This window comes from Rhizobium aouanii, from assembly GCF_037002925.1.
GTDB classification, from domain to species: domain Bacteria; phylum Pseudomonadota; class Alphaproteobacteria; order Rhizobiales; family Rhizobiaceae; genus Rhizobium; species Rhizobium aouanii.
Genome location: NZ_JBAMYD010000024.1, coordinates 1 through 56,359, shown reverse-complemented (window position 1 = coordinate 56,359; position 56,359 = coordinate 1). Strand labels below are relative to the sequence as shown.

Sequence of the window (56,359 nt, the reverse complement as noted above, 5' to 3'; positions counted from 1 at the left end):
ATCATCTCGACGGCGATCATGGCGTCGTCAACGAGGAGGCCGAGCGAGATGATCAGCGCTCCGAGCGAGATGCGCTGAAGCGAAATGCCGGTGTAGAGCATGACCATAAAGGTGATGGCGAGCACCAGCGGGATGGCGATTGCCACTACCAGGCCGGCCCTCATCCCGAGACTGATGAAGCTGATTGCGAGCACGATCGCGACCGCCTCGAACAGGGCCTTCGTGAAGCCGCCAACCGCCTCTTCAACCACTTTCGGTTGGTCGGAAACCTGTTCGACCGAGACGCCGACCGGCAGATCCTGAATGATCCTGGTCATCGTCTTTTCGAGCGCTTCGCCGAAGGCAAGCACGTTGCCGCCCGTCTTCATGCCAATCGCCAGCCCAATCGCCAGCTTTCCATTGAAGCGGAAGAGCGACGTCGGCGGATCGACATAGCCGCGGGTGATCGTCGCGACGTCGGTCAACGGGAAGAAGCGGTCGTTTACCCGAAGGTTGATCCCGCGCAGAGTGTCTTCGGAGATGAAACGCCCGCCGACCCGTAAAGCGACCCGCTCCGGCCCGGTTTCGACAAAACCGGACTGAGTGACGGCGTTTTGCGCCTGCAGCGTGGCAATGATGGCCGAGCGGTCGATGCCGAGGGCGGCGATCTTGCGGGTGGAGAATTCGAGATGGATGACTTCGTCTTGTGCCCCAAGGACGTCAACCTTGCCGACGTCGGGAATCTTGAGGATCTGCGTTCGGGTATCCTCGGCGAAATCGCGCAACTCCCGATGACTGAGCCCATCGCCGGTAAAGGCGTAGATGTTTCCGTAGACATCGCCGAACTGATCGTCGAAGAAGGGTCCGACCACGCCTTGTGGGAATTCGTGCTTGATATCGTCAATCAGGTTGCGGACACGCGCCCATGTGGGCTTCACATCCTTGGCGTTCGTATCCGGCAGCAGATCGACGAAGACGATCGTCTGACCGGCTGTGGTAATGCTGCGGGTATGTTCGAGGTTGTCGAGTTCCTGGAGCTTCTTTTCGATGCGGTCGGTGACCTGCTGCGTCACTTCCTGCGCATCTGCGCCGGGCCATTGGGCCTGGACGACCATGGTCTTGACCGTAAAAGACGGATCTTCTTCGCGGCCGAGCCCGAGATAGGCATAGGCGCCCGCCACCGCAAAGATGATCATGAAATACCAGACGAGGGAGCGATGCTCGAGGGCCCAGTCGGAAAGATTGAATTTATTCACGGGCGTGGCTCCTGTCCGAGTTGCACTTTTTGTCCGTCGGAGAGTTCATCGACGCCGGCGACGACGATCTCTTCCCCTTTTCGCAGGCCCGATCGAACCAGGACGGAACGGGGGGCAGACGCCGGGCCATCGAGTTCAACCGCCCTCAGGACGACCTGGGCCGTGGCGCGATCCACGACCCATACCTGGCTGGCGCCGCCTTCACGGCGGATGGCGGAGAGCGGCAGCGTGATCGCCTGCTTCATTTCTTCGACGCGTGGCGTCGCGGTGACCACGGCGCCGAGGCGAAAGATGTCGGGCGCCTGATCGATTCCGATCTTCAGCCGGTAGGTGCGGGTGTTCGGATCGGCCTGCGGCGCGATCTCGCGGACCACGCCGGTGGCGCGGATCCTGCTGTCGAGTTGGAGTGCGACATTGAAGCGATCGTCCAGGCGAACGCGACTGAACTGCGCTTCGGGAACATCGACGACCACGTCGCGCCGCTCGAGGCGCGCCAATTTCAAGACCGGCTGTCCGGCGGAGACGGTCTGGCCCATTTCTGCGGACGTGGCGGTGACCACGCCATCGAACTCGGCTTTCAACTCGGAGTAGCCTAGCTGCTCGTGCGCTTTCGCAAGGCTCGCCGTCGCTTTAGCAGCATTGGCGATAGCCGATTTGAGCTGCTGGTCGGCAAGATCGTGATCGGCAACGCTCGCCGCGTTGCTTTGGACGAGCTTTCGCTTGCGCGTTTCCGTCGTCGCTGCGTTCTCCAACTGCGCCTGGGCGTTGCGGAGTTCGGCTTCCGCGCTCCTGACCGCGAGCTGCAGAGTGAGAGGATCGATTTCGGCGAGGACATCTCCCTTGTGCACAAGGTCGCCGACGTCCACCTTGCGAGACACCATTCGCCCCAGCGTCCGAAACGCCAGGTCGGTCTCGATGCGGGCTCGCACCACGCCGGGCAGACTTATGATTTTATCCTGTTCGACCGCGGCCATGACGACTTTGACAGGACGGGGAGCCGTCTCCTCTCCTGCGACGGAGTTTTGATCGCAGCCTGCAAGCAGCGACACTGACAGAAGAAGCGGGAGAGAGGTGCATATGCGGTTGAGGATCATCTCACTTGCCTTCCCAGGCGACCGCCTGGCCTTCCTTGAGGAACTTTCCGCCTTCCGTGACGATCAGGTCTTGTGCGGCGACGCCGCCGGTGACGACGAAATCGCTTTGGCGATATCGGTCGATCGAGATCTTGCGGAGCGAAACGGATTGGTTTTGAGTGTTGACGAGCCACACGGCAGGCTCGCCCCCGGCTGATGCGATTGCGGTATAGGGCAGGACGATCCCGTCGCGCGGCGAAGCGCGTAGCTTGCCCACGACAGGCGTTCCGAGCGGCCATGGCGCGCCGTCCTGGAGCCCCACCTTGATCCGGATCGTGCCTGCCTTCGCGTCTATGACTGGAGAGACCTCGCGTATGCTGGCGTGGACGTCGTTCGCAAGGTCGGAGACCGGTGCGACCTTGACGTCGTTCAGCGGCCGTCCATCGAGAAAGAACGCCTCGAAGACGTCGAACACTGCGTCTCGGAGCCCGTCATGGGCGAGCGTGAAGGCCGACTGCGCTGCTGACACCACCTGCCCGGCTTCAATGCCGCGGGCCGTGATGATGCCGTCCGCGGCGGCCTTCAGCTCGGTGTAGGATAAAGCGTCCTCTGCCGTCGCAAGCGCGGCCTCGGCGGCCTCGAGGGATGCCTGCGCACTCAGCAGCTCCTTCTGGGCATCGTCAAAGACCGCCCTCGGAACAACCTGCGACTGCAGCAGCGACTTGGCCCGATTGAAGGCGAGCGTCTTCTGCGCAACCACGGCCTGCGCCGACGCCAGCGCGGCACGGGCGACGCTGACGTCCGCCTGCTGTTCCGTGTCATTGAGGCGGGCGAGGACGTCGCCGGCATGGACATGCGATCCGACGTCGACCCTTCTCTCGAGAACCCGGCCGCTGACGCGAAAGGAGAGTTCGGTCTGGACCCTCGCCTTGACCTCGCCGGTGATTTCCGCGCCCGGCTGATACTGAGCCTCGGTTGCCGCGACGACGCGGACCGGCTGCGGCGGCGGCGCAACTTCAGCTTTCTCCTCGCAGGCAGCAAGCACTGCGCAGGCGAGACCAATTCCCAGCAATCGAAAGGACTGCATTTTTTGCTCCGGTACGGTTTGCGACCAAAAGGAGAGCCGCGGTGTTCGCCGCAGTCTTCAACCTGATTGCGCATAAGGGCTATTTGCGATGTTGACAACGCCCACTTAAAGGCTGGAGTGGACAATGTCAACATCGCAAAGCAAAAATGTTGACACTCGCAACATCGGGGCCGATGTGGAACGGCTGCAAGCCACTTTCACTGCAGATCAGCGCCTACCACCGTGGCGATTTGCACAGGGCGTCCGGCCGCGCAAGCGACTGATTTCTCAGGGGGACCCCGTCAGCAGGTTCGACATCGGGCGGGCGGTGGGCCTGGCTCAAAAGCTTCGACCGTCGTCTTTAACTTCACCCTGTCTCAGAACCGGGCGAGACGACCCCTGCCAGTCACCGGCCAAATGCTTGCAGGTCCAGGCAGCGCGCTTTGCCTCGGACAGGTCTTTGCGACCTCATGAACCGCTTTCGCCCTCGCCGTTGAGAGCCAGCGCAGAACGGATGCAATCAAGCAAAATCTGTCCGTTGAACGGTTTTGTCAGGCAGCCGACGACGTCCGCGCCCAACGCTGACGCGCCCATATTCTTTTCCGGAAAGGCGGTTATCAGAATAGTCGGAATGCTCTTGCCCAGTGCGACGAGCCGGCGGTGCAGATCGAGTCCGCTCATTCCAGGCATATTGATGTCGGTCACGAGGCAGGCCGTGCGGCGGATATGAGAGGATGTCAAGAAATCATCGGCGGATGAAAAGGACTCGGCGTCAAATCCCATCGACCTCATGAGCCCCTTTATAGCGTCCCGCATCGACTCGTCGTCGTCGACGATCGCAATCAGAGGTCTCTTGGTTGGCACTGCCGCCTCCCAACTTCGTCGATCGGCATCGTGCCGAATTAGCGTTGTGGCGCGCTTGACTGGATGGATTTAGTATTGAACGGCGACAAAGGCCTCGCAAGCTATACAATCGTATAGCGTGTCTAAGACTTGCGCGACGAGCGCGGCATCGCCGGCCATGTGGCGCATCGGCACGCCACGGCAGGCTGCTGGACACGCAAGCGCTTTTGGGGCCGCCCGCATCTCGCCTTGTGGCCGAGGTAATTATCGCGCATTCTGGTGTGCGAAAGAAATCCCGTTTCGGCACTAGCGAAGCAGAGAGGAGGAGTGTTCTCGTCGCGTGACCGGCGCTATGCTGGTTGGGTTTTGCCCGCTGCTGCTGCTGTGGGGATTGATAGTATATACTCCGAAAACGTCGATTCACCTTGGGAGTTCTGACGATTGACCGAGGCGCCAGCAACCATCATTGTCATCGATGATGACCCGGAGATCCGCGAGGCGCTTGGCAGTCTGCTGCGTTCCGTCGGCTTTGCCGTCAACCTCCTTGCTTCGGTCGGCGACTTCCTCACATCTGGGCGACCCCACGGACCGACCTGTCTCGTGCTCGATGTCCGGCTTCCGGGGCAGAGCGGTCTTGATTTTCAGCTTGAGCTGTCGCGAGAAAATATTCAGTTGCCGATCGTCTTCATCACCGGGCACGGCGACATTCCCATGTCGGTCAAGGCGATGAAAGGGGGCGCGGTCGAGTTCCTAACGAAACCGTTCCGAGACCAGGATTTGCTCGACGCCGTTCACGTCGGCCTGGCGCGCGACCGCGCGTGGCTTGAAAATGAAAAATCATTGGCGACGGTCCGCGCGCGTTTCGATAGCCTGACGCCGCGGGAGCGCGAGGTGATGGCTTTGGTAGTGACCGGACGACTCAACAAGCAAATTGCAAGTGATCTAGGCGTGAGCGAGATTACCGTGAAGGTTCACCGCAGCCAGGTCATGCAGAAGATGGGTACCAGATCCCTGCCCGAACTCGCGCGTATGGCTGACAAGCTGATGCTCGCGCCGGGAAAGCCGCAAACGCACTCGTAAAGGTCTTGGCCCGGCGTATAGGTCACCCCCTCCCCATTGGTAATCGATCCTTCCTGGTGGCCGATAGCCCCGGCGGGAGCCCTCCTTTATGATGCGGGTTCTTCGTCCTCCACCTCCTCCTCCCAGGCCGTATCGCTCCCGATCGGCCCGCCTTGAGCCTCCCCACCCGGCGGGAGGCTCCTTTTTGGCCTCAGAGCCGGCAAGACACTTTCGACTTCAACAGCGACAACGAATCGCAACTGACGGCACGACAGGCACGAAGCACGCCGATGTTGACCATGTGTTGGCCTTTTATCGTAGGCGACACCGCGGCCGTACCACCTGCCGGCCTGCTGGGTTTGACAAGGAGAGAGACCGTCACCTCAGTCATCGTCGGGACCCGGGACGACCTCGCCGACATGTCGATCGCTGAGCAGACGATCGCTGATGGGTGTCGGTGCCGGTATTCCAAAGTATCGCAAGCCGAAACCTCAGTATAATTTCCCATCGTCCCTTCTATCGCTAGGGTCTACTCGTTGCCTCGGGCAGGTGGCGATCCCCCCGTTGCTACCACCAAGCTTCGGCGCTCCCTCCATCCGAAGCTCTGCGGGTCCACGACCTGCCTGACCGCCCAGCAACCGTTGGGCGGTCTTTCGTAGAGGTGGACACGCATCGAACGGGTGGGTGATGGCCGCTCGTTGTTGGGACGAACAGGCGAGATGTGGTAAGAAGGTGGGGAAGTGGTCGCGGTTCGTCATATGTGCTCGCTTTTGGCCAATTTGACTGGACGGATCTCTGAAACGAAAGTGGCAGTGCCAGATGCGACAGGCGAGATGACCAAGTCGGCAAGCAAGCACATCCTCTTTCTTCGGCGTTGGTGGAGATAGGAGTTTGGAGGTTCTTTGGGAGGACGGTGATCGCGTGTTCCATCGGGAACGGCGCCGGGGTGCCGACGGCAAGTGGAACCCGGTACTGGTCGTACTTTCGGCGCTCGAATACCCGACACCTACGAGCCTCGGCCGCCTCGACCATGAATATGGATTGAAGGATGAGCTCGATAGCACATGGGCGGTGCGACCGCTTGAGTTGGTGCGCGAAGGCGGCCGTACCATGCTGGTGCTTGAAGATCCGGGCAGCGAGCCGCTCGCCGGGCGGCTCGGAACGGCAATGGAAACGGAGCTTTTCCTGCGCATCGGGATCGGCATCGCCGCCGCGCTCGGTCGGGCCCACCAGCGCGGTCTCGTCCACAAGGACATCAAACCGGCCAATATCCTGGTAACGGGTACGGGCGCCGAGGTGCGGCTAACAGGCTTCGGGATCGCCTCGCGCCTCTCCCGCGAGCGGCAGACGCACGAACCGCCCGAAGTGGTCGCCGGAACGCTCGCCTATATGGCCCCCGAGCAGACCGGGCGCATGAACCGCTCCGTCGATTCCCGCAGCGACCTTTATGCGCTCGGCGTGACGCTCTACGAAATGCTGACCGGCAGCCTGCCGTTCTCCGCCTCCGACCCGATGGAATGGGTGCATTGCCACATTGCACGACAGCCGACGCCGCCCGACGAGCGGGTGGCGGATGTTTCACCGGCAGTCTCGGCCATCGTCATGAAGCTGCTCTCCAAGACGGCCGAGGAACGATACCAGACGGCAGGCGGCGTCGAGCACGATCTGAGCAGCTGCCTCAGCCAGTGGGAAACGCAGTGCCGGATTGACGCATTCCCGCTCGGCGAGCGCGACATCCCGGACCGCCTGCTGATTCCCGAGAAGCTATACGGGCGGGAGCACGAGGTAGAGACGTTGCTGACTGCCTTCGACCGCGTGGTGTCGAGCGGGGCGCCGGAATTGGTGTTGGTCTCTGGCTATTCCGGCATCGGCAAGTCGGCGGTGGTCAATGAACTCCACAAAGCTCTGGTGCCGCCGCGCGGCCTTTTTGCGTCCGGCAAGTTCGATCAGTACAAGCGCGACATTCCATATGCGACCCTGGCGCAGGCGTTTCAGAGCCTTGTCCGGGAGCTTCTCGCGAAGAGCGACGCCGATTTGACACTCTGGCGCGAGACGCTGAGAGAGGCGCTGGGACCGAACGGACGACTGATGGTCGACCTCGTCCCCGAACTGAAACTCATCATCGGCGACCAGCCGCCGGTCGCTGAACTTCCGCCACAGGATGCGGAACGGCGATTCGAGCTGGTATTCCGGCGGTTCATCGGTGTCTTCGCCCAGCCGGAGCACCCGCTGGCGCTTTTCCTGGATGACTTGCAGTGGCTTGATGCGGCGACGCTCGATCTGTTGGAAGATCTCTTGGCCCGGTCGGATCTGCAACACCTGATGTTGGTTGGAGCCTATCGCGACAACGAAGTCACCGCCGCCCATCCGCTGATGCGGAAGCTTGACGCGATCAAAACCGCCGGCGGCAAGGTAGCGGAGATCACGCTTGCGCCGCTTACTAAAGACCATCTCCGGCAGTTGATTGCGGATGCGCTCCACTGTCAGACCGATCGTGCAGCCCCGCTCTCACAAATGATGTACGAAAAGACCGGCGGCAATCCGTTCTTCGTCCGTCAGTTCCTATTTTCGCTCGCCGAAGAGGGAATGCTCGCCTTCGATCATGACGCGGCATGCTGGTCCTGGGATCTCGGGCGCATTCACGCCAAGGGATACACCGACAACGTCGTGCACCTCATGGTCGGCAAGCTCGAGCGCCAGCCGCCCGAAACGCGGGAGGCGTTGCAGCAGTTCGCCTGTCTTGGAAACATAGCAGATATCGCGACGCTTTCACTCGTCCTCGGGATACCGGAGGAGCAAGTCGCCGGCGCCTTATGGCCTGCCGTCGCTCATGAACTGCTCGAGCGGTTGGCAGACGCATACCGGTTCGTCCACGATCGCGTTCAGGAAGCCGCCTATTCGCTGATCCCGGAGGAGCGACGCGTCGAGTTGCACCTCCGCATTGGGAGGCGGCTTGCGGCGAACACCGCGCCGGAGCTGATTGACGATTATGTTTTCGAGATTGTCAGCCAGCTCAATCGAGGAGCCGCACTGATCACCTCAACTAAGGAGCGCGAGCAACTGGCCGAGTTCAATCTGCTGGCCGGCAAGCGCGCGATGGCGTCGACGGCCTACGCCTCGGCGCTCAACTATTTTGTTATCGGCACGACGCTGCTGCCGGAAGACGCCTGGGAGCGCCAGCGCCAACTGACCTTCGCGCTTGAGCTGAACCGAGCCGAATGCGAGTTCCACCTCGGCGCGCTGCCGGAAGCGGAGGAGCGATTAGCACAGCTTTCCAATCGTGCTGTCTGCTCCGACGATCAGGCTGCTGTCGCCTGCCTGCGCATCGACCTCTATGCTGCGCTCGGTCAGACCGGCCGGTCGGCCGCGGTCGGTCTCGATTATGTGATGCAACATCTCGGCATCGACTGGGCGCCGCATCCGGCCGACGAGGAGGTGCAGCGAGAATACGGCCGAATATGGTCGCAGCTCGGGAGCCGCGAGATCGAGGAGCTCATTGATCTGCCGTTGATGAGCGACCCAGCATCCTGCTCGACGCTGGATATTCTCACCCGGCTCGTTGGGGCGGTATGGCATACGGATGCGAATCTGGCATGCATGGCAATCTGCCTGGCTGTGAACCTCAGCCTCGAGCGAGGCAACAGCGACGGCTCCTGCTACCATTATGTGTCGCTTGGTTATATTGCCGGACCGCGCTTCGGCGACTATGAGGCCGGATTCAGGTTCGGTCAGCTAGGCTGCCATCTCGTCGAAAAGCACGACCTGAAGCGCTTTCAGGCCAGGACTTACAAAGACTTCGGCGCTCACGTCATACCGTGGACGAGGCATGTCCGAACCGGCCGCGACATCTTGCGGCGAGCGCTTGACATCGCCAACCAGAGCGGCGACCTCACGTTTGCCGGATACAGCTATGTCAGTTTGAATTCGAACCTGCTGGCGGCGGGAGATCCGCTTATGGAAGTGCAGCGCCAAGCGGAGATTGGCCTCACGTTTGCGCAGGAGGTGCGGTTCCAATTCGTTATAGATCTCGCCAGTGCGCAGCTCGGACTCGTCCGGACGCTGCGCGGGTTGACCCGGAAATTCGGCTCCTTCGACGACGAGGGATTCGACGAATTTGAAATCGAACGTCGGTTTTCCGAAAATCCGAATCTTGCGGAAACCTGCTACTTTGTTAGAAAACTGCAGGCGCGGTTTTTTGCCGGCGACTACGAGGCGGCCGTCGATGCGTCATTGCGGGCGCAGAGGCTGCCATGGACATCGGTGTCGCATTTCGAAGAAACGCCGGAGCATCATTTCTACGGTGCGTTGGCCCGCGCCGCGTGCTGCGACCATGCTGTGGCTGAGCAGCGGGCGTGGCATACCGAGGCTCTGTTTGCCCATCACCGACAGCTTCAGATCTATGCGAAGAATTGCCCGGAGAACTTCGAGAACCGAGCCGCGATGGTCGGCGCCGAAATAGCACGCCTCGAAGGCCGCGAAATCGACGCCGTGCGTCTTTATGAACAAGCGATCCGCTCGGCGCGCGCAAACGGCTTCGTTCATCATGAAGCCCTCGCATATGAACTCGCCGCCCGCTTTTATGCGCAGGGCGGCTTCGAGGATTTCACTCGTCTCTATCTCCGCAACGCGCGTGGCTGCTATCTGCGCTGGGGCGCCGACGGCAAGGTGCGGCAACTTGACCAACTCTATCCTGACCTGAGAGGGGAAGAGCGCGCCTCCTCTCCAACAAGCACCATCGGTGCACCGGTCGAACAGCTCGATCTTGCAACCGTTATCAAAATCTCGCAGGCCGTCTCGGGCGAGATTGTGCTTCAAAAGCTGATCGACACCGTCCTGCGCACCGCCGTTGAGCAGGCCGGCGCCGAGCGCGGCTTATTGATCCTGCCGCGTGGCGGTGAGTCACGGATCACGGCAGAAGCCACGACGGGCGGCGAAACGGTCGTGGTGCAGATGCGTGACGAGATCGTGACAGGAAACACCCTGCCGCAATCGCTCCTTAATTATGTCTTGCGCACAAGCGAAAGCGTGGTTCTCGACGACGCCATAGCTCAGAATCCGTTTTCCGGGGACCCCTACATTTGTCAGCACCGTGCTCGTTCTGTTCTTTGTGTGCCGTTGCTCAATCAGGGCCAACTGGCCGGGGTACTCTATCTTGAAAACAACCTCGCCCCTCGGGTCTTCGCGCCGGCCAGAATCGCGGTGCTGAAGCTGCTCGCCTCTCAGGCAGCGATCTCACTGGAGAATACCCGGTTGTACCGCGATCTCGCTGAACGCGAAGCCAAGATCCGTCGCCTCGTCAAGGCCAACATCATCGGGATCGTCATCTGGGATATCGAAGGTCGCATTCTCGAGGCCAACGACGCGTTTCTCCGCATGCTGGGATACGACCGAGACGATCTTGCCTCGGGTCGGCTATGCTGGACGGAGCTGACGCCGGCCGAATGGCGCGACCGCGACGCACGGACCATCGCGGAGCTCAAGAAGATCGGGTCAGTGCAACCGTTCGAGAAGGAGTACTTTCGGAAAGATGGCAGCCGTCTGCCCGTGCTGATCGGTGGCGCTCTATTGGAAGAAAGCAGGGACGAAGGCGTCTCTTTCGTCCTCGATTTGACGGAGCGCCGGCAAGCCGAAGAGGCGTTGCGCGAGAGCGAGGAAGCCTTGCGCGTAGCGCAGGGGCAACTCGCCCACGCAAACCGCGTCGCCACAATGGGGCAGCTCACAGCCTCTATCGCCCATGAAGTCAATCAACCGCTTGCCGCGTCGCTCACCAACGCCCAGGCGGCCTTGCGCTGGCTCGGTGCCCATCCGCCCAATCTGGAGGAAGTGGCTCAGGCGCTCGGCCGAATCGCCGAGAACGCCAATCGAGCCGGCGATGTCATTGGCCGGATCCGTGCCTTGGTCAAGAAAGAGCCGCCTCGCAAGGGGCAGTTCGACCTCAATGAAGCCATTCGTCACGTCATTGCCTTGACCAGCAGTGAAGTGCATCGGCAAGGCGTGACGCTGCAAACCGAATTCGCGACGAGCCTTCCGTCCGTGAAAGGAGATCGCATTCAGGTGCAACAGGTGGTCCTAAACCTGATCATGAACGCCATCGAGGCGATGAGCGGCATCGATGCGGAAGAACGCGCGTTGCTGATCAGCACCGAGTCAGAGTCCTCAGGAGGCGTGGTCGTCGGGGTACGCGACTCGGGTCCAGGCCTGGACCCGCAGACCATGGACCGTCTTTTTGAGGCTTTCTACACGACCAAATCCAGCGGCATGGGTATGGGCCTGGCAATCTGCCGCTCGATCATCGAGGCTCACGGGGGCCGGATGTGGGCAACCGCCAATGGAGCTGGTGGGGCAGTGTTTCTGTTCACCCTGCCTCTCGAACGAGACGAAACCATCGGCGCAAAGCCAGCCGACCAAATGGCGGCGTGGGAAACTGCGTAGGACTAACAACTGGCTGAAGCTCTCGCAGAAAGTAGGTCTCTGCGAAGTGTTTACCCCTTAGGCAGGGCCTCTGGTCGCCATCACGAGACGACGAGGTGCGGCGGAGCTGGATTCACCCTTACGACGCCGCGATCGGGCCGGTCGCAGTGCAACAACCGCATCGAGCGCGGTGCGAAATCGCAACCGGAAACTGGACGGGGATGGAGAGCATCAACATGTCTGCACCAGCTAAAAGTGCCAGGCGCCAAGCTCGCTGATCCTCAATTCTGCACCCAAGACGCGGCTCGGGCTTAGTGCATGGTCACGGAAATCACTGAAGGAGTGAGATTCCCGAAGTCGTCTAGAAGACGGACAAGCCCGGCGGAGTAGCAAAAAAGACCGAACTGGGTTCCAGTAACGTATAGGGTGAAGGCAGATCTCCAGGCGTGCAAAGCTTGCCCCCGGGGACACTCGATCGTTTTACGTGGCATGACGGAAAACATCATCAAGTGAGCCTCCAAGTCCGTAGTCGGCCGTGATGCAATATCTGGCGGCGTGTGGAGCGGAGAGCCCGGAGCCCAAGGCCCAGCTTCCCCATATGCGCTTGGAAAAAGCGTCAATGGAACCAGCTCGACTTGGATGCGGTGGAGGTCGTGTGTCATGGTGTCAATCCTTAGAAAGAACGCGGGGAGCGAAGAGGCAAACGGTCCGACCCGTTGGCTCGCCGGTCACCTATCGTTGGCGAACCGGGCTCAAGTCTGTTCTTGATGTAGGCATCACGCGGCGTGATGAACTCCTTCGCGAGCTTGATGACATTGCCGCGCGGGAGAAAGTACCATGACCGTAACAGGACGCCGTTCGACCTGCTATTGATCTTGAGGAAGGGTCGGGTAGCAAAGAGGAGGGGATGCCTTATACAGGGGTTTATGAGCCGCCGGTCGGGCCGACGGTCAGAAATCAGACAGACCACCACCCGCTCCTTCCCGATGAGATGCCCTCGGCGAGAAATGTATGGACGCTTCATGCTCGAAACGAGCGGCCGAGCCGAGCATAGCTCCCTAGCAGCCCGCCTGGTGCTGCCTCCGTATAACTTGCGCATACACAAGTATGATGGCGGACCTACGCGGTTTGTTTTAGCTTTTGCTCATGGGTGCAGGCTCCCCCAGGCTGGTCATGTTCGCACCGGCGTCGGCAGTCATTAAATAGACGTTGGAACCATGGCCAATTTTCAGGTTCCAAAACCGTTAGGAAGGGACGCAGAATGCCGACGGTATCTCCGACTCCTATCACGCCTCCGGACGAGCACGTTGTTACCGCCCGAGAGGCGCTTGAGCCCCTCTACGAGAGACTTGAGCTTCACACCGACGCCACCCTGCTGTCGGCGGCAATGGAAGCCGGATGGCCGGCGGACGAGGCAACGAAGGCGCTGGGAGCCCTTAGATTTCAAGACGCCCTCAATATTCTTCGCCGTGGGAATTGAGGTCCAAGCATATCGATGCATGGCCCAACGGCCGAATGAAATGGCGGGCTTCGCAAAGTTCTAAAGGAATTGATCCGACGAGGGATTATCCGGGATTGGATAGTAAATGCCACCGCAACCGAAAGCGAAAAAGTTACGGCTTTCGGACGCGGATGGGGTCCTCAGGCAGTGGGCCGGGAATCCCAGGTCTACCGGGCTCGTTCACGCCGGCGCCAATTTTGATGATCAATCAAATGTCGGCTGCATTCTCCACACCGGATCAGTTTCCAGCATCCAAATGAACGCCGTGGTCGAAAGGATGTCGAGATGAAGGTTTTCAGTCTGTCTGAGTGCCGCACGAGCACGCCGGTCATCGACCATTGCTTCTAACATCGCTCGGCAAAACACCACAGGCTCTCTTGGTTGCCACTATTCAATAGATCGACCAAGTTATCGGCCTCCTCGGCGGTGAGCATGTCCATGACAAACCCATCGATGGTAACCGCCTGTCCGATGACTTTGTCCAACACAGTCCAGTAAATATTGAGGTTCTTGCAACGGCTATATCTCTGCGCTGGCATCGTCAACGGCCTCCGTGTGGTAACGACTTTCGTCAATTGTGAGCGGACTATCAGAGATGATTGTCCGGCGGCTCTTGGACATTCTGCGAGGCTCGTGACGCTAGTCGGCAGCTCGGCAGAGGAAGAGGCCCCGCATTCAGCGGGTGGTAAAAGAACCGTTGCACCACAAAGAGTTAGGCGGCTCGTTGCCTTTAAGCAGGCGCTCACAGTAGAGCATTTTTGTACTCGCTAATGAAGAGATGCGTTGGAATCAGGAATGCTATCTATTCGTATAGGCCTTCCAAAAGCTCGCATCGTCCCCATTGGCGAGACCAATTCCGGCAATCGAAAGGACTGCATTTTTTCCGGCACGGTTGCGAAGAGAGCCGCTTGTTGATCGGGCAGCTTCAATTTGCTGCGCGTGTAACAGTCTCCATTGCCATATGTTGACAGCGCCCACTTAATATGAGTAAAGTGGGCGATGTCAACATAGGCTTAAAAATGCTGATACACGCACCACCGATCCAAGATGAGCGGGTGCGACCAGATCTCTGCTGCCACCGTAGATCGCGCCCAACACCAGGGCCGTGAGAGGGCCACCACAGGTGCGTCACCCTTAAAAAATCCAATGGGATGTGATGAAACGAGTTGAAAAGAAAACATCGAGGGCGGAGCGCAAGGCAAGGCGTCCTGACGAAATATTGGTGGCCGCGTTCGAGGTGTTCGCGGCGAAGGGTTATGCGGCAACGCGTGTCGAAGACGTCGCAGCCCGACTGGGGATAACCAAGGGAACGATCTACTTCTATTTCCCGACCAAGGAAGTTCTTTTCCAGGAAACGTTTCGCCACGCCTCGACGTCATACACGGATCTGTCGACCGCCATCGGCAGCCTTCGTGGATCCACCGCCGACCGGATACGAGCCCTGCTGCTGATCTCCTATGAAAGCACGGCCAACGACCGAAAGACGGGAGAACTCCTGCGCTTGTCCCTCGCCGAAGGGATTCGCTTTCCCGAAGCGGTCGATTGCTATCATGGCCGCTTCATCACGCCGACGCTTGCTGCCCTCGCGGCCCTCATCGAGCAAGGCGTAAAATCGGGAGAGTTTTGCCAACACGCGGCGGCCTGTGCGCGAGACGTGCTCGCGAGTTCAATTTTTCAAGTTGCCGTCTGGCGTCTCATGTTTGCGGATCGAACACCTGTCGACAGCAAGGCGCTTCTTGAGGCGCACATCGACCTCGTGATGAGCGGACTCGTGCAGCGTTCGGAACCCAGGTACTGATTTGGTGAAGTGTGGCAGAGCAGACGGAGCTTCGCAGTCTTCGATGCGTGGCAAGCCCGGACGCCTCGTGCGACGCCCGGCCTGAGCCTCCCCTGCCGAGCGGAATCTAGTTCCCGCCAGACCCGCGATCATAATTCGGCGGCGGAACTTCGCCCGTGACCACGATATTTTCCTGGATCTTATAGACGATCCGCAGATTGGCGGCAGCGGCTTGAAGCCAGCCGACCGCATCTTCGGACGTCCATGTCGCGCCCTCCGGCGGTAGGCTCTCAAACAGGCCAACGATCAAAGGATTCACAGCCTGGGAGCCGCTATCGCCGCCCCTCGGGTTCGTTCCGCCCTCTCCGCCGTCGACCGCCGGGCCGGAGCGGCTCTGATCGGAAGAGTTCACATATATCCCGCCGGAAGAGCCTGAAGACCTGGCGAGGGACGAACCCGAAGAGCCGCCGTGAGGCGGACCCGACGACGCCGCGTTAGACGAACCAGCAGCGCCGCCGTGGGACGAACTCGAGGATGCTACGCCAGAGGAACTCGTAGTGGATCCAGACTGATTGCCACTGGAAGAATACGTCGTTTCGCCTGTGCTCGAAGCTGCCGCAGCACCGACGGCGACGCCTGCCGCATACCCACCCAGGACGTAGGCTTCGCGGCGATAGTATCCACGGCCATAGTCTCCACGGCCGTATTCGCGCCCATGATCTCCGCCGCCATACTCGGCGCGGCCGTGATCTCCGCGGCCGTAGTATCCGCGGCCAAAGTATCCGTTGCCGTTGCCAGAGACCTTGAGATCGCCGGAATTATTGACGGTGAGGTTGCCTGCGTCCTTTGCGACGATATTGCCTCCGGAGTTCATGAAGGTGCGGTTGCCGTTGATGTTACCGCCCGAGTTCAGCGTGTTGCGGACGTTTCCGGACACGTTGCCCCCTACGCGTCCAGGTTTTTCCGCCAATCGCCCCTTTGCGCCACCGACATCCGGCATACGCGTACGAGGTTTCACCGGCGGACGGTTCTGCGCGCTCATCGGCCGCCGGCCGTGGCCGGCCCTCGGCGGACGCTGTATGCCGCCCATCTGCGGACGCGGCGGCCCTCCCGACTGCATGCGTGGCGGGCCTCCCGACGGCAGACGTGGTGGGCCTCCGGACGGCAGCGGCGGCGGACCGCCGGGCGGCGGTGCAAACTGACCGAAGGCGGCGTTCGATGTCATCGCCGTCATGGCGAGTAAAGCAAAGCAGGTGCGCTTCAGATAGTTCATCACTTGCCTCCTTCCGTTCCCGACGCGACGGCTGATGTCAGATCGATCTTTTTCGCACCGGCGGGAGGATCAAAGGTGAATTCGGAGTTGGACAGAGGGGGCTGGGTCTTCCAACTCGTGAATTCGGCGACGAAGCTTGGCTGCCCCTGCAGCAACGGGTACGTGACGACCAGTCGACGCGGCGTCGCCGCACTGTTCTTCTCAACCCACAATTCCAGATCGATGCCGGACTTCTGAGAGAAAAACAGATGACGGCAATCGACGCCGTCGATGCTAGCGGTTCCCACCTGCCAGGCGGCCATGGCATCGTTCAACAGGACTCTGTCCGGGGAGGCTGCAAAAAGCACGCTGAGCGGAAAATCGAGGTCCAGCTTGGTTGTCACCTCGTTGAGCGCAGATGGTATGTCGCCCGAGGCCGGGATCGTTGCGTATTTCTTGCTGTCGGGAAGGAAGACCGAGGCCGCCTTGCCGTCGTAGAACAGATCGTGCTTGCCGTCATCGCCGGTAAACTCGACAGCGATCCGGTCGGGACGGCGCACGGTGATTTTCATCGTATGGAAGATGTGCAGCGGTTGTCCGGACTGATCCAGGTAAACGCTGATCGTTCTCGCCGTGATCGTCAAGTCACTGGCAAGGAGCGTCTTTCCCATCTGCGCAACGGCGGTGGCGGCCTCGTCGCTGATCGCCGGCTTGGGCGGAGGCGTCGGCTGATCCGCGCGGGCTGTCGGCAGCACGGCGAATCCTACGAACATGCCGAGCGCCGTAGTCTGGAGCGCATTCCGCAGTATCGCGGTCACGCGGCGCACGCTTGCGCCGTCAACAGCCGGCCAGGCGGCGACAGACGGTCGCCGGGCCGGACGTTCTGCGAGGCGATGCGTCTTGTTTTTGACGGGATGTTGAGCGGCCATCAATGTACCTCTTTGTTGGAGCGACTGTGGGCGCCAGTCGCGTGCTTTGCGCCGAAAGGGGACGGAATGGGCGCGCTAGATGTTGACAACGCCCACTTAAAGATGAGAGTAGGCAATGTCAACATCGCACTGTCAAAAATGTTGACATGAGCAACTTAAAAACCTAATGGACGAATATGATCAAAGGCATTTCCACCACAGAGCAGCGCCCCTATCACCATGGTGACCTGCACAGGGCGATCGTAGAGGCCGCACTCGACGTCCTCAGCGAGTCTCAAAGCACGGAGTTTTCGCTTCGTGAGCTCGCCCGACGGGCGGGCGTCAGTCACAACGCCCCGTACAAGCACTTCGCCGACAAACGCGAATTGCTGGCCGCCGTCTCGGCGGTCGGGTTCGAACTGCTGGCTAAGCGGATGGCCGAAGCGACCAAGGAACTTGACAGTCCTCGCCAGAGGCTTGGGGCTATGGCGCGCGCATATGTCTGCGGCGGTGTCAACAATCCAGCGCTCTACAGATTGATGTTCGGCGGCTACCTCGGTGGTCAGGACGATGGGCGTCCCGCCATCGAAAGAACTGCGGCCTACAACATGAAAGCTCTTGTCGTTGACGCGATTTCTGACGGCGCTCTCGGGCGCCCCATTGCAAATACCGAGGCCAATACCCGCATGTTCGATGGGGCGATACTCGTTTTTTGGTCCCAAATGCACGGTCTAACTTTGCTGCTGGCGGACCGCCTCGTCGGCCCCAGCGACAAGATGGAGGAGCTGACCGAGAGCGTCTTGCAAGGCATGCTCGACGGACTGGCGAATTGTATCCCTGCAGTACCGTCAGGCGTGTGGGTGGGTCCTCCGCTCGCCGGGTAGGGCTTGAGGCTCGCGGGCAACCACTCTGTCATTGACGTGATGCCTGCGCCGGCTGGTTCCGAGAGGAAAAATCATGGACGCATATATCTCTGCTCTGATGGGCCTCGCCGGCATTGCGATTGGCAGCCTGACGTCGTTTGCCTCCACGTGGATGACACATCGATCACAGGTGAAGGAAAAACATCGCGAGATCGAGATGGCCAAGCGCGAAAAGCTGTTTTCCGATTTCATCGCCGAAGCCACGCGGCTTTACGGTGATGCACTAAGCCACCAGAAGGACGACGTTTCCGACCTCGTGCTGCTTTATGCACTGGTCGCCCAGATGCGTCTGATCTCATCCCGTCCGGTCGTGGATGCAGCCGAGCTGGCGATGGTAAGGATCGTCGAAACCTATTTGACGCCCAATCGCTCACTCTCCGAAATACGGGATCTTGCCCGTTCCGGCGCGATGAACTTTCTCCTCGATTTTGGTGAGGCCTGCCGGGCAGAATTGGTGACAGGGCACCTGTCTACCCGGCGCTAGGATTTTGCGGAACTCAGTAGAAAGCTCAACCAGGACGTTGTTTCGTAGTCATCGCATCGCCAGCGATTTCAATCGGCTCACCAGTTCATCCAAAACGGCTTCGACCTTTTTCGAAGCCGTATCGATGACGATTGCATCGTGCCATTCGTCATAGGCTCTTTCGGAAATCTCTTGCCATGTCGGCTTCACCAGACCTTCGACGTCGGTGAGGCGCGTTTCAGCACGGTTGCGGTGCTCGGCTTTATCCGAGCAAACGACCTCGACCTCCGCCGCTGTCACCCCGGCCGCTTGGGCGACCGAAAGCCACGCTGACCTGGTTATCCGGAGCGGGTTGACGGAGTCGGCGATAACGGTCCTGCCGAGGGTCAGATTGTCTCCGGCGATACCGTAAGCCGCGATATAGCCGGCAGGCCCGGCATCATCGGCTATTCCGGAGGCACGGATTGCCTGCTCGATGGTATCGACGCGCACATGGACCGCATTCAACCGCTTAGCCAAAGCGCGGGCAATCGTCGTCTTTCCACTGCCAGGCAGACCGCCAAAGATAATGAGCATCGTGACCTCGGCGTTGGTTGGAGAGCTCCACGAGAAACCAGAGCAGCTCGCGGTCACAACAATCATCCACCATTAAGGCCCGGTTCGCAATTCCTTCGTCAGCACCGGATTTGTCATAGGCTCGAGCGCCGCGCGTCCTTTCAGACGTTTAAACAATGCTGCAGCACATTGAATTGTGCATGTCCTCGGCTCCACCTCTTTACCGGATCGCTATTCCAGCTCGTGGGACGCGCCGCAGTCCCCATGCTCCATCCCTTAAAAATTCCATCTGCCGATAGCTCAATCATTGCCAAGCGCTTTTGCAGAAAAGCGCAAAATCAGCCGAAATCCTCAATCAGGACGAGGTGCTGCTGTCCTTTTCAAAACTGTCACATCAAGACGCTATAAGGATTTTCCCCCGGCGGCTCTTGCGTCGGCACAGTTTCACCGTCAAAATTGCGACATGCCTGACAGTGACCCATCCAGTACAAGCTCCGCCCGTTCCACGCGGGATCTCCCGGCCGAGGAAGCAGGCGACCATTGTAGACGGTGCGACGACCCCTGCCTCGCCTCAAGCATATCAAGGCTCCCGCAGAGAGGGCCGCTTCCCCGATCATTGCCAATGACGGGTGACCTAGCCGGTTTTTACCGATGGCCCATGACCTTCACTTCAGAGGAGCGGTCTGATGGAATCTGCACTGATGTCAACTCGATGATGGAAAGACGACAGGCGATGCGTATATGCGTATATAGAGCGTCCCTTCGAATGCCTCGCCGCTTCGCCTGACGAATGCGGCATTACAACCTCAACGAATAGGGTCCCCGTGTTTCTGGAAATTGGAATTGTGGCGTTTCTCACCATCCTGAATGGTGTGCTCGCCATGTCGGAGCTGGCCGTTGTGTCTTCTCGAACAGCCCGCCTGAAGGTTCTCGCCGACAATGGAAGCAAGGGTGCAGCTCAAGCGATCAAACTTGCCGAAAACCCCGGTCGTTTTCTCTCCACGGTGCAGATCGGCATCACGCTGGTCGGCGTTCTATCCGGCGCTTTCTCGGGGGCCACGCTCGGCGGCCGCCTGAGCGGATGGCTGGAAGCCCAGGGGATGTCATCGACGGCCGCTGATGCCATTGGCGTAGGTTCGGTCGTTGTGGCAATCACATATCTTTCGTTGATCATCGGCGAACTTGTTCCAAAGCAGATCGCATTGCGGGAACCCGAAGCGGTTGCGGCCAAGGTCGCACCAGCTATGGCGGTCCTTTCAAAAATCGCGCTGCCACTTGTGTGGCTTCTAAACGCTTCCGGAAACCTTGTACTGAAACTCTTGGGCCAGGCAGGAAAAGGTGGCGACAATGTCTCTGACGCAGAGATCAAAACTGTACTGGCCGAGGCCCAGTCGGCCGGAGTGATCGAAAGCGAAGAGTCCGCGATGATATCGGGTGTCATGCGGCTGGCGGACCGCACCGCCCGAGCGCTTATGACGCCCCGACGCGACGTCGAAATTATCGATATTGACGACAGCCTTGATGAAATTCGGACCCAGTTACACAGGACGAAGCGGTCGCGGCTGCCGGTTCGAAAAGGCAGTTCGGACGAGGTGATCGGCATCCTCCCGGTGAAGGACTTCTACGACGCGATGTCCGAACACGGCACTGTCGACATCAGGGCGCTGACGCAGGATGTCCCGGTGGTTTCAGACCTTGCAACTGCCATCAATGTTATTGAAGCTATCAGGAAATCGCCAATTCACATGGTGCTGGTTTTCGACGAGTACGGCCACTTCGAGGGGATTGTTTCGTCAGGTGACATTTTGGAAGCAATCATGGGGGCTCTGCAGGAGGGACCTGTCGATGAACAGGCCATCGCTCGTCGAGATGACGGCTCTTATCTCGTGTCGGGCTGGACGCCGATTGACGAATTCGCTGAATTCTTAAACCTCAGGCTCGATGACGATTTGGAATATCAGACTGTGGCCGGCCTGGTGTTGGAGGAGCTGAAACATCTGCCCGAATTGGGGGAGAGCTTCACGAGAGGTGGATGGCGCTTCGAGGTCATCGACCTCGACGGAAGGCGCGTCGACAAAATACTTGTGTCTGAAGATCGAGGGTGACGGCTTGGCCGGTGTGGTCAAGCTCGACGGCCGCAACACCGACAATATCCGCATCCGCCACATGGAAGACGTGGCCTGACAGCAGGAGTGAACGCCATGGCATGGTCCGCCAATCAATATGTGAAATTCGAGGATGAGCGCACGCGACCGGCGCGCGACCTGTTGGCACAGGTGCCGCTGCAAAACATTCGTCATGCCATCGATCTCGGCTGCGGCCCGGGCAATTCGACCGAGCTGATCATCGAGCGCTATGGGGCGGAAGGCGTCTCCGGCGTCGACAGCGACATGAACATGCTGGAGGCTGCCCGCAAGCGGCTTCCTGGCACTGCCTTCGTCGAGGCCGATCTCGGCATCTGGCAGCCGGCCGAACCAGCCGACCTTTTGTTTGCCAATGCCGTCTTCCAATGGCTGCCCGATCATCTCGACATCTTCGACCGGCTGATGGACGGGCTTTCCGAAGGCGGCGTTCTGGCCGTGCAGATGCCCGACAATCTCGGCGAACCCTCGCATCTGGCAATGGAAGAGACCGCCCATGCCGGCCCGTGGAAGGCCGCCTTCGAGGCGAAGAGCGTGCGCCGCAAGCCGCTGCCGCCGCCGTCCAATTATTACTCGAGGCTAATTGCCAAAGCCTCGCGCGTCGATATCTGGCACACCATCTACAATCACCCGATGGCGGATGCTGCGGCGATCGTCGAATGGGTGAAGGGAACCGGGCTGATGCCTTATCTCGCCCAAGCCGGCGAAGAGCATCGCGAGGCATTCCTGGCCGATTATCTGGAGCGGTTGGAAAAGGCCTATCCCAAAATGTCGGACGGGCGGGTGCTGCTCAGATTTCCGAGGATCTTCATAATGGCGGTGAAAGGGTAAAGGCGGCCGCTGCCGTCATGTCCGGTTCGCGCCGATGGTCGCCCTCTCCCTAAACCCACGTGTGGCTTGCCCCTCACCCTAACCCTATCCCCGTAAAAACGGGGCGAGGGGACGTGGCCCGCGAGAGGCTGGCGGGGAACGGAGAGGTCGCGGCATATCCCTTCGCCCCGCCTGCGGGGAGAAGGTGCCGGCAAGCGGATGAGGGGCGGCCACGAGCGCCAGAGGATGTCAAATGCTTGTTATCCCTCGCCTGCATATGTTGCGGCAAAGCCGGCGCGCAGTATAGTCGGCCGCAAATTCCAAGGAGATGACACATGGACGCTGCCCCTACCCCGCCGGTCACCCTCGTCATCTTCGGCGCCACGGGAGACCTGACGCGCCGCCTGCTGGTGCCGGCGATCATCAATCTGACGCGCAGTCGCCTGGTCGGCGAGGATCTCCACATTCTCGGCATCGGCATCGAACCTGGTGACGACGAATTCCTGCGCGGGCGGCTCGACCAATTCCTCAATCATCTGAGCGGCGAAGAGCCGACGGTGAAGGACGAAGCCTGGGAAAGTCTGCGCCGGCGCATTTCCTATACGTCCGGCGATTTCACCAAGGACGATATTTTCGTCGAGATCGGCAAGCGGCTGGGGCCGCATGCCAATGCCGCCTTCTATCTCGCGGTGCCGCCATCCTTCTTCGGGACGATCGTCGAGAAGCTCGCCGCCCACGGGCTGACCGATGAAAGCGACGGCGTCTTCCGCCGTGTCGCGATCGAGAAGCCGTTCGGCACCGATCTTGCCTCGGCTCAGGCGCTCAATGCGCAGATTCTGGCCAAGATCGGGGAAAGCCAAGTTTACCGGCTCGACCATTTCCTCGGCAAGGAAACCGTGCAGAACTTGATGACGGCGCGTTTCGCCAACATGATGATCGAGTCCTTGTGGAACAGCCGCTACATCGACCATGTGCAGATCACCGCCGCCGAGATCGTCGATGTCGGCAGCCGCGGCAAATTCTACGATGCAACCGGCGCGCTGCGCGACATGGTGCCGAACCATCTCTTCCAGCTGCTGGCGATGATCGCCATGGAACCGCCGAACAGCTTCGATGCCGAAGCGATCCGCAACGAGAAGAGTAAGGTGCTGAAGGCGCTGCGCATCTATACGCCTGATGAGGCCAAGACGCATGGCGTGCGCGGCGCCTATGGCGCAGGCCCGCTCCACGGTGCTGAGCTTCCGGCCTATCGCGATACCAAGGACGTCTCGCCCGACAGCAGGACCGAGACCTTCGTGGCGCTGAAGCTCTATGCCGATACCTGGCGCTGGGCCGGCGTGCCCTTCTATCTCAGGACGGGCAAGGCGCTGACGGCGCGCGACACCGAGATCGTCATCACCTTCCAGCCGGTTCCCTTCGCGCAGTTTCGCGAGACCGACGTCAAGCGCCGCCTGCCACCGAACCGGCTGGTGATCCAAGTGCAGCCAGACGAAGGCATGAGCATGGAAATCTCGATCAAGTCGCCGGGGCTTTCCGTCGATACCGTGCCGGTCTCGCTCGATTTCCGCTATGCCGACAAATTCGATATTGCCAAGACGACCGGCTATGAATCACTGCTCTACGATCTCTTCATCGGCGACCAGACTCTGTTCCAGCGCGCCGACGGCATCGAGGCCGGATGGGCTGCGGTGCAACCCTTCCTCGATATCTGGGCCAAGGATGAGAGCGTGCCTGACGCTTACGCGCCGGGCAGCATGGGACCGATCTGCGCCGACGAACTGATCCAGCGCGACAGGCGGCAGTGGCATGAACTCGGCGTCGTGCTGCACAAAAACGACAAATAGCCGAACCTGCTTCTATACCCGGGACTATCCGTCAGCGGCAGGCGTCGCTTAGCGTACCGTCGCGCTCGGCCGCGCGGTACTGACGCGTCCCGGGCCGCGGGCAGGTGGTCCGATCGGACGGAATGACGACGGTGATATCACCGGTTTCGACTGGATCGAGCGGAATCACGAGTCCGCTATTGGATTCCGCCCCCGGCACCGTGCCGGGCGGCATGCCGCCGAAGCGGCCGCTAGAGTCCATATCAGCAAGCGCCTGGGAGAAAGCCGGAGCGGCGAAGCCGAGGAGAATGATCGAGGCAGCTGCAAGAAACATACGCATGATGCTATTCCCTATGGTTTCAGCGATGCGACAGAAACAGCAGGACGACCTCATTGTTCCCCCGGAAGCGGGGGCGGACGATCAAAGTTTGGCGATCGGAATATGGCGCCTCAGATCGGGTGATTTCAGGCTCAATCGCGCCAGCGCGTCAGCACTCTGTCGAGACCTGTCGGATAGAGATCGACGCCGGCGTCCCGCAGGCTGTCACGGGCGAACCAGCGCGCCGTCGCCGCCGTCTCGTCGAGTTCGGAATAGTGGATTTCATCACGCTCATAGAGCAATGCATCGGCCAGTTCGATATCGGTGGCGAAGATGTATTCGTGACCGGTTGCGCCATGATGCTCGTAGATGTTTTCAAGCAGATGCCAAGGACCGACGATGCGGATATCGGTCTCGAGTTCCTCCTTGAATTCGCGGTGCAGAGCCTCTTCACGGCTTTCGCCGAATTCGATCGCGCCGCCGAGCGGGCGAACGCCCTTGATGCGGCCGCTGTCATCCTCCACTTCGGCGGCAAGCAACTGGTCTTTCCGCCAGGCGAGGCCGATCACCTTCACCCTGATCTGCTGCGATGGGCGCCAGAGGGTCATGGGGCTTTCCTTCCTTCCAAGGGACAGCGGTTAGTTAGCGGGCACAGGCTGTGAGACAAGGGCGATTAAGAGCCGTGGCGGCCGCATTAGCTCAAGCATTGACATCGATTGTCATGCGGGGATGGCTGGCCCATACTGATGATAACAAAAGGAAAGCCATGCCCACCATCGCGCTCGGAAACCACTACGAGGAATTTGTCCGGAAGCATCTAGAGGCTGGCGGCTATAAGAATGCTAGCGAGGTTGTCCGTGCCGGTCTGCAGCTGTTGGAAGATCATGAGGCGGCCCGCGAGCGCTGGCTCAACGAGGAGATCCCGGCGCGCTACGACGACTTGGTGAACAGGCCGGGCCTTGGCATCCCGGCCGAGACAGTGCGCGCCCGCTTTGAAACCAAGCGCCGGAATGACGCGGCGAAAGCCAAGTAGGATATATCTACCATTCGCAAAGGAGCCCCGCCGCAACAAAGCGAGGCTCCAGCCGATTTCTCGTCTCAGACGAACTGGCTGAGGCCCGGGACGGAAGCGACGACCTCGTCGACGACCTCTTCGCCGGCATATTGCTTGGCGATCGCGATGGTTTCCCTGGCAAGCGAGGTGATCTCGCCCATGCCGAGACCTTCGCCCATCAGCTGCTGGCCGAGCCCCATGATGCCGCCGCCGCCGAGCGAGCTCATCAGCCCGCCGAGCAGACCGCCGCCGCCGGCACCTGCGCCATTGAACTGGGCAACGAGATCGGCACCGCCGGGGATCGCTTCGATCATCTTGGCAACCGGGCCATCGGCGGCCTCGCGCTGCAGGAAGCCGAGCATCATGCCGAGCGCCTTTTCGGCCAGATCAGGCGCAATACCCACGCGATCGGCGATCTGGGTCACAATTTCATTCATCGTCAGCCTCCTGTTTTTGACGTTAACGTCAACGTTAATCGAGATTCGACCGCAACTCAAGCCGGCCCCTCCCCGGGCCGCACTTTGTCCGGTTTTGCTTTCAATGCAAACAGTTGTCCGCATGCGCATGCCTGCTTATAACAGGGAAACGATGGTTCGATGAAGGCGGCAGAAGCACGCCTTCTCATACAAATGGCGGCAGAGCCCCAAGGGAGCATTCCGAATGATCGAGGAAGGCAAGATTTTCATCGGCGCGAGCCGCAATCCCGATGACAGCATCAACAAGCCGGAATATCTCGACCTGAAATTCGGCAACCGCCATGGCCTCGTCACCGGCGCCACCGGCACCGGGAAGACGGTGACGCTGCAGGTGCTGGCCGAAGGTTTCTCTCGGGCCGGCGTTCCGGTGTTTGCGGCCGATATCAAGGGCGATCTTTCCGGCATCGCCGCCAAGGGCGAGCCGAAGGATTTCCTGACGAAGCGCGCCGAGCAGATCGGCTTTGCCGACTACGAATTCGACCAGTTTCCGGTGATCTTCTGGGATCTGTTCGGCGAGAAGGGCCACCGGGTGCGCACCACCATCGCCGAGATGGGACCGCTGCTGCTCGCCCGGCTGATGGATGCTTCCGAACCGCAGGAAGGCGTCATCAACATCGCCTTCAAGATCGCCGACCAGGGCGGGCTGCCATTGCTCGACCTCAAGGATTTCAGCTCGCTGCTCAACTATATGGGCGAGAACGCCAGCCAACTTTCCAACCAGTACGGGCTGATCTCCAAAGCTTCGGTCGGCTCGATCCAGCGGGCGCTGCTCGTTCTCGAACAGCAGGGTGCCGAGCACTTCTTCGGCGAACCGGCGCTGAAGATCACCGACATCATGCGCACCAGCAACAACGGCTACGGCCAGATCTCGGTGCTGGCGGCCGACAAGCTGATGATGAACCCGCGGCTTTACGCCACCTTCCTGCTCTGGCTGCTTTCCGAGCTCTTCGAGGAATTGCCCGAGGTGGGCGATCCCGAAAAGCCGAAGCTCGTCTTCTTCTTCGATGAGGCGCATCTGCTCTTCAACGATGCGCCGAAGGTGCTGACCGAACGCGTCGAGCAGGTGGTGCGGCTGATCCGCTCCAAGGGGGTCGGCGTCTATTTCGTGACGCAGAACCCGCTCGACGTGCCGGAAACGGTGCTTGCTCAGCTCGGCAACCGCGCCCAGCATGCGCTTCGCGCCTATTCGCCGCGCGAGCAGAAAGCGGTGAGGACGGCGGCCGATACATTCCGGTCGAACCCGGCCTTCGATTGCGCCACCGTCATCACCAATCTCGGCACCGGCGAGGCACTGGTCTCGACGCTTGAGGCCAAGGGCGCGCCTTCGATCGTCGAGCGCACGCTGATCCGCCCGCCATCCGGCCGCGTCGGCCCGGTTACGGATGCCGAGCGCCGGCAGATCATGGACAGGAGCCCGGTTCTCGGCGTCTATGACGAGGATGTCGACCGCGAATCCGCCTTCGAGATGCTGGTGGCGCGGGCAAAGAAGGCGGCCGATGCCGAGGCCGCCAAGCGAGCGCAGGAAGAAGCGGCAGAGCAGCAGCCGGGCACCACCTCCGGCTGGACCCTGCCGGGCTTCGGCGGCGGCAATGACGACAGCCAGCAGGGTCGCGGCCAATCGCGCGGCCGGGCCTCCGGCTACCAGCGCGAAACGGTGGTGGAAGCGGCGATGAAGAGCGTGGCGCGCACGGTGGCGACGCAGGTCGGCCGGGCGCTGGTGCGCGGGATCTTGGGGAGCTTGAAGCGGTAGGATCGCGGCGAGCTGTAAGCCCCTCATCCGCCTGCCGGCACCTTCTCCCCGCTCGCGGGGCGAAGGGACATGCCGCGCCCTCTCCGCTCCCACCTCGCTCTCGCAGGGCACGTCCCCTCGCCCCGTTTACGGGGAGAGGGTTAGGGTGAGGGGCAACTTCCCACTCCTTCTCTGATCGTTCCCCTTCTTGAACCGGCAGCCTTTATTCCCTAAATTAGCAGCCATCGACCATTTCAACAGGATGTGTGCCGCAATGGATTTCAACCCGATCGCAACGCCAGTTCGCCTTGCCAACGGGGACATCCATGCCTGCATCCATCACCCTCTCCCAAGTTTCATGGTCCGCGCCTGACGGGCGGCCGCTTTTTTCCAATCTGGACCTGAGTTTCGGGGCCGAGCGTACCGGTCTCGTCGGGCGCAATGGTGTCGGCAAGACGACGCTGCTCAAACTCGTCTCCGGCGAGATCCAGCCGCATTCCGGGACGGTATCCGTTAACGGTAGCCTCGGCGTGCTGCGGCAGAACGTTCAGGTGACACCCAAGGAAACGATCGCCGATCTCTTCGGCGTGACCGATGCGCTCGCTATTCTTCGCCGCGCCGAAGGTGGCGAGGCAACGGCCGACGAGCTTGCATCGGCGGACTGGATGCTGGAGGCGCGCATCGCCGCAGCGCTCAATCGGACCGGGCTCGACGCAGCGCCGGAGACGCCGCTTGCCGTGCTCTCCGGCGGGCAGCGCACCCGTGCCGGGCTTGCCGCGCTTGTTTTCACCGAACCGGATTTCCTGTTGCTCGACGAACCCACAAACAATCTCGATCGCGAAGGCCGCGAGGCGGTGATCGCGCTGATGTCAGGCTGGCGGGCCGGCGCCATCATCATCAGCCATGACCGGGAACTGCTCGAAAGCGTCGACGCGATCGTTGAACTGACCTCGCTCGGCGCCACGCGCTACGGCGGCAATTGGAGCCATTATCGCGAGCGCAAGGCTCTCGAGCTTGCGGCGGCACAACACGATCTCACTGAAGCCGAAAAACGCATGGCCGAGGTGGCAAGGAGGGCGCAGGCGACGGTGGAGCGTCAGGCGCATAGGGACAGCGCGGGCCGGAAGACGGCCGCCAAGGGCGGCATTCCGCGCATCATGCTCGGCGGCATGAAGGAGCGGAGCGAAACGACGGGCGGCGACAATGCCCGCCTCGCCGAACGCCGGCGCGGCCAGGCACTGGAAGAGGCAAGGGCAGCGCGCGAGAAGATCGAGATCTTGCAGCCCTTGTCGGTCACCTTGCCGCCGACCGGGCTGCCTGCCAGCAAGATCGTGCTGAAGATGGATGGCGTGACATCGGGCTACCAGCCTGATGATCCCGTCATCCGCGATCTCTCCTTCGATGTGACGGGACCCGAGCGTATCGCCGTCGCCGGCCGCAACGGCTCGGGCAAGACGACCTTGCTGGCGCTCATTACCGGCGCGCTGAAACCCTGGACCGGCACGGTCAGCGTCATGACCGACCTCTCGATGCTCGATCAGAAGGTCAGCCTGCTCGATCCTTCGGCGTCGATCCGCGACAATTTTCGCCGGATCAATCCGCAGGCCGATGAAAATACCTGCCGGGCCGCCCTTGCCCGCTTCATGTTCAGGGCCGATGCCGCGCTGCAGACGGTATCGACGCTGAGCGGCGGGCAATTGCTGCGCGCCGGCCTTGCCTGCGTGCTGGGCTCGGCACCGCCGCCACTGTTGATCCTCGACGAGCCGACCAACCACCTCGACATCGACTCGATCGCCGCGGTCGAGGCAGGACTGCGCGCCTATGACGGCGCGCTCATCGTCGTCAGCCACGACGAGACATTCCTTAGCAGTATCGGGATAACGCGGCGGCTGGAGCTGGCTGGCGGCGACCCGACCGGGTGATTTCGGGATTGGGTAGCGTGCCCATCCACCTGCCGTCACCTCTCCCTCCCCACCCGCCCTCGCATGGCAAGTCCCCTCGCCCCGTTGTTTTCCAGGGGGAGCGCGGCATCCTCCAACGTCCTTCATCCTGAGGCGCGCAGGCCGAAGGCCGAAGCCTCGAAGGACACGCTCGGCGCTGCTCCTTGTGTCATTAACCGCCAGTGCACCCGCCCCGCCCTTCGAGGCCCTTACAGGGCACCTCAGGGTGAGGCTCTCGTGAGCGCCGAGCACCCGCGCCACCCACACTCAGCCACCAACAACGGCATAAGCGATAGCAGAGTTTGGAGGACGCCTTCCGGGTAAACTCGCCGGCGGCGCGGTGACCGGAAATCGGCGTGCCTGCAGTTCTCTTGCCTCTTTTCGCGGGCAATGTTATTGGAATCTCGTAAGCTTTCGAGAAAGGAGGATCACGCAATGCAATATTATTTTCGGTTTAATCGCCAGCGTGGTCCCGTCAACGCCCTGCAAATGCGTTTGCAGGGCTGACCAGAGACCGTTTCTCGACATCTCTTCCTGGTCTGCCCTTCGTGGCCAATGCGTCGCCGTAGATGACAGCGCGTATTCCTCTCATTTCCCGGCTCGAACCGCGAAATCCCGTGATGGCTGAACGCCTCCGGACCGCGCTTGATACCCGGTCAAGACCAGAGAACGATCATGACACTCATCAATATCCGCAATCTCGGCGTGACGCTGGGCAATCCCTTGTTTTCGAAGCTCAATCTCGTCGTCAATGCCGGCGACCGCATTGGCCTCGTCGCCGCCAACGGGCGGGGGAAATCGACGCTGCTTGCCTGCATCACCGGCGCGCTGGAGCCGAGTGAGGGCGAGATCACCAAGGCGCGCGGGCTGACCGTCGGCCATGTCGCGCAGAATGTGCCCCCTGCCCTTTTCGACACGCCATTCTACGATGCGGTGCTGCAGGCGTTGCCGGCCGATCAGGCCGAAAGCGAAAGCTGGCGGGTCGACGTGGTGCTGGAATCGCTCGACGTGCCGGAGGCCATGCGCGGCCGGCCACTGAAGCAGTTGAGCGGCGGATGGCAGCGGCTGGCCATGCTTGCCCGCACCTGGGTGAGCGAGCCCGACGTGCTTCTGCTCGACGAGCCGACCAACCATCTCGACCTCGAAAAGATCTCGCAGCTGGAGAGGTGGCTGAATGCGCTGCCGCGCGACGTGCCGGTCATTCTCTCCAGCCACGATCGCGCCTTCCTCGATGCGACGACCAACCGGACGCTGTTCCTGCGGCCGGAGCAATCGCCGGTGTTCGCCCTGCCCTATAGCCGGGCGCGCGCCGCCCTCGACGAGGCCGACGCCTCGGAGGCGCGGCGCTACGAGCGCGACATGAAGGTGGCGGAGCAACTGCGCAAGCAGGCGGCGAAGCTCAACAATATCGGCATCAATTCCGGCAGCGATCTGCTCGTCGTCAAGACGAAGCAGTTGAAGCAGCGGGCGGAGAAGCTGGAGGATGCGGCAAAACCGGCGCATCTGGAGCGTTCGGCCGGCGCCATCCGGCTTTCCAACCGCGGCACGCATGCCAAGGTGCTGGTGACGCTGGAGGATGCGGCGGTGACGACGCCGGACGGAACGCTGCTGTTCAAAACCGGCCGGCAGTTCATCTGCCAGGGCGACCGCATCGTGCTGCTCGGCCTTAACGGCGCCGGCAAGTCACGGCTGGTGTCTATGCTGAAGCAGGCGATCGAAAGACCGGAGACGGCGCGGGACAGCATCAAGGCGACGCCTTCGCTGGTTCTCGGCTATGGCGACCAGGCGCTTGCCGATCTTGCCGATACCGACACGCCGATCGGCACGATCATCCGCCGCTTCGATGTCGGCGACCAGCGAGCGCGAGGATTGCTGGCCGGCGCCGGCATGACGATCGACATGCAGGCAAAACCGATCGGCCAGCTCTCCGGCGGCCAGAAGGCCAGGCTCGGCATGCTGGTGCTGAGGCTGACGGAGCCGAACTTCTACCTGCTTGACGAACCGACCAACCACCTCGACATCGAGGGCCAGGAGGCGCTGGAGAGCGAGTTGATGGCGCATGAGGCGAGCTGCCTGCTGGTATCCCACGACCGCAGTTTCGTGCGGGCTGTGGGAAACCGGTTCTGGCTGATCGAGAGGAAGCGTTTGGTGGAAGTGGAAAGCCCGGAAGGTTTTTTTGCTTCGGTTGGGGGTGATGGATGGTGAGGATGTGGCGTGGAGCCGCTGCCCCTCACCCTAACCCTCTCCCCGCTCGCGGGGAGAGGGGACGTGCCATGCGAGAGGTGAGTGGGAAGCGGAGAGGTCGCGGCATATCCCCTTCGCCCCGTTTACGGGGAGAAGGTGGCGGCAGCCGGATGAGGGGCTCGCCTGCCGCACGCTGTCGCGTCAAACCCTACCGCTTCGGTGCCACCAGGCAGAAGAAGGCGCCTTGCGGGTCGGTGGCCTGGATGATCCAGCTGCCGCCGGGGACTTCCATCGGGCCGTTGACGACCTTGCCGCCGCCTGATGTGACGCGTTCGATCGCGGCATCGAGGGTCGGCACGATGAAATAATAGCACCAGAACGGCATCGGCATGTTTTCCGGCTTGGTCATCATGCCGCCGGTCTGCCTGCCGTTATGGGCGAAGATGTAGTAGACGCCCATCGGGCCCATGTCCATTTCGCTGTCCTTCGTCCAGCCGAATTGCTTGGAATAAAAGGCCAGCGCGTCAGCGCCATTGCCGGCATAGAGTTCGCGCCAGCCGATATTGCCGGGTGCGTCGAAGGCCAGTTCCGGCCAAGTTTTATCCATCGGCGCCGGCGTCATGATGCAGAGCACCGCGCCATGCGGATCGGCGACGACGGCGAAGCGGCCGATGGTCGGGATGTCTTCCGGCGGACGACGGACCGAACCGCCATTGGCGGCGAAATCCTTGGCCGACTGGTCGACGTCGTCGACATCGACATAACCCGTCCAGTTCGGTGGAATGCCCTTGCCTTCAAGTTCGGCCGGAAATTCCATCAGCCCGGCGACGCCGATGCCGTTCGCCTCGAAGATCGTATAGGTGGGCATGCCCTCCATTTTCATCTCGGAGGTGCTCCAGCCGACGACGGAGCTATAGAATTTCGCGGCAGCCGATGTGTCGGGGGTCATCAACTCGCACCAGATGAACTTTCCATGCGTCTCAGACATCATACTCTCCCTTTTTCGACGTCCCTCTTTGGAGGTCCCTTTGCAAGGCCCCTCTCTCGAGGAGGAGCGCCGCGATTGTCAGATCTTCCGCGCGTAATGCGCTTCCATGAACTGCTTCCACGAGCCATCCGGCTGTTTGGTGCTGGAGACGAAGGTGCGGTGATCGGCGTCGGCGAAGATGATCTGCTCGCGGTAATCGGCAAGCCCGTCCCCGTTGAAGTCGGGACCTGTCGTATAGAGGTCGAGCACATTGCCCGACGCGTCGACCGCACCCTCATAGACCCACATATAGTCCATCATGCTGCCGATCCAGCTGCCGATGTACTTAGCTTTCGAAGCATTGTAGCCGAGCGTCAGGATGCTGGTCGCCTCCTTACCATCAGGCATACGGCCGGTCCCTTCGGCGACGAACCAGATGCCGTGCAGCGAGCGGACGGTCTCCGTCCAGGGCTCGCCGCCACTCATATCGGGTGCGGTGACGGTCCAGTCGCCGACCAGTCTTTCCAGGAAAGAATGTTCCTTCAGCACTTCAGCGGTCTTCATCATCCTCTTCTCCCTTGAATGATGGTGATGTTAGTTTTTCCGCATCCCGGGAAAGTCACTTCGCGACTTTCCCGGCCAAGCCGCTTGCACTTTTCGGCATCATGCTCCGGCTCAGTGACAGCAGGATGGCGCCTTGGCGGCCTCCTCATATTCGTCGTGGCGGCGCACGAAATTCATCGTGCTGTCCTCGTTGCGGCCCTTCGGCGCGCGATCGAGGATCATCAGGGTGCCGACCAGTTCCTCCGGCCCGCGGGCATAACTCGAATAGGTATGGAAGACCTCGCCCTTGTCGTTGCGGTAGAAAGCGCTGAGGCCAGGCAGTTCGTCATTGGCATCAGCCGGCGGCATAGGTGTGAAATTGTAAAAGACCTTGTCTTTGGCAAGATCCTCGGGGCTGAAAGAAACGTGATAATCGAAATTAAAATCGCTGCCGAAGGAAGAGACCCAGGGAAATTTCCAGCCCATGCGCTTTTTGTAGGCGCTGATCTTGTCGAGCGGTGCGCGCGAAACGGCAACCCAGGTGACGTCGTGGTGGTTCAGATGCGGCAGGGCGCCATCGACATGATCCGACAGGAATGAGCAGCCGGTGCAGCCGGCATCCCAATCGGGACCCAACATGAAATGATAGATCAGCAACTGGCTGCGGCCATCGAAGAGATCGGCGAGCGACCTCCTGCCCTCCGGTGTGTCGAAGACATAATCCTTGTCGACCTTCACCCAGGGCAGCGCCAGACGAGCGGCGTTGACGACGTCGCGCAGTTTCGTCGCCTCTTTCTCCTTCGCCAGCAAGGCACGGCGGGCTTCGAGCCACTCTTCGCGGGAAACAACCTCGTTCTGCATGGAGTGCGCCCTCCTCCGGCGCTTGCCGGTGAAGCCGGCTCATCTCCCTCTCCTTGACTAAATAGATTGATATCAATAGAAATGGAGCATGTCAAATTCGATCGAGATTCCCTTTTCCACGACGCTGATGGTGCGCGACACCTGTCTCTGCCTGCATGTGCAGCGGGCAGCACGCGCGCTTGCCCGGCTGTTCGACGATGCGCTGAGGCCGGCCGGGCTGACCAATGGGCAGTTTTCGCTGATGATGTCGCTGAACCGGCCCGAGCCACCGCCGATGGGGCCGGTCGCTGCCCTGCTCGCCATGGATCAGACGACGCTGACGGCGGCGCTGAAGCCGCTGCAGCGCAAGGGCTGGGTGACGGTGATGGAAAATCCGCGGGACAGGCGCGGCCGGCTGCTGAGCCTCACCACTGAGGGCAAAGCGGTGCTGGTAAAGGCCCTGCCGATCTGGAAAAGCACACATGCTATGATAGACGGCAAGCTGCCGGATGGCGGCGCCGAACGGCTGCGGCAGGATCTGCAGGCGCTGTCATGAATGACGATAGAAACGCCGAGGCCGGGCTGAACGCAGACCTCGTCACGGCGGACGGGTAACGGCCGAATAGAGCAAGCCGATGGCGATCCAGCTCGCTCCGATGGCTGCCCCTCACCCTAACCCTCTCCCCGTAAAAACGGGGAGAGGGAACGTGCCCCGCGAGAGGCCTGTGGGGAACGGAGAGGTCGCGGCATATCCCCTTCGCCCCGCGAGCGGGGAGAAGGTGGCGGCAGCCGGATGAGGGGCTGACCTCACCGATTTCCTGGGCTGGGCTGTACTGCGTTCGTCTCAGGAGCAGAAGCGCGACGGTGTCCGGTCGAAGACAGAAGCTGCTCCCGCACTTTTGCTGGGAATTGCCCCGATCAGGCGACGGTGACTGGGACCTCGGTCGAGGTGCGCATCGCGTGGCTGTAGGGGCAGACGATGTGGGCTGCGGCTGCGAGCTTTTCAGCGGCTTCACGGTCGAGACCCGGGATGTTGACGGTCAGCGCCACTTCGATGCCGAAGCCGCCGCCATCTTCACGCGGGCCTATGCCGACCTTGGCGGAGACCGTCGTGTCCTCGGGAATCTTGACCTTCTGCTGGCCCGCGACAAATTTCAATGCACCGAGGAAGCAGGCGGAGTAGCCGGCAGCGAAGAGCTGTTCGGGATTGGTACCGGTCGCGCCGTCACCACCGAGTTCCTTGGGAACGGTCAGCGTCACGTCCAGAACGCCGTTTTCGGAAACGGCGCGGCCCGCGCGGCCGCCGGTGGCAGAAGCTTTGGTCGTATAGAGAATAGGCATGACAATCTCCTTTGGTTGGCCCTTTGATCGGGTTGGATTTTTATTATCGCACAATTAAATTGTACGCAAGTGAATTTTGCAAATTGCATTTCGGATTCGAAAAGAGGACAATCAGGCTTTAGGGATAATAGATATGAGAGCGCAAACGACGAAGACGATGGAGATACCGCAAGAGGAGAAGCGACTGGAAAAGCAGTTGTGCTTCGCGGTCTACGCGACGGCGCATGCTTTCACCCGCGCCTATAAGCCCATCCTCGACAGGGTCGGCCTGACCTATCCGCAATATCTGGTGATGCTGGTGCTTTGGGAACGCGGCGAACTGCCGGTCAAGACGATCGGTGAGCAGCTGGATCTCGATTCCGGCACCCTGTCGCCGCTGTTGAAACGGCTGGAACAGAGCGGGCTGATCAAGCGCATCCGCGACCTGCGCGACGAACGGCAGGTGATCGTGTCGCTGACCCCTAGAGGTGAGGCGATGAAGGGGGAGATCGACACGATCATGACGGCGATCGGGCAGGCCGCAGGCTGCACGCTTCAGGAAATGGCCGAGATGCGCGACATGCTGCATCGGCTGCGGGGCAATCTCGGGCGGGCCGGCATGGGCGGCTGAACGCATTCACCCGGTAGAGCCGGCACCCGGTAGAGAGCCGGCGTGCGCGCCGAGAAATCAGGGCCGCGGCTTGGCCGGCGACCGGCGCTTCTTTGCAGGCGCCGCCTTAGGTTCGGCCTCGGCCTCCTGCTGCAAACGCAGCGCCTTCAACTTCTCCGTCTTCTTGTCACGGGCCGATGCCTCGGCGGCGATAATGGCGCGCGCCGTGTGATCGGTCGCTTCCGCCTTGTCGCGAGACGAAAGCTTGGCGGGATTGAAGAATTCTCCCTTGGTGGCGGTCATGTGCCCCTTTCCCAGGTGATGGCGGCTTTACTGCATAGTTCCTCAAATCGGAATCGGTTCAAGGAATTATGCTGAAATACAAGTGTTACAGTCCCCTTGCGCGTCTCAAAAAGGCGCGCGGCGCTGTAAGCCATGGCTCCACGGCAGAAACCATGATTCACGGCTGAACCGTGATTCCACGGTTGGACCGTGATCCACGGTAGCCGTGATGCCACGCCCGGAATTAGCGGGTGGGGCGCAGAACCTTCTTCGGTGCCGGCAGCAGACCTTCGCGCTGCAGCTTCTTGCGGGCGAGCTTGCGCTGGCGGCGAATGGCCTCGGCCTTTTCGCGGGCGCGCTTCTCGGACGGCTTTTCAAAGGCGCTGCGCGCCTTCATTTCCCGGAACAGCCCTTCCCGCTGCATCTTCTTCTTGAGCACGCGGAGCGCCTGATCGACATTATTATCTCTGACGAGTACCTGCAAAACGATATCCTTCCTGTCGCGGCGGCGAGGCCGCACTGTCCAAAATTAAAAACCCGGGCCAAAATAAAACCCGGAACTACTTCCCGATTTTGATGCTCGAAAACTTCAGCCAGGGCTCGACACCGTCGGACTTGGCCGCCGCCTCGGGGGAAGCCCTCGACGGAGATTCACCGGTATCGATGTCGGCCTCAGTGATGCGGCGCTCGAAATTCTCTGCGTCGAACTGGACGCGATATTGCACATGCCCGTGATCGTTGGGCAGGATGCTGGAGATCCGGCACCGCTTGTCGGCTTTCGCCGTGCGGGTGAGGCCGGATTTCAGCACGATCATGTCGCCGACTTTATAGTTTTGTCTGCCCATTTCAGCGTCCCTTCGACTCTTCGGCTGCTCACTCGGTCAATCACAAGGCCTGCGCAAAGCAAAAAGGCCGGGCTCGAACCCGACCTCTTCCAGTCACTCAGCCCGCTGCCAGTTTGGTCAGCCCGCTGCCAGTACATCCGTGGTCAGCGTAGGCGAATGACAAATCATGCGGCCTGAAGATTGTCGGCCGAATTCTTGCCGGACTTCTTGTCGCGGACGAGATCGTAGCGGATTTTCTGACCTTCAACGAGTTCGCGCATGCCAGCGCGTTCAACCGCTGAGATATGGACAAAAACGTCCGTAGAACCATCATCGGGCTGAATGAAGCCAAAACCCTTGGTGCCATTGAACCACTTGACGACGCCTGAATTCATAACGATCTCCTTTTCAACCGTTTGTGTTCGCCTGCGGAATAATCCCCGACAAGCCGTATCGATGTTGAGAGGATATCTGACGGAGCGCTCAAGCGCGTGGACAAAGGTCGCAAGCAATTCGATACGCACCATGTAGGATATTTACCGAATTAAGCAATGGTATTTCGGAAAATAATTCTCTCGAGGGGGCAAAATGAAGCTCTTGCCCCAGGGGAAAGCACCTGTTTTCCTGGGGCAAAGCGCCCGCTTGCCCGGGGCAAAGCGGGCGATCCGAGGCGACCGGATTGCGGCCGCCTCGGTGACGATCATTGCCAGACGACGATGGGCGCCTTGGTGGGAACGCGGTCGTAGAGATCGATGATATCCTGGTTCATCAGCCGCACGCAGCCTGAAGAGACGGCCTTGCCGATCGAGCGCCAGTCGGGATTTCCGTGCAGGCGATAGAGCGTGTCCTCTCCATTCGAGAAGATATAGAGTGCGCGGGCGCCGAGCGGGTTCTTCAGACCCGGCTCCATGCCGCCGTTCTCGATCGAATATTTGACGAGTTCCGGCTGGCGGGCGACCATCTCGTTCGGCGGCTTCCAGCGCGGCCATCTCTGACGCCACTGGATGACGCCCGACCCCTGCCAGGCGAAACCCTCGCGGCCGATACCGACGCCGTATCGCATCGCCATGCCGTCGCCCTGGACGAGATAGAGGAAGCGCGACGGCGTATCGACGACAATGGTGCCGGGGGGCTGGCCGGTGGGATCGACGACGCGCTGGCGATAATAGCGCGGATCGATCTGCTCGTAGGGAACGGCTGGAATGAGAAAGCCGCCGTCTTCGATGGGGCCATACATGACGGCAAGCTCGGCCCCGCTTGGCACGCTCGATGCACCCGGGGACTGGAACAGGCGCATGGGCGAACGGTAAATGATCGTCGTATCGCCTGATGTCACGGTGTTGGCTGAGGAGGCGCAGCCGGCGAGCGCGGAGGCTGCGGTCAACGCCGAAAAGGAAAGAAAGCTGCGGCGGGAAAGATGTCTATCGAAGCTCATGACGCGAGACTGATTTCCTTTGATACGGGAAGCCGGACAAGACGCCGGTTAAACCGGTGATTCGTCCGATGCCGATAACGTTATTAGGAATATCTATCGGCTTGGGCCAAATAAACCATAGCTTCACGCAGACGTGTCCGGCCAGAAGCAGACGATATGGGAAGCGCTGTTGCAGCGCTACATCACAACGATCTCGGCCTTGGCAGGAAGGCGGTCGTAGAGATCGACGACGTCCTGGTTCAGCATGCGCACGCAGCCCGACGAGGTGGCCTTGCCGATCGACTGCCAGTCGGGTGTGCCGTGGACACGGTAGAGCGTATCCTGCCCGTCCTTGAAAATATACATGGCGCGGGCGCCGAGCGGGTTCATCAGCCCCGGATTCATGCCGCCATTCTCCGCCCCAAACGGGCGAACTTCAGGCTGGCGCGAGACCATTTCGACCGACGGCGTCCAGCGCGGCCATTTCTGCTTCCACTGGATGACGCCGCGGCCCGACCAGGCGTAACCATCGCGACCGAGGCCGACGCCGTAGCGCATCGCCTTGCCGTTGCCCTCGACGAAATAGAGGAAATGCGCCTTGGTATCGATGACCACTGTGCCGGGACGCTCGGTCGTCTGATAATCGACCTCCTGGCGCAGGAATTGCGGCTGCACGCGGCTAACCGGGATCGCCGGCAGGGTGAAATCCTCGTCGCGCTGCTGGCCATACATTGCCATGTGCACGGGATTGGTGACGGGCAGGCCATAGGTCTGGTGGAACTGGGTCTTGTAGAGCTCGCGCGTCTGCGGCACCGGCTGATCGGGGATCGGCCGCACCCGGCGCGGATCGACGCCGGGCGGCTGATAGAAGACCGGCGAGGTTTCCTGGACGAAGCGGGCGGGCGAATCGGCGGCGACATCGGGAATGAGGATGTTGCAGCCGCTCAGCGACGCAACCGCAATCACAAGCCCGGCAAGCGGGAAGACCCGGCGCAGAAAATTCATGGAACCACCCTTATCAACGATCGGCGAGACAGCGATATCTGCCGGAACGATGGCATCCGCGGCTGGCGCGAGGCTGGCGTTGGGGTGGAAAATCAGGAAACGAGCAGGACGCCGTTGCCATAGGTGGCGGCCAGTTCGCGGATCAGCTGCGTCTCCTGCTCGGTCAGCCTGCCGGTATCGACGAAACGCCAGTCGCGTTCATAAAGCGCCAAGGCCTCGCCGGCGGGCATGGCGCGCGCGGGATCGCGATTCCAGGCGAGCGATTTCAGCTCGGGGAAGTCGTTCGGCACAATCATGCTTTCCGGCATGCTCTCTGGCATGCCCTCTGCGTTCGTCGTCATCCCAGCAATATAGGGCCAATGGCCCTCAATTTGAAGCGGCTGGAATTCAGGCCGCCACCCCGTGGAAGAAGCGGATGCTCTGTTCGATCTCGGCCGGCAGCGCCGAGGTGTGATTGCCGGCGACGGTTTCCGTCTCGATATGAACGCCGGCTGCGCGGGCGCGGCGGGCCAGCAGATCGGCGCGGTCGTTGAAATGCGGCTCCTCGGTGCCGTGGACGACGCGGACCGGGCATTTGAAGCTGTGGGCGTAACACAGCGCCGAACGCACCTCGAATTCATGCGCATTGCTGTCGTCGAAACGGATGTCCTGCGGGTAGCGGTTGAAGAAGCGGAAGGCATCGGGGTTGCCTGATATCGGCAGGGCGGCGCGAAATTTGTGAGTGCTCATCGCCGTCAGCATGGTCAGCGTGCCGCCGATGCTGTGGCCGGCGATGAAGAGACGTTCGGGATCGACACCCGGCAGGTGCGCCAGGCGTTCTGTGGCGGCGAGCACGTCGTCGACCTCATCGTAGAAGCCGGAAAAATTGCCCATCTGGCCGTTTTCGCCGCGCAGCGACGGCATCATCACGACATAACCAGCATCCATATAGGGCTTCATCAGCTGCCAATGGCCGATGCCCATGGCATTGCCGCCGTGCAGGAAGAGCACCGCCGGCCTGGCGGCGCGTTGGCGCTTGTATTTGGAGACCCAGGCCGCCAGCTCCAGCTCGCCGTAACCCGAGCGGTAGAAGATCCTGTCGGCATCGGCAGGCGCATTCAGCGGTTCGTATTTGTCAGGCGCCGGACCCTTCTGCAACAGCTTGGTGCGGAACTGGTGGCGGACCTTGGCATAGTCGCGCTTGGCAAGCCGCGGCTCGTCCGGGACATCGAATGCGGCCGCCATGCGCGGCAGGACAAGTGCACCGGCAAGACCGGCCAGCACGGCACGGCGCTGGCGGAAAAAGGAATCTTGTTCATGCGAGCTCATAACGCAGCACCCAAATCATTTCCCCCGCACCCCAGATGTGCACCGAGCGCCCGTTGCCGCCAATACACATCGTGTTGAATATATCGCCCTGCGTCATTGTTGCGCAGGCGCCTCGCCGATCACTCGGGCTTGGCGTCGATCATGGCGATCAGCGTGCGCAGCCTGTCCGCCTCGTAGGAAGGTTTGTCGGGGCGAAGGCGGGCGATGCGGGGGAAGCGCATGGCGACCCCCGATTTGTGCCGGGTCGAACGGTTGATGCCCTCGAAGGCCACTTCGACGACGAAGCCGAAATCCTTGTCGGCGCGCACGGCGCGCACCGGGCCGAAACGCTCGGTGGTATTGTTGCGCACGAATTTGTCGAGCACCTCGAGCTCGGCATCGGTGAAGCCGAAATAGGCCTTGCCGACAGGCACCAGTTGTTCGCCGTCCTCGTCATCGGCCCAGACGCCGAAGGTGAAATCGGAATAGTAGCTGGAGCGCTTGCCGTGGCCGCGCTGGGCATACATCAGCACCGCATCGACATTATAGGGGTCGCGCTTCCACTTGAACCAGGGACCCTTCATGCGGCCGGCCTGGTAGATGCTGTCGCGGCGCTTGATCATCACGCCTTCGATGACCGGATCGGGCGGCGCGGCGCGGAGACGATCGAGCTCTTCCCACGACGAGAACGGCACGAGCGGCGAGAGGTCGAAACGGTCATGGGGGGCGCGGTCGATGATCTCGGTCAGCCGGTCGCGGCGATCGACATAGGTGCGGCCGCGGACGTCGTCGTCGCCATCGAAGAGCAGGTCATAGGTGCGGATGAAGGCGGGGTAATCGCCAAGCATCTTTGCCGTCACCGTTTTGCGGTTCAGGCGCTGCTGCAGGTCGGAGAAGGTGCGGGTCGGGCTATTGGAGCGGGCGGTGCCGCCCACCAGCAGCTCGCCGTCGACGACGCCGGAAAAATTGATCGCGTCGAGAATATCCGGAAAGGCGCCTGAAATGTCGTCGCCGGAGCGGGAATAGATCTTGCGCCTGTCGCCGGAGCGGGAGAGCTGGACGCGGATGCCGTCCCATTTCCATTCGGCGGCATAATTCACCGGATCGAGACCGGTCAGATCGCCCTCCTCCACCGCATTGGCGAGCATGACGGAATGGAAGATCGCCGGTGTCGCCAGCACCGGCTTTTCGCCGCCACCCGCCAGCCATTCGAACAGCGTCTCATAGGGCGGCTGCAGGCCATGCCAGAGGGTTTCGATTTCGATAACGTCCTTGTCGCCGAGATCGGCGAGCGCCTGCTTGGCAAGGCGGGCGGAAACGCCGATGCGCATGGCGCCGGTGGCAAGCTTGATGAAGGCGAAACGGCCGGACGAATCCAGCCGGTCGAGAAGATCGCGGACGTAGCTGCGCACTTCGGTGCGGCCGAGCGCGTTCATGCCGGTGACGACCTCGCCGAGACGCGGCTGGGCAAGGGCCGAGCGGTCGATATCCCGCTCATTGTCCCAGACGAGCGAGATGGTTTCGGCAAGATCGCCGACATAGTCGTAGGAATAGCGAAACAGCACCTCGTCCATGCGCTCCAGCACCAGCTCGCGCAGCATGGCGGGCTTGACGTTGCGCACCTCCAGCGTGCCGGCGATGGCGGCAAGGCCGTAACCGCGGTCAGGGTCCGGCGTGTCGCGGAAATAGTCGGTGAGAAGCTTCAGCTTGCCGTTACGGCTGGGGGTCAGCACCAGGCGATCGAGGAGATCGGCGAAGGCTTTCATGGGTGCCTCCCGACTTCTGAGGAAGGCCCCTCCCCAATGGCATGTGGAAAAAAACCCTCCCCAACCCCTCCCCACAAGGGGGAGGGACTTAATGCGCGGCCCTCGCCGCATTCATCGTCCAGCGCAGAGCATGTGGCCGGCTTGTTGGTTTGCGAGGCGGTGCAACGGCTTAGCCCCTCCCCCTTGTGGGGAGGGGTTGGGGAGGGGTTTTCAGCGACAAACTCCACTCTCAATCCCCCTCGTCCTCGTAACCCACCAGGTGCAGCGGTTTCGCCTTGATGCCCTGCAATTGGCACCAGCGCACCAAAGCCTCCTCGCGGCCATGCGTCACCCAGACCTCGGCCGGGTGCAGTTCCCGGATCGTTTCGGTCAGTTCCGGCCAGTCGCAATGATCGGAAATGACCAGCGGCAGTTCGACGCCGAGCTGCTTGGCGCGCTGGCGCACCATCATCCAGCCGGAGGCGAAGGCCGGCAGCGGCTCGTTGAAGCGCCGAGCCCAGCGGTCGGCGAAGGCCGATGACGGGCCGATGACGACCGCACCCCTGAAGACGGACTTGTCGCGGCTTTCGATCGTCGCCGGCAGCAGCTCGCCGAGATCGATGCCCTGCCCGATGTAATAGTCGCAGAGAGTTTCCATGGCGCCGTGGATATAGATCGGTTCGGCATAACCGGCATCGCGCAGCAGCCGGATGACGCGCTGGGCCTTGCCGAGCGCATAGGCGCCGACGAGATGGGTGCGCTCGGGAAATTGACGCAGCGACGCCAAGAGCTTGGCCGTCTCCTCCATCGGATCGGGATGATGGAAGACTGGCAGGCCGAAGGTCGCCTCGGTGATGAAGACATCGCAGGCAACCGGCTCATAGGCGGCGCAGGTCGGGTCGGGGCGGCGTTTGTAGTCGCCGGAGACGACGATGCGGGTGCCGTTCTTCTCGATGGCGATCTGGGCGGAGCCGAGCACATGGCCGGCCGGATGAAAGCTCACCTTGACGCCGTTGACCAGCAGCTCCTCGCCGAAGGCTGCCGCCTGCTCGCTGGCGCAGAAACCGTCGCCGTAACGCAAGCGCATGATGTCGAGCGTCTGGCGGGTGGCGAGCACGTTCACATGGCCGGGGCGGGCATGGTCCGAATGGCCGTGGGTGACAAGCGCCTGCTCGACGGGCCGCACCGGATCGACATAAAAGCCGCCTTCCGGGCAATAGAGCCCCTCCGGGGCGGGATAGAGCAGCGCATCAGGTCTCATGAAACGAGAGATAGCGGGAAATGGGCGCGAGGCCAGAGGCGAGAAGAAGGGACTGGCGAATGCGCTGCGGCTCAACGCCGGCGATCGTCACGACCCTATTCGATCGAGGAAAGATTCCACAGCGGCATTAAATTGCGACGGCCGCTGCAGCGGCGCGAAATGGCTGACGCTTGTGAGATAGATCATCTCAGCGTTCGGAATGCTGCGAGCAAGATATTCGGCATGCTCCGGCTTGATGAATTCGTCGTGCTCGGCAAGCACGATCGCGACCGGCACGCGGATCAGGCCCAAGTCGGCGGCCTGATAGTTCGGCTCCGTCCGCATCATCAGGCTGACCGCCTCGACGAAGGGATTGAAATCATCCGGCGTGGTGGAAAGCGCCGCATAATCCTTGGCATGTCGGCTGAAGCATCGGTCGATGACGGGGGTCGGAACGAATTCCCGCGTGCCGCTCGGATCCATGTTGCAGCCGAAGAAAAAGACGCCCTCGACCCGCGACGGCGCCGCCATGGCGAGGATCAAAGCGATGCAGGCGCCGTCGCTCCAGCCGATAATGGCCGCCTTGTCGAGATGCAGTTCGTCCATGACGGCGAGCACATCTGAAGCCATCAGCTCATAGCTATAGGGACGGGAATCGCGGGTGCTTCTTCCATGGCCGCGGCTGTCGATCAGCACAACGCGGCGGCCGCGGCGCAAGAGTGCCGGCACCTGATAGCCCCAGTTGCCGCTGTGGCCGAGGCCGCCATGCAGCAGAATGACGGGTGGGCCAGAGCCATAGCTCGCATACCAGATACGGGCGCCGTCATGTGCGATATGACCGTCGACTGCCGCCGGCGGCAGCGGCGCGGCGCCGTGCGCTTCGAAATGGATGAGCTCGTCGTCGTCAAATTCCATAGCGATCAGACTCATTGTTGTCGCAGCATAGAAAAACCGGAAAACAGCCCAAGAACAACCGGAATCGCTTTCTAGCACTTGCTCGTCGATGCAACCAGAGGGGGATCAGCTTTGGGCAGGAAGCTTTTCTATTGCGCCGCGGCGATCGCGGTTGCCGCCGCCGGCATCTATCTCAACAATACCAGCCTGCTCGCCGAACATCGGCCGGGAAAGCCGGTGCTGCTCGCCCATCGCGGCATCGCCCAACGCTTCGACGAAACCGATCTCAAGAACGACACCTGTACGGCGAGCCGCATGCTCGCGCCGAAACACGACTATCTCGAAAACACACTTCCGTCGATGCAGGCAGGTTTTGCGGCCGGCGCCGATATCGTCGAGATCGACGTGCATGCGACGACCGACGGCGAATTCGCCGTCTTTCACGACTGGACGCTCGACTGCCGCACCGAAGGGCATGGCGTCACCCGCGAGCATTCGATGGCTGACATGAGGAAGCTCGATATCGGCTATGGCTATACTGCCGATGGCGGCAAGACCTTTCCCTTTCGCGGCCGGGGCATCGGCATGATGCCGACGCTTGCCGAGGTGCTGTCGAGTTTTCCGGATCGGCGCTTCCTGATCAACATCAAGAGCCGCGATCCTTCAGAGGGTGAAAAGCTCGCCGCCGTGCTCAACGGGCTTACCACTGAGCGACGGGCCGGGATCATCGTCTATGGCGGCGACGAGCCGATCGACGTTCTCCGCCTGATGGCTCCGGATATCAAGACCGCCTCGCGCAAGACCCTGAAGGGCTGCCTCACCGGCTATATCGGCTATGGCTGGACCGGCCTGCTACCGGATGAATGCAAACATGCGATGATGCTGGTGCCGATCAATATCGCGCCGTGGCTCTGGGGCTGGCCGGATCGTTTTCTCAACCGGATGGCAGATGCCGGGACCGAGGTTTTCGTTCTCGGCCCCTATCGCGGCAGCGATTTTTCCACCGGCATCGACGACCCAGCGCAACTGGCGCGGCTGCCTGAGGACTATGCGGCAGGCATATGGACGAACGAGATCGAAGCGATCGGCAAACTCGTCAAGTAGGGTTCAGAGACTGCGCGCCCGCAGCAATGCCGGGATCTCCTCCGGGGAGACCGGCTTGGAGAAGCGGAAGCCTTGCGCCTCCTCGCAATGGGCCTGGCGCAGGAAATCCATCTGGGCGTCGGTTTCGACGCCTTCGGCGAGTACCGAGAGCTTCAGCGTCTGCGCCAGCGAAATGACCGCCGAGGCAATGGCGACGGCGGTCTTGTCGCCCGGCAGGGCCTCGACCAGGGAGCGGTCCATTTTCAGGCGGTCGAAGGGGAAGGTCTTCAGCGCCGCCAGGCTGGAATAACCGGAGCCGAAATCGTCGATCGACAGGCGCACGCCAAGCCCCCGCAGCGTTTCCATCATGGCGAGCGCGCGTTCGGCATTCTGCATCACCACGCTTTCGGTGACTTCCAGCTCCAGCCAGCGGGACTGCAGGCGGTGGCGCTCCAGCGCCTCGGCGACATGGGTTGCGAAATCCGGATCGGCGAACTGCTTGGCCGAGACGTTGACGGCGATCGTCAGCGGCGGCAGGCCCATGTCTTGCCAGTGGCGTGCCTGGCGGCAGGCCTCGTTCAGCACCCAGAGACCGAGGGGAACGATGAGGCCGGTCTCTTCGGCGAGCGGAATGAAATTGACCGGCGGCACCCTGCCCTTTGCCGGATGGTTCCAGCGCACCAGCGCCTCGAGCCCGGTGATGCGGCCGGTGGCGACATCGACCTGCGGCTGGTATTGCAGGAACAGCTGCTGGCCGGTGATCGCCTGGTGCAGCTCCTCCTGCTCGCCGAGCGGCATTCCCACAGGCGTGCCGCCGCCATCGTGATGCTGCAATGTGTTGCGGCCGAGTTCCTTGGCGCGGTACATGGCGCGGTCGGCATTGGCGAGAAGCTCTTCCGAGGTCGCGCCATCGAAGGGGAAGGCGGCAACGCCGATGCTCGAGGTGACGGTGATCTCGCCGTCCGCGCCGCGGATCGGCCGGTTGATCGCCTTCTGCAGATCGCGAAGGCGGCGCGTGATGCCGGCATCATGGCTCGACTGGTGGACGAGCACGACGAGGAATTCGTCGCCGCCGAGGCGCACCACCATATCGGACGCCCTGACGCTGTTGGCCATGCGGGTAGCGATCTCCTTCAGCACCTCGTCGCCGGCAGCGTGGCCGCGGCCGTCGTTGATGTCCTTGAAATTATCGAGATCGATATAGGCAACGGTCACCTTGCGGTTGTTGCGCCGGGCCTGGTCGAGGATATTCGCCAGCCGTTCCTTCAGGAAGGCGCGGTTTGGCAGCCCGGTGAGATCGTCATGATGGGCCATGAAATGGATGCGATCATCGACACGCTTGCGCTCGATGGCGATGCCGGCAATGTGGGTAGCAAGCGCCACCAGCTTGCTCTCGTGCTCGGTGGGACGGCGGACCTCCTTTGAATAGAGCGCAAACGTGCCGAGCACGTTGTTCTGCGAGGTGGCGATCGGCGTCGACCAGCAGGAGCGGAAGCCGAACGGCGCGATCATCGCGCGGAATTCCTCCCAGAGCGGATCGATCGTCACATCCTCGACGATCACCGTCTGGCCGCGCCACACCGCAGTGCCGCAGGAGCCGACCTTGGGGCCGATCGTGACGCCATCGATCAGGCGGCTGTAGCCGCCAGGCAGATTGGGAGAGGCGCCGTGATAGAGCCTGGTGCCCTCGCCGTCGAGCAGCAGCACCGATCCGTCAATCCCATCCAGCTGCGCCTCGATCATCAGCACGAGCGCCTCGAGGATCATCGGCAACGGCTCGTTGCGGGCGATCATTTCGAGCAGGCTCGCCTGGCCGCGATGCAGATCCTCCTGGCGCTTGCGTTCGGTGATATCACGGGAAACGCCGATAAGGCCGACGATCTCGCCGCGATCGTTGCGCAGCGGTATCTTCGAGGTCAGCCGGCATATCGGCCTTCTGCTGCCGGGAAGGACGTAGGATTCCTCCATGTCGATGCGGGCTTCGCCCGTCGCCATGATCTGCTGCTCGATGTCGAAATGGCGGCACGCCGTCTCGAAATCGAACAGGTCGAAGTCGCGCTTGCCGGTGATCAGATCGGCGCGCTCCAGGCCGAGGCTGCTGGCGGTGACGGCGTTGGCGAAGACGAAGCGGCTGTCACGGTCCTTGACGTAGAGGAAATCCGGAAGTTCGTGGACGATCGCCTTGAGGCGCAGGTTCTCGATGCCCTCGGAGAGGTGATGGGCGGTCGATGCCATCATCGCCTCCGTCGCGGCGACGATGCGCCGCGTTTCGGCGGTCAGGGCGTCGGTCGATTCCCATCGCCTGGCACTCGGTTCCTGCATGACGCCCGTCTCCCCGCCGGCCAAAGACCGCATCCCGCAATCGTCTTCTTTGAGCTTCTCTTTAAATTAGTCGGGATTTCCTTCGGCTTGCTTAAATGAAAGGGTGAACAACACGACAATATTAGCGGCAATATCCTGCCCTCGGCGGCAGCGGCAACTGTAGTGTTGGCAGTCCGTGCCAAGCCTGCGCCAAAACGATACATGCCGCCTGGCACGTTTCCTGCTACGGGCGCGTTATGACAAGTGATCCCTGGGTGCCCTCACGCCGCAACATGCTTTTCTTTCTTGCCGCCTCGGCCGTTGCGGGAGGGGCATCGCGCACGCTTGCCTCGCCGCTGACGGCGGCCGCTCAACCCGATCTGCGCGGGGCGATCGACGCGGTGGAATATCGCGCTATTCCCGAAAGCGGCAACAGCAAGACCCGCAACCTGCAGCAGATGATCGAACAGGCAGCTCGTGAGAACGTGCCGGTCTTCCTGCCGCCCGGCACCTACCGGGTCTCCAATCTCACTTTGCCGGACAATACGCGTATCACTGGTGTGCCCGGCGCCTCGCGGATCGTCTATACCGGCGAAGGCCACCTGTTTGCGGCCGAGAACGTGCGGCGGATCGAGCTTTCCAATCTCGTCATCGACGGCGGCAACCGCTGGCTTGGCGACTATGCCGGCGGACTTTTACAATTTACCGGCGTCGACGAGGTGCTGATCGACAATTGCGAGATCGGCGGTAGCCGCAAGCACGGCCTGCAACTGGAGCGCTGCGGCGGGCGGATCGAGCGCAGCCGGATTTCGGGGGCTGCCCAATCCGGGCTTTATGCGGTGGATTCCACCACCCTCTCGGTCACCGGCAACACGGTCTCGGATTGCGGCAATGGCGGTATCCTGGTGCATCGCTGGAAGAAGGCGGAGGACGGCACTGTCGTCTCCGGCAACCGCATCTCCAACATGCGCGCCAATGACGGCGGCACCGGGCAAAACGGCAACGGCATCAACATCTTCCGCGCCGACGGCGTGATGGTGGTGAATAACCAAATCTCCGATTGCGCCTTTACGGCGATCCGCGCCAATTCGGCCTCGAACATCCAGATCAGCAGCAATCAGTGCCGGCGTTCCGGCGAGACGGCGATCTATGTCGAATTCGCCTTCGAGGGCGCCGTCGTTTCCGCCAACATGATCGACGGGGCGGCAAACGGCATCTCGATCGCCAATTTCGACGAGGGCGGCCGGCTGGCGAGCGTCACCGGTAATATCGTGCGCAACCTGACGCTGCGCGGCCCCTATCAGCACGAGGTCGGTTTCGGCATCGGCATCGCGGCGGAGGCCGACACGATGATCTCAGGCAATGTGATCGAGGGGGCGCCGCGCTGGGGGCTGCAGATCGGCTGGGGGCCTTATCTGCGCAACGTCGTTGTGACAGGCAATGTGGTGCGCAAGGCGTCGGTGGGATGCGCGGTTTCGGTCGCCGATGGCGCGGGGACCGCCATCATCACCGACAACGTGTTCCAGGAGACCGCCGAAGGGGCGGTTCTCGGCTTCCATTGGGAGAAGAAGGTCTCCGGCGAGATGGCCGGCGGCGGCGCGCCCTATGCGCAGCTCACCGTCGAGAGAAACCGCGTCTCCTGAGGAGCACGCCGATCATCCACGGTCAATTTCCATTGGTTATCGTGTCTGATAGGTGCCGGTGACCGTCGCTTCCTCCAATGTGTGTTTCTTCGCCTCTGCCCACATCGCGCTTATGCCGGCGGCATCCGGAATCGAAAGCTTCGGCACGTCGAGCGCAGCGAGGCGGAAGATATAGCGATGCGGGCGATCGCCGGGCGGCGGTTGCGGGCCGTCGTAACGGGCTTGGCCGAAATCATTCCGATAGAATCGCGGCGCGTGCTCCGGCGCCGTATCGGCGCTTTCGCCAAGAGCAGTCCACTCAGCCGGGATGTTGGCGATCCCGCAGTGGCGGAACGTGCCATGCGGAGCGTCCGGATCCTCGACCACCAGAGCAAAGCTCCTGGTTTCATCAGGAGCGCCGCCCCAGGCCAGCGGCGGAAAGAGGTTCTCGCCCGCTCGCGCATATTTCGCAGGAATCGGCTCGTTTTGCGCAAAAGCTTTGCTGATCAATGTCAAAGCCATGACGTTCTCCTTCCCTCTCAGGGGTGACCGCTTCCCTTTTTATGCCCGCTTTCCTGATTGCGGCCGCGCACGATGCTCCGATCCTCGTTCCCGGAATCGGTGCCGGTCTTCAAATCGCTGCCTTTTCGATACGCTTCCTTCGCCTGTTCATTGCGGTGCAGATCCGACGCCGCGTCGAAGGCCTCGTCGGCATTGGCGGTGTTCTCGCGTTTTTCGATGATGCGAAGCTGCTGTTCATGCGTCTTCTTCCCCGTCATGACATTCTCCTTCGTTTGCAGGTGTATGTTTTGGGGTGCGGTTGGTCGCTGTGGACACCTTGGCGGTGCCAATCTCCGAGCCGAACCCGCTGGCATTGCCATTGTTCCTTCGAACCGGCAGGAATTGTGCTTCGATCTTTGCGGGCGGGGGGAGTGCATCTGAACTGAGCCCCGATCGGTCCGAGCACTCGCATCAAAAGCTTTCATCATCCCATCAGCGGCAGGGACTTTTCGCAACGCGATCCGGCATTTACGCTCTCCTGGACAATATCGAGGGGAATATCCATCATGCTGACAATCTACGGGGTCTATCGATCGCGCGCGTCTCGCGTTTACTGGATGGCGGAGGAACTCGGGCTCGCATTCCAGTCGGTGCCGGTGCTGCAGGCAAGGCGGCTAGCAGAACCGCTCTCAGCGGATGCGCCCCTCAATACGCATTCGCCTGCTTTCATCGCCGTCAATCCGATGGCGCAGATTCCCAGCATCAGGGACGGCGAGTTCGTCATGCACGAGTCGCTCGCGATCAACCTCTACCTCGCGCGCAAATATGGCGGACCGCCTTCCGGCCAAACCGTCGAAGAAGACGGATTGCTGACAATGTGGACGGTCTGGGCGGCCTCGCAGGTCGAACCGCAGACCGTGAAGATCGTGCTCACCTATGATGACGGGCTCGAAAACAGCGAAGACGGCAAGCAGACGATCGCCGTCGCCTGCCGCCTGCTGCGCAGGCCGCTGGCGGCTCTCGAAAGCCACCTTCACGGCCGGCAATGGATCGTCGGCGACCGCTTCACCGTCGCCGATCTCAACATCGCCGAGGTGCTGCGCTACGCCCAGAGCGAAGAGGCGTTTTTTGAAGCACATCCCCATGTCAAAGCCTGGATCGAGCGCTGCCAGTCCCGCCCGGCCTATAAGGCGATGCAGGCGACGCGGGCCAAGGAGCCGATCGAGGTTTGAAAACTACTTGAAAAGCGCCAGCGTGCCGGCCATTTCCTCACGGATCCAGGCCTTAAAATCCTTGACCTTCTTCGGCTCGCGCGTGCCTTCGGCGGTGACGAAGTAGTGACCGAAGCCTGTGCGGGCGCGAATGCCGAAGGGGGCGACGAGCCGGCCCTCGACGAGCGCGAAGCCGGCAAGGGTCTGCCAGGCCAGCATGACGCCCTGACCGGCGATCGCTGCATCGAGGCAGAGCGAGGCATCGTTGAAGACGTGGCGGGTCGAAAGGGTGGCGCCGGATAGTCCGGCCGCGCGCATCCAGACCTCCCAGGTAAACATGGCGCGGCCATCGATGATGGCAGGCAGTGCGAGGATATCGGCGGGTTCCTTCAAATTCGCCGCCATCTCGGGGGAGCAGACGGGAAAGACCTCCTGCTCCAACAGCAGTTCGGCCTTCACGTCAGGCCACTTGCCGCTGCCGACGCGGATGCCGATATCGACGTCGCAAAGCGCCGGATTGACGAGATTGGTGGTTGCATCCAGCCGCAGCTTGATGTCGGGATGACGCTCGGCGAAGCGATCGAGCCGATGGACGAGCCAGCGGGCGGCGAAAACCGGCGCCACAGAGATCGTCAGGATCGTATCGTCCTTGCGGCTGGCGATCGACACCGCCGCCGAAAGACGGGCAAAACCCTCGTCGAGCGCGAGCAACACCGGCCGGCCGGCTTCGGTGGCGATCATTCCCCTGGCGGTGCGCTCGAAGATCACCTGACCGAGCTGGGCTTCGGCCTTGATGACCTGCTGGCTGACGGCGCCGACCGAGACGCCGAGCTCGTCGGCGGCGGCCTGCAGCGAGCCGAGACGACCGACGGCTTCCAGCGCGCGCAGGCCGTTGAGATGGACCATGTTCAAGTTCTTCATATAGTTTTTCTATAGCGCTTCAGCGTTATTCTCAATTGAAAATCTGCCTGTTGAGGCCGACATTGCAAGCATAGGCAATCCATTCGAACATAACTGCGTGGGCGGAGGGGATGGCAGAGGCGAAAAGCTGCTGCGCGATCACGTCCGCGCCACGGAAGAAAGCGAGGCATGCCATGTCGTTGCTGAAGTTTTTCTTGAGACCAGTCCTTCCTATGGGCAGCTCGGAAATTGCCGATGCCACCGTCTGGAAGGACGATCCGCTGCGGCATCCCGAGGTCGAGCGCATGTCGATGCGCGAAATCGCCGATCTGCCGCTTGGGATGCAGGCCGGCTTTCAGGCAGAGGCCGAGCCGCCGTTGGCGAAATGCGCGTGAAAATATGATAGGTTCCCCCTGGCAGAAAGGGCGGGACCATGGCCGGCGATGTCGATGCGATTTTCGAACGCCTGAAGCGGCTGGCGGCGGAAGCCGGCCTGCCGGATATCGAGGAGAGCACCTCCTACGGCAACCCGGCGCTGAAGGTCGGCGGCAAGAGCTTCGTCGCAGTCAAGAATGCCGAGACGATCGTGATCTCGATTTCCCTCGACGACAAGGATCACCTGCTGGAGATGGCGCCCGACGTCTATTTTCAAACCGATCATTATGTCGGCTGGCCGCATCTGCCGGTGCGCGCCGCCGTGATCGGCGACGAGGAATTGCGGCTGCGGCTGATCGGCGCCTGGCTGTTCCGGGCGCCGAAAAAACTTGCCGCCGGATTTAAGGATCAGGCCCGGTCGTAGGCCAGCGCCCGCTGCACGGCGGGGCGCTGCAGCATGCGGTCGTGATGGTCGCTCGCCTTTTCGAACCGGGCGGGATCGATGCCGTCGGACGGCAGCCAGTCGGTCATCACGAAGAGATAGGGATCGGCGAGCGAATAGGCTTCGCCCATCACCCATGGGCCTTCGAACATCGTCTGCTCGATCAGCGTGAAACAATCAGCCATATTCTCAGGCACCTTGGCCTTCATCGCCTCGATTGCCGCTGGATCGTCGGCCCAGCGCGAGCCGCGCGGGCGATGGGCATGGTTCACATGCACGGTCGAGCAGATATAGCTGTTGAAGGATTGCAGCCTGGCAAACTCGAAAGGATCGTTAAGCGGCGCCAGCTTGGCGGCCGGCGCGCTCTGGGCGATATAGGCCAGGATGGCCGGCGTTTCCGTCAGCACTCCATAGGCGGTGACCAGTGCCGGCACACGGCCCTTCGGGTTGATCTTCAAATAGTCCGGCGAGCGCTGCTCGCCATCGCGGAGGCTGATCTTCTTGACTTCGAAGGCCAGGCCGGATTCTTCCAGGGCAATAAGGCTTGCGAGCGCGCAGGTTCCGGGTGCGTAGTAGAGTGTCAGCATGGTTCTCGACTCCCTTTCGGCAAGGGTTATAGCGTACCGGTGCGCGGGTCGGAACTGGTGGGATTGGGTTTTGCTTCTCCATCGGGACAAGGGTGGGTGCGTGCGAGTGTGAGAGCTTGATCGGTGTGTCGCGCCGCGCCCCTCATCCGGCTGCCGCCACCTTCTCCCCGCTTGCGGGGAGAAGGGACATGCCGCACCGGCTTTCCCCGACCTCGACGCTGCGTTTGCCACGTCCCCTCGCCCCGTTTTTACGGGGAGAGGGTTAGGGTGAGGGGCAGATCTTGCACTAACTTGCCTTGTCAGCCAACGCAGCCGGATACGATAGGTACCCCTTCTCCCTCCGGAGAGAAAACACGTACCCTCAACCGCAGCCCGGCACATCCTCCAGCCGGTGCCAGACCGGGATGCCGCGTTCCCTGGCGATGCGCACGTCGTTGTCCGCTCCCTTGGAATCGCCGGGCAGGCGCAGGACGCCCTCGCAGAGCTGCAGCAGCCGGCCGGCGACCGGGTGGAAGATCTCTTCGTAGAGCGCGTCGCCGACCGACCGCCCGCCGGCGGCGTGCCAGATCGGCAGGGCCACCCATTCGCCGATCATCGGCACGTGGCCGGCTTCAAACAGCGCATGCGAAGGCGCTTCCAGCCGCTTCAGGTTGGCGGCCATCTTTTCCGGGTCGTCGCCCGTTCCGGACCGATAAGGCCCGGCAATCAAAATCAACATGATCCACTCCTTCGCTCCGCTTTATGCGTGAGCACTCTCCCGGCCTCATGCACGGGATTTCGTGAAAATGCACGATAATTCTTGAATGTCGAGTCATTTCGTGCAATATCCGGCTATTCTGTTTAATTTCGTGCAGAAAGATCATGCTGACAACACAACGCAAGACCCTCATTCTCGACATCCTGCGCCGTGACGGCCAGGTGGTCGCCAAGCGCGTCGCCGAGGATTTCGCACTTTCGGAAGATACGATCCGGCGCGACCTCCGGGAAATGGCGGCGGAGGGGCTGTTGAAACGGGTGCATGGCGGGGCGATGCCGCTGGCGCCAGACCTGCCTGATTTCACCGCGCGGCGCAGCGTCTCGTCTGAGATCAAGGCGCGGCTCGGCGCAGCGGCGGCGGCGATGGTGAAGCCCGGACAGATGATCTTCCTCGACGGCGGCACGACGACGGCGGAGATCGCCCGGCACTTGCCGCGTGACATGCCGCTGACGGTTGCGACCCACAGCCCGACGATCGCCGCCGAACTCGAACACCATCCGACCGCCGAGGTGATCCTCACCGGCGGGCGGCTCTACAAACATTCGATGGTGGCAACGGGGGCGGCGGCGATGGCGGCGATCTCGCAGCTGCGCCCTGATCTCTTCTTCCTCGGCGTCACCGCAGCGCATCCGGTGCACGGGCTTTCCACCGGCGATTTCGAGGAAGCGGCGATCAAGCGGCACATCGCCCGCTGCTCGGCCGAAACGCATGTGCTGCTGACCGAGGAGAAATTCGACCTCGTCTCGCCCTGCCCGGTGCTTGGCATTTCCGAGGTGGCGGGGCTGATCGTGCCCATGGAGATGACGGCCGAGAGGCTGAAACCCTATCGCGATCTCAACGGCGGGATCGCCGCGGCGTAATCACCAGCGCCGCGCGCAGTTTTCGGCATCATGCCAAGGCGGAGGTGACCCTGACATCGCCGACATGGATGCCGTTCCGATTGCGGATCGGCGTTGCGGCATAGGCCATCAGGGCCGCATGCACCTCATCTTCCGTCTCGAAGAAGCGGGCGAGTGTCGCGGCCACCAAGGCATCGGCCGCGCGGGTGGCGCCATCCTCGCATTTCAGCGCGATGGCGATGCCCTTTTCCGGGATTGCCGCGCAGAAGACGCCCTCGGCGCCCATCTTGACGAAGATTCGGCCCGGGGCGATCTGCATCAGCTTGGTGCAGGCGCGGCCCGATCCCGCGACATAGAAGGGTTCGGCCATGCAGGCCTCGATCAGTCGGCGGGATGCCTTGGCGCGCAAGGGTTCCAGGCCGTTGCCGGTCGCCATTTTGGCAAAACCATGGGCCAGGCTGCGCAGCGGCACGGCATAGGTCGGGATGGAGCAGCCGTCCGTGCCGCAGCTATCGGCGCCGAGCACGGCACCGGTCAGGCTTTCCATCGTCGCGCGGATCTCGACCTGCAGCGGGTGCTGGTAGCCGACGTAACCCTTGGGATCGAGGTCCTGGTGGCAGCAGGCGCAGATGAAACCGGCATGTTTTCCCGAGCAATTGTTGTGCAGCGCGGTCGGCGCATCGAGCATGCGGGCCTGCTGGATCAGGATCTTCTGGCTCATCGACCAGTGGGCGCCGCATTCCAGCGATTCGATATCGCGACCGGCACGCGACAGCATGGAAGCGGCAAGCGTCACATGCTCCTCTTCGCCATTATGCGAGGCACAGGCAAGCGCCAATTCCTTGTCGCCGAAGCCATAGGCATCGGCAGCACCACTCTCGATCAGCGGCAGCGCCTGCATCGCTTTGCAGGACGAGCGGGCGAAGACCGCGGCCTCGAAATCGCCCAGCGAGAAGACAAGCTTACCATCGCCATCGACCACAGCCACCGCGCCGCGATGGCGACTTTCGACGAGCAGGCCGCGGGTGACTTCGACGGTGACGGGATTGGTCATGAGCTTTTGTCCGGATGCTGGCGGGATGGGCAGTCCATAACGCGTCACGCGACGAAAGCCAACGGGGTTGACGCTTTGCAAGGCTTAGGCGCATGCGCGAGTGCCCGCCAGATGGAGCACCGGGTCGATATGTGGCTGGACGTCACCCCACCCTCCGTCATCCTCGGCCTTGTG

At 61.6% G+C, this 56,359-nt stretch carries 54 protein-coding genes (1 of these 54 cut by a window edge); 21 read left to right on the top strand and 33 right to left on the bottom strand.

What is annotated here, in order from left to right; translation table 11 throughout:
• The 4 genes from V8P77_RS30960 to V8P77_RS30945 all read right to left on the bottom strand — a co-directional run.
• Positions 1-1,235, bottom strand: partial view of an efflux RND transporter permease subunit gene (locus V8P77_RS30960; protein WP_335916030.1) — the 5' portion only. Its footprint begins 1,816 nt before the window's first position; 1,235 of the gene's 3,051 nt are visible here — the first part of the coding sequence; its start codon is at positions 1,233-1,235; its stop codon lies off the left edge, out of view.
• A complete protein-coding gene (locus tag V8P77_RS30955) occupies positions 1,232-2,329 on the bottom strand; it encodes an efflux RND transporter periplasmic adaptor subunit (RefSeq protein WP_335916029.1) in 1,098 nt (365 codons plus the stop codon). Before V8P77_RS30955 ends, V8P77_RS30960 begins: the two co-directional genes overlap by 4 nt.
• Position 2,330: 1 nt before the next feature.
• Entirely contained in the window at positions 2,331-3,395 is a 1,065-nt protein-coding gene (locus V8P77_RS30950) for an efflux RND transporter periplasmic adaptor subunit (protein WP_335916028.1), read from the bottom strand.
• A gap of 447 nt (positions 3,396-3,842) precedes the next feature.
• Positions 3,843-4,238, bottom strand: a complete 396-nt coding sequence (locus tag V8P77_RS30945) for a response regulator transcription factor (RefSeq protein ID WP_335916027.1) — start codon at positions 4,236-4,238, stop codon at positions 3,843-3,845.
• 420 nt (positions 4,239-4,658) lie between these two features.
• On the opposite strand from V8P77_RS30945, the gene V8P77_RS30940 reads away from it, so the two are divergent.
• From V8P77_RS30940 to V8P77_RS30930, 3 genes are all read left to right on the top strand, one after another.
• The gene (locus V8P77_RS30940; protein WP_335916025.1) at positions 4,659-5,297 is read left to right on the top strand and encodes a response regulator transcription factor; all 639 of its coding nucleotides are present in this window, start codon (positions 4,659-4,661) and stop codon (positions 5,295-5,297) included.
• Positions 5,298-6,167: 870 nt separating this feature from the next.
• Entirely contained in the window at positions 6,168-11,708 is a 5,541-nt protein-coding gene (locus V8P77_RS30935; protein WP_335916024.1) for a trifunctional serine/threonine-protein kinase/ATP-binding protein/sensor histidine kinase, read from the top strand.
• A 1,240-nt stretch (positions 11,709-12,948) separates the two neighbouring features.
• The gene (locus V8P77_RS30930; protein WP_335916023.1) at positions 12,949-13,167 is read left to right on the top strand and encodes a hypothetical protein; all 219 of its coding nucleotides are present in this window, start codon (positions 12,949-12,951) and stop codon (positions 13,165-13,167) included.
• A gap of 365 nt (positions 13,168-13,532) precedes the next feature.
• Here V8P77_RS30930 and V8P77_RS30925 read toward each other — a convergent pair whose 3' ends face one another.
• Complete coding sequence (locus V8P77_RS30925) at positions 13,533-13,727, bottom strand: hypothetical protein (RefSeq protein ID WP_335916022.1); 195 nt, start codon at positions 13,725-13,727, stop codon at positions 13,533-13,535.
• 617 nt (positions 13,728-14,344) lie between these two features.
• Here V8P77_RS30925 and V8P77_RS30920 point away from each other — a divergent pair.
• Positions 14,345-14,986 (top strand): TetR/AcrR family transcriptional regulator, encoded by a 642-nt coding sequence (locus tag V8P77_RS30920; RefSeq protein WP_335916021.1) that lies wholly within the window; start codon positions 14,345-14,347, stop codon positions 14,984-14,986.
• A gap of 106 nt (positions 14,987-15,092) precedes the next feature.
• Here the strand turns inward: V8P77_RS30920 and V8P77_RS30915 are convergent, their stop codons facing one another.
• Positions 15,093-16,238: a hypothetical protein gene (locus V8P77_RS30915; protein ID WP_335916020.1), complete on the bottom strand. Its 1,146-nt coding sequence runs from the start codon at positions 16,236-16,238 to the stop codon at positions 15,093-15,095.
• Complete coding sequence (locus tag V8P77_RS30910; protein ID WP_335916019.1) at positions 16,238-17,044, bottom strand: DUF2092 domain-containing protein; 807 nt, start codon at positions 17,042-17,044, stop codon at positions 16,238-16,240. The genes V8P77_RS30915 and V8P77_RS30910 overlap by 1 nt, the downstream gene beginning before the upstream one ends.
• Positions 17,045-17,322: 278 nt before the next feature.
• On the opposite strand from V8P77_RS30910, the gene V8P77_RS30905 reads away from it, so the two are divergent.
• The gene (locus V8P77_RS30905; protein WP_335916017.1) at positions 17,323-18,009 is read left to right on the top strand and encodes a TetR/AcrR family transcriptional regulator; all 687 of its coding nucleotides are present in this window, start codon (positions 17,323-17,325) and stop codon (positions 18,007-18,009) included.
• A gap of 73 nt (positions 18,010-18,082) precedes the next feature.
• Positions 18,083-18,532 (top strand): hypothetical protein, encoded by a 450-nt coding sequence (locus V8P77_RS30900; protein ID WP_335916016.1) that lies wholly within the window; start codon positions 18,083-18,085, stop codon positions 18,530-18,532.
• 48 nt (positions 18,533-18,580) lie between these two features.
• Here V8P77_RS30900 and V8P77_RS30895 read toward each other — a convergent pair whose 3' ends face one another.
• Complete coding sequence (locus V8P77_RS30895) at positions 18,581-19,087, bottom strand: P-loop nucleotide/nucleoside kinase family protein (RefSeq protein ID WP_335916081.1); 507 nt, start codon at positions 19,085-19,087, stop codon at positions 18,581-18,583.
• An 803-nt stretch (positions 19,088-19,890) separates the two neighbouring features.
• On the opposite strand from V8P77_RS30895, the gene V8P77_RS30890 reads away from it, so the two are divergent.
• The 3 genes from V8P77_RS30890 (at position 19,891) to zwf (ending at position 23,861) form a co-directional block, all read left to right on the top strand.
• Positions 19,891-21,171, top strand: a complete 1,281-nt coding sequence (locus tag V8P77_RS30890; protein WP_335916014.1) for a hemolysin family protein — start codon at positions 19,891-19,893, stop codon at positions 21,169-21,171.
• A gap of 96 nt (positions 21,172-21,267) precedes the next feature.
• Positions 21,268-22,038 (top strand): trans-aconitate 2-methyltransferase, encoded by a 771-nt coding sequence (gene tam / locus V8P77_RS30885; protein ID WP_335916012.1) that lies wholly within the window; start codon positions 21,268-21,270, stop codon positions 22,036-22,038.
• 314 nt (positions 22,039-22,352) lie between these two features.
• Positions 22,353-23,861, top strand: a complete 1,509-nt coding sequence (gene zwf / locus V8P77_RS30880; protein ID WP_335916011.1) for a glucose-6-phosphate dehydrogenase — start codon at positions 22,353-22,355, stop codon at positions 23,859-23,861.
• Between the two features lie 31 nt (positions 23,862-23,892).
• On the opposite strand, the gene V8P77_RS30875 is transcribed toward zwf, so the two are convergent.
• The gene (locus tag V8P77_RS30875) at positions 23,893-24,234 is read right to left on the bottom strand and encodes a hypothetical protein (RefSeq protein ID WP_335916010.1); all 342 of its coding nucleotides are present in this window, start codon (positions 24,232-24,234) and stop codon (positions 23,893-23,895) included.
• Positions 24,235-24,311: 77 nt separating this feature from the next.
• Positions 24,312-24,767 (bottom strand): NUDIX hydrolase, encoded by a 456-nt coding sequence (locus tag V8P77_RS30870; protein ID WP_335916008.1) that lies wholly within the window; start codon positions 24,765-24,767, stop codon positions 24,312-24,314.
• A 158-nt stretch (positions 24,768-24,925) separates the two neighbouring features.
• Between V8P77_RS30870 and V8P77_RS30865 the strand changes: the two genes are divergently transcribed.
• On the top strand, positions 24,926-25,192 hold the full coding sequence (locus tag V8P77_RS30865; protein WP_335916007.1) for a type II toxin-antitoxin system ParD family antitoxin: 267 nt from the start codon (positions 24,926-24,928) through the stop codon (positions 25,190-25,192).
• Positions 25,193-25,257: 65 nt separating this feature from the next.
• On the opposite strand, the gene V8P77_RS30860 is transcribed toward V8P77_RS30865, so the two are convergent.
• Entirely contained in the window at positions 25,258-25,650 is a 393-nt protein-coding gene (locus V8P77_RS30860; RefSeq protein ID WP_335916006.1) for a hypothetical protein, read from the bottom strand.
• Between the two features lie 223 nt (positions 25,651-25,873).
• Between V8P77_RS30860 and V8P77_RS30855 the strand changes: the two genes are divergently transcribed.
• The 3 genes from V8P77_RS30855 to V8P77_RS30845 all read left to right on the top strand — a co-directional run bounded on the left by V8P77_RS30855 (position 25,874) and on the right by V8P77_RS30845 (position 31,563).
• Complete coding sequence (locus tag V8P77_RS30855; RefSeq protein ID WP_335916004.1) at positions 25,874-27,439, top strand: helicase HerA-like C-terminal domain-containing protein; 1,566 nt, start codon at positions 25,874-25,876, stop codon at positions 27,437-27,439.
• A 305-nt stretch (positions 27,440-27,744) separates the two neighbouring features.
• A complete protein-coding gene (locus V8P77_RS30850; protein WP_335916002.1) occupies positions 27,745-29,340 on the top strand; it encodes an ABC-F family ATP-binding cassette domain-containing protein in 1,596 nt (531 codons plus the stop codon).
• Positions 29,341-30,033: 693 nt separating this feature from the next.
• A complete protein-coding gene (locus V8P77_RS30845; RefSeq protein ID WP_335916001.1) occupies positions 30,034-31,563 on the top strand; it encodes an ABC-F family ATP-binding cassette domain-containing protein in 1,530 nt (509 codons plus the stop codon).
• Positions 31,564-31,750: 187 nt separating this feature from the next.
• On the opposite strand, the gene V8P77_RS30840 is transcribed toward V8P77_RS30845, so the two are convergent.
• The 3 genes from V8P77_RS30840 to V8P77_RS30830 form a co-directional block, all read right to left on the bottom strand.
• Positions 31,751-32,530 carry a VOC family protein gene (locus V8P77_RS30840; RefSeq protein WP_335916000.1) on the bottom strand — a complete coding sequence of 260 codons (780 nt, stop codon included), beginning with the start codon at positions 32,528-32,530 and terminating at the stop codon, positions 31,751-31,753.
• Between the two features lie 78 nt (positions 32,531-32,608).
• Entirely contained in the window at positions 32,609-33,076 is a 468-nt protein-coding gene (locus V8P77_RS30835; RefSeq protein WP_335915999.1) for a DUF1579 domain-containing protein, read from the bottom strand.
• 108 nt (positions 33,077-33,184) lie between these two features.
• Positions 33,185-33,913 (bottom strand): DUF899 domain-containing protein, encoded by a 729-nt coding sequence (locus tag V8P77_RS30830; RefSeq protein WP_335915998.1) that lies wholly within the window; start codon positions 33,911-33,913, stop codon positions 33,185-33,187.
• Positions 33,914-34,001: 88 nt separating this feature from the next.
• Between V8P77_RS30830 and V8P77_RS30825 the strand changes: the two genes are divergently transcribed.
• A complete protein-coding gene (locus V8P77_RS30825; protein ID WP_335915997.1) occupies positions 34,002-34,448 on the top strand; it encodes a MarR family winged helix-turn-helix transcriptional regulator in 447 nt (148 codons plus the stop codon).
• 362 nt (positions 34,449-34,810) lie between these two features.
• Here V8P77_RS30825 and V8P77_RS30820 read toward each other — a convergent pair whose 3' ends face one another.
• Positions 34,811-35,233, bottom strand: coding sequence for an organic hydroperoxide resistance protein (locus V8P77_RS30820; protein ID WP_077975934.1), 423 nt, complete (start codon positions 35,231-35,233; stop codon positions 34,811-34,813).
• Positions 35,234-35,357: 124 nt separating this feature from the next.
• On the opposite strand from V8P77_RS30820, the gene V8P77_RS30815 reads away from it, so the two are divergent.
• Positions 35,358-35,843, top strand: a complete 486-nt coding sequence (locus tag V8P77_RS30815; RefSeq protein ID WP_335916080.1) for a MarR family winged helix-turn-helix transcriptional regulator — start codon at positions 35,358-35,360, stop codon at positions 35,841-35,843.
• 57 nt (positions 35,844-35,900) lie between these two features.
• Here V8P77_RS30815 and V8P77_RS30810 read toward each other — a convergent pair whose 3' ends face one another.
• The 11 genes from V8P77_RS30810 to V8P77_RS30760 all read right to left on the bottom strand — a co-directional run bounded on the left by V8P77_RS30810 (position 35,901) and on the right by V8P77_RS30760 (position 44,534).
• Positions 35,901-36,125, bottom strand: coding sequence for a hypothetical protein (locus V8P77_RS30810; protein ID WP_003546479.1), 225 nt, complete (start codon positions 36,123-36,125; stop codon positions 35,901-35,903).
• A gap of 223 nt (positions 36,126-36,348) precedes the next feature.
• Positions 36,349-36,588 carry a 30S ribosomal protein S21 gene (gene rpsU, locus V8P77_RS30805; protein ID WP_003546477.1) on the bottom strand — a complete coding sequence of 80 codons (240 nt, stop codon included), beginning with the start codon at positions 36,586-36,588 and terminating at the stop codon, positions 36,349-36,351.
• Positions 36,589-36,664: 76 nt separating this feature from the next.
• The gene (locus V8P77_RS30800; RefSeq protein ID WP_025393751.1) at positions 36,665-36,949 is read right to left on the bottom strand and encodes a hypothetical protein; all 285 of its coding nucleotides are present in this window, start codon (positions 36,947-36,949) and stop codon (positions 36,665-36,667) included.
• A 164-nt stretch (positions 36,950-37,113) separates the two neighbouring features.
• Positions 37,114-37,323 (bottom strand): cold-shock protein, encoded by a 210-nt coding sequence (locus tag V8P77_RS30795; protein ID WP_003546468.1) that lies wholly within the window; start codon positions 37,321-37,323, stop codon positions 37,114-37,116.
• Positions 37,324-37,628: 305 nt separating this feature from the next.
• Entirely contained in the window at positions 37,629-38,363 is a 735-nt protein-coding gene (locus V8P77_RS30790) for a L,D-transpeptidase (protein ID WP_129418393.1), read from the bottom strand.
• Positions 38,364-38,540: 177 nt separating this feature from the next.
• A complete protein-coding gene (locus tag V8P77_RS30785) occupies positions 38,541-39,347 on the bottom strand; it encodes a L,D-transpeptidase (protein WP_335915996.1) in 807 nt (268 codons plus the stop codon).
• Between the two features lie 92 nt (positions 39,348-39,439).
• Positions 39,440-39,688, bottom strand: a complete 249-nt coding sequence (locus tag V8P77_RS30780) for a hypothetical protein (RefSeq protein ID WP_335915995.1) — start codon at positions 39,686-39,688, stop codon at positions 39,440-39,442.
• 46 nt (positions 39,689-39,734) lie between these two features.
• A complete protein-coding gene (locus V8P77_RS30775) occupies positions 39,735-40,655 on the bottom strand; it encodes an alpha/beta hydrolase family protein (protein ID WP_335915994.1) in 921 nt (306 codons plus the stop codon).
• 119 nt (positions 40,656-40,774) lie between these two features.
• Positions 40,775-42,400, bottom strand: a complete 1,626-nt coding sequence (locus V8P77_RS30770; RefSeq protein WP_335915993.1) for a cisplatin damage response ATP-dependent DNA ligase — start codon at positions 42,398-42,400, stop codon at positions 40,775-40,777.
• A 229-nt stretch (positions 42,401-42,629) separates the two neighbouring features.
• Complete coding sequence (locus V8P77_RS30765; protein ID WP_335916073.1) at positions 42,630-43,640, bottom strand: ligase-associated DNA damage response exonuclease; 1,011 nt, start codon at positions 43,638-43,640, stop codon at positions 42,630-42,632.
• Between the two features lie 87 nt (positions 43,641-43,727).
• Positions 43,728-44,534, bottom strand: a complete 807-nt coding sequence (locus V8P77_RS30760; RefSeq protein ID WP_335916072.1) for an alpha/beta fold hydrolase — start codon at positions 44,532-44,534, stop codon at positions 43,728-43,730.
• Positions 44,535-44,645: 111 nt separating this feature from the next.
• Between V8P77_RS30760 and V8P77_RS30755 the strand changes: the two genes are divergently transcribed.
• Positions 44,646-45,617, top strand: coding sequence for a glycerophosphodiester phosphodiesterase family protein (locus V8P77_RS30755; protein WP_335915991.1), 972 nt, complete (start codon positions 44,646-44,648; stop codon positions 45,615-45,617).
• Between the two features lie 3 nt (positions 45,618-45,620).
• On the opposite strand, the gene V8P77_RS30750 is transcribed toward V8P77_RS30755, so the two are convergent.
• Positions 45,621-47,918 (bottom strand): sensor domain-containing protein, encoded by a 2,298-nt coding sequence (locus tag V8P77_RS30750; protein WP_335915989.1) that lies wholly within the window; start codon positions 47,916-47,918, stop codon positions 45,621-45,623.
• Positions 47,919-48,172: 254 nt separating this feature from the next.
• On the opposite strand from V8P77_RS30750, the gene V8P77_RS30745 reads away from it, so the two are divergent.
• Positions 48,173-49,540: a TIGR03808 family TAT-translocated repetitive protein gene (locus tag V8P77_RS30745; protein ID WP_335916071.1), complete on the top strand. Its 1,368-nt coding sequence runs from the start codon at positions 48,173-48,175 to the stop codon at positions 49,538-49,540.
• Positions 49,541-49,576: 36 nt separating this feature from the next.
• On the opposite strand, the gene V8P77_RS30740 is transcribed toward V8P77_RS30745, so the two are convergent.
• Complete coding sequence (locus V8P77_RS30740; RefSeq protein ID WP_335915988.1) at positions 49,577-50,041, bottom strand: YbhB/YbcL family Raf kinase inhibitor-like protein; 465 nt, start codon at positions 50,039-50,041, stop codon at positions 49,577-49,579.
• A 17-nt stretch (positions 50,042-50,058) separates the two neighbouring features.
• The gene (locus V8P77_RS30735) at positions 50,059-50,298 is read right to left on the bottom strand and encodes a hypothetical protein (protein WP_335915986.1); all 240 of its coding nucleotides are present in this window, start codon (positions 50,296-50,298) and stop codon (positions 50,059-50,061) included.
• Between the two features lie 288 nt (positions 50,299-50,586).
• On the opposite strand from V8P77_RS30735, the gene V8P77_RS30730 reads away from it, so the two are divergent.
• Complete coding sequence (locus V8P77_RS30730) at positions 50,587-51,252, top strand: glutathione S-transferase family protein (RefSeq protein ID WP_335915984.1); 666 nt, start codon at positions 50,587-50,589, stop codon at positions 51,250-51,252.
• Positions 51,253-51,255: 3 nt separating this feature from the next.
• Here V8P77_RS30730 and V8P77_RS30725 read toward each other — a convergent pair whose 3' ends face one another.
• A complete protein-coding gene (locus tag V8P77_RS30725; RefSeq protein ID WP_335915983.1) occupies positions 51,256-52,152 on the bottom strand; it encodes a LysR substrate-binding domain-containing protein in 897 nt (298 codons plus the stop codon).
• 173 nt (positions 52,153-52,325) lie between these two features.
• Between V8P77_RS30725 and V8P77_RS30720 the strand changes: the two genes are divergently transcribed.
• A complete protein-coding gene (locus tag V8P77_RS30720) occupies positions 52,326-52,526 on the top strand; it encodes a hypothetical protein (RefSeq protein WP_335915982.1) in 201 nt (66 codons plus the stop codon).
• A gap of 38 nt (positions 52,527-52,564) precedes the next feature.
• Entirely contained in the window at positions 52,565-52,930 is a 366-nt protein-coding gene (locus tag V8P77_RS30715) for an MmcQ/YjbR family DNA-binding protein (protein ID WP_335915981.1), read from the top strand.
• Here V8P77_RS30715 and V8P77_RS30710 read toward each other — a convergent pair.
• Together V8P77_RS30710 and V8P77_RS30705 are read right to left on the bottom strand one after the other, a co-directional pair.
• Complete coding sequence (locus V8P77_RS30710; RefSeq protein WP_335915980.1) at positions 52,915-53,535, bottom strand: glutathione S-transferase family protein; 621 nt, start codon at positions 53,533-53,535, stop codon at positions 52,915-52,917. The two genes, V8P77_RS30715 and V8P77_RS30710, sit on opposite strands and share 16 nt — an antisense overlap.
• 361 nt (positions 53,536-53,896) lie before the next feature.
• Positions 53,897-54,253, bottom strand: coding sequence for a hypothetical protein (locus V8P77_RS30705; protein WP_003546432.1), 357 nt, complete (start codon positions 54,251-54,253; stop codon positions 53,897-53,899).
• Between the two features lie 143 nt (positions 54,254-54,396).
• Between V8P77_RS30705 and V8P77_RS30700 the strand changes: the two genes are divergently transcribed.
• The gene (locus V8P77_RS30700) at positions 54,397-55,152 is read left to right on the top strand and encodes a DeoR/GlpR family DNA-binding transcription regulator (RefSeq protein WP_335915971.1); all 756 of its coding nucleotides are present in this window, start codon (positions 54,397-54,399) and stop codon (positions 55,150-55,152) included.
• Positions 55,153-55,180: 28 nt separating this feature from the next.
• Here the strand turns inward: V8P77_RS30700 and V8P77_RS30695 are convergent, their stop codons facing one another.
• Positions 55,181-56,185, bottom strand: a complete 1,005-nt coding sequence (locus tag V8P77_RS30695) for an asparaginase (RefSeq protein ID WP_335915969.1) — start codon at positions 56,183-56,185, stop codon at positions 55,181-55,183.
• Positions 56,186-56,359 lie beyond the last annotated feature (174 nt).

What these genes read in the sequence shown, in the direction of transcription:
- V8P77_RS30955 (WP_335916029.1), bottom strand. Translation starts at nt 2,329, where the DNA reads ATGATCCTCAACCGCATATGCACCTCTCTCCCGCTTCTTCTGTCAGTG.
- V8P77_RS30950 (WP_335916028.1), bottom strand. Translation starts at nt 3,395, where the DNA reads ATGCAGTCCTTTCGATTGCTGGGAATTGGTCTCGCCTGCGCAGTGCTT.
- V8P77_RS30930 (WP_335916023.1), top strand. Translation starts at nt 12,949, where the DNA reads ATGCCGACGGTATCTCCGACTCCTATCACGCCTCCGGACGAGCACGTT.
- V8P77_RS30925 (WP_335916022.1), bottom strand. Translation starts at nt 13,727, where the DNA reads ATGCCAGCGCAGAGATATAGCCGTTGCAAGAACCTCAATATTTACTGG.
- V8P77_RS30920 (WP_335916021.1), top strand. Translation starts at nt 14,345, where the DNA reads ATGAAACGAGTTGAAAAGAAAACATCGAGGGCGGAGCGCAAGGCAAGG.
- V8P77_RS30915 (WP_335916020.1), bottom strand. Translation starts at nt 16,238, where the DNA reads ATGAACTATCTGAAGCGCACCTGCTTTGCTTTACTCGCCATGACGGCG.
- V8P77_RS30905 (WP_335916017.1), top strand. Translation starts at nt 17,323, where the DNA reads ATGATCAAAGGCATTTCCACCACAGAGCAGCGCCCCTATCACCATGGT.
- V8P77_RS30900 (WP_335916016.1), top strand. Translation starts at nt 18,083, where the DNA reads ATGGACGCATATATCTCTGCTCTGATGGGCCTCGCCGGCATTGCGATT.
- V8P77_RS30895 (WP_335916081.1), bottom strand. Translation starts at nt 19,087, where the DNA reads ATGCTCATTATCTTTGGCGGTCTGCCTGGCAGTGGAAAGACGACGATT.
- tam (WP_335916012.1), top strand. Translation starts at nt 21,268, where the DNA reads ATGGCATGGTCCGCCAATCAATATGTGAAATTCGAGGATGAGCGCACG.
- zwf (WP_335916011.1), top strand. Translation starts at nt 22,353, where the DNA reads ATGGACGCTGCCCCTACCCCGCCGGTCACCCTCGTCATCTTCGGCGCC.
- V8P77_RS30875 (WP_335916010.1), bottom strand. Translation starts at nt 24,234, where the DNA reads ATGAGGTCGTCCTGCTGTTTCTGTCGCATCGCTGAAACCATAGGGAAT.
- V8P77_RS30870 (WP_335916008.1), bottom strand. Translation starts at nt 24,767, where the DNA reads ATGACCCTCTGGCGCCCATCGCAGCAGATCAGGGTGAAGGTGATCGGC.
- V8P77_RS30865 (WP_335916007.1), top strand. Translation starts at nt 24,926, where the DNA reads ATGCCCACCATCGCGCTCGGAAACCACTACGAGGAATTTGTCCGGAAG.
- V8P77_RS30860 (WP_335916006.1), bottom strand. Translation starts at nt 25,650, where the DNA reads ATGAATGAAATTGTGACCCAGATCGCCGATCGCGTGGGTATTGCGCCT.
- V8P77_RS30855 (WP_335916004.1), top strand. Translation starts at nt 25,874, where the DNA reads ATGATCGAGGAAGGCAAGATTTTCATCGGCGCGAGCCGCAATCCCGAT.
- V8P77_RS30850 (WP_335916002.1), top strand. Translation starts at nt 27,745, where the DNA reads ATGCCTGCATCCATCACCCTCTCCCAAGTTTCATGGTCCGCGCCTGAC.
- V8P77_RS30845 (WP_335916001.1), top strand. Translation starts at nt 30,034, where the DNA reads ATGACACTCATCAATATCCGCAATCTCGGCGTGACGCTGGGCAATCCC.
- V8P77_RS30840 (WP_335916000.1), bottom strand. Translation starts at nt 32,530, where the DNA reads ATGTCTGAGACGCATGGAAAGTTCATCTGGTGCGAGTTGATGACCCCC.
- V8P77_RS30835 (WP_335915999.1), bottom strand. Translation starts at nt 33,076, where the DNA reads ATGATGAAGACCGCTGAAGTGCTGAAGGAACATTCTTTCCTGGAAAGA.
- V8P77_RS30830 (WP_335915998.1), bottom strand. Translation starts at nt 33,913, where the DNA reads ATGCAGAACGAGGTTGTTTCCCGCGAAGAGTGGCTCGAAGCCCGCCGT.
- V8P77_RS30825 (WP_335915997.1), top strand. Translation starts at nt 34,002, where the DNA reads ATGTCAAATTCGATCGAGATTCCCTTTTCCACGACGCTGATGGTGCGC.
- V8P77_RS30820 (WP_077975934.1), bottom strand. Translation starts at nt 35,233, where the DNA reads ATGCCTATTCTCTATACGACCAAAGCTTCTGCCACCGGCGGCCGCGCG.
- V8P77_RS30810 (WP_003546479.1), bottom strand. Translation starts at nt 36,125, where the DNA reads ATGACCGCCACCAAGGGAGAATTCTTCAATCCCGCCAAGCTTTCGTCT.
- V8P77_RS30800 (WP_025393751.1), bottom strand. Translation starts at nt 36,949, where the DNA reads ATGGGCAGACAAAACTATAAAGTCGGCGACATGATCGTGCTGAAATCC.
- V8P77_RS30795 (WP_003546468.1), bottom strand. Translation starts at nt 37,323, where the DNA reads ATGAATTCAGGCGTCGTCAAGTGGTTCAATGGCACCAAGGGTTTTGGC.
- V8P77_RS30790 (WP_129418393.1), bottom strand. Translation starts at nt 38,363, where the DNA reads ATGAGCTTCGATAGACATCTTTCCCGCCGCAGCTTTCTTTCCTTTTCG.
- V8P77_RS30785 (WP_335915996.1), bottom strand. Translation starts at nt 39,347, where the DNA reads ATGAATTTTCTGCGCCGGGTCTTCCCGCTTGCCGGGCTTGTGATTGCG.
- V8P77_RS30780 (WP_335915995.1), bottom strand. Translation starts at nt 39,688, where the DNA reads ATGACGACGAACGCAGAGGGCATGCCAGAGAGCATGCCGGAAAGCATG.
- V8P77_RS30775 (WP_335915994.1), bottom strand. Translation starts at nt 40,655, where the DNA reads ATGAGCTCGCATGAACAAGATTCCTTTTTCCGCCAGCGCCGTGCCGTG.
- V8P77_RS30770 (WP_335915993.1), bottom strand. Translation starts at nt 42,400, where the DNA reads ATGAAAGCCTTCGCCGATCTCCTCGATCGCCTGGTGCTGACCCCCAGC.
- V8P77_RS30765 (WP_335916073.1), bottom strand. Translation starts at nt 43,640, where the DNA reads ATGAGACCTGATGCGCTGCTCTATCCCGCCCCGGAGGGGCTCTATTGC.
- V8P77_RS30760 (WP_335916072.1), bottom strand. Translation starts at nt 44,534, where the DNA reads ATGGAATTTGACGACGACGAGCTCATCCATTTCGAAGCGCACGGCGCC.
- V8P77_RS30750 (WP_335915989.1), bottom strand. Translation starts at nt 47,918, where the DNA reads ATGCAGGAACCGAGTGCCAGGCGATGGGAATCGACCGACGCCCTGACC.
- V8P77_RS30740 (WP_335915988.1), bottom strand. Translation starts at nt 50,041, where the DNA reads ATGGCTTTGACATTGATCAGCAAAGCTTTTGCGCAAAACGAGCCGATT.
- V8P77_RS30735 (WP_335915986.1), bottom strand. Translation starts at nt 50,298, where the DNA reads ATGACGGGGAAGAAGACGCATGAACAGCAGCTTCGCATCATCGAAAAA.
- V8P77_RS30730 (WP_335915984.1), top strand. Translation starts at nt 50,587, where the DNA reads ATGCTGACAATCTACGGGGTCTATCGATCGCGCGCGTCTCGCGTTTAC.
- V8P77_RS30725 (WP_335915983.1), bottom strand. Translation starts at nt 52,152, where the DNA reads ATGAAGAACTTGAACATGGTCCATCTCAACGGCCTGCGCGCGCTGGAA.
- V8P77_RS30720 (WP_335915982.1), top strand. Translation starts at nt 52,326, where the DNA reads ATGTCGTTGCTGAAGTTTTTCTTGAGACCAGTCCTTCCTATGGGCAGC.
- V8P77_RS30715 (WP_335915981.1), top strand. Translation starts at nt 52,565, where the DNA reads ATGGCCGGCGATGTCGATGCGATTTTCGAACGCCTGAAGCGGCTGGCG.
- V8P77_RS30710 (WP_335915980.1), bottom strand. Translation starts at nt 53,535, where the DNA reads ATGCTGACACTCTACTACGCACCCGGAACCTGCGCGCTCGCAAGCCTT.
- V8P77_RS30705 (WP_003546432.1), bottom strand. Translation starts at nt 54,253, where the DNA reads ATGTTGATTTTGATTGCCGGGCCTTATCGGTCCGGAACGGGCGACGAC.
- V8P77_RS30700 (WP_335915971.1), top strand. Translation starts at nt 54,397, where the DNA reads ATGCTGACAACACAACGCAAGACCCTCATTCTCGACATCCTGCGCCGT.
- V8P77_RS30695 (WP_335915969.1), bottom strand. Translation starts at nt 56,185, where the DNA reads ATGACCAATCCCGTCACCGTCGAAGTCACCCGCGGCCTGCTCGTCGAA.